This is a genomic window from Erwinia pyrifoliae DSM 12163 (genome assembly GCF_000026985.1).
Classification (GTDB): Bacteria; Pseudomonadota; Gammaproteobacteria; order Enterobacterales; family Enterobacteriaceae; genus Erwinia; species Erwinia pyrifoliae.
Genome location: NC_017390.1, coordinates 229589 through 287259, shown reverse-complemented (window position 1 = coordinate 287259; position 57671 = coordinate 229589). Strand labels below are relative to the sequence as shown.

The following is a 57671-nucleotide window of genomic DNA, read 5'->3' as shown; positions in this document are numbered from 1 at the left end:
CGCGATATTTTACCTACTTTGTCTTTGTTCGGCTTGCCAGAACCAGACTTGATACCAGCCGCTTTCTTCAGCAGTACTGCTGCAGGAGGGGTCTTGGTAACGAAGGTGAAAGAACGGTCAGAGTAAACGGTGATGACGACAGGAGTCGGCAGACCTTTCTCAAGGGATTCTGTTTTGGCGTTGAACGCTTTACAGAATTCCATGATGTTAACGCCTTGCTGACCCAGAGCCGGACCTACCGGAGGACTTGGGTTTGCCATACCAGCTGCAACCTGCAACTTAACGTAGGCTTGTACTTTCTTAGCCATGATAATTCCTCTATTGGGTGATAACGCTCCTGGAGGAGCTCCCCGTGATTAATATTCACACGCTGTCACAGCGCATAAAAACAAAAGGCGCGAAATTGTAGTGCAATTTCGCGCCTCTCGCAACCACCTGATGACGGGCAGTTGGTTATTTTTATGCCACTGACCGTTTAGCCGTCAGAGCCATTAGCCCTTTTCCACCTGACCGAAGTCCAACTCAACCGGTGTTGCACGGCCAAAGATGGAAACAGACACTTTCAGGCGGCTTTTCTCGTAGTCGACTTCTTCCACCACGCCGTTAAAGTCAGCAAACGGACCGTCGTTAACGCGCACCATTTCTCCTGGCTCAAACAGAGTTTTAGGGCGCGGCTTATCACCAACCTGCTGCAGGCGGTTCATGATAGCGTCAACTTCTTTGTCGCTAATCGGTGCCGGCCGATCGGAAGTACCACCGATAAAGCCCATCACGCGTGGCACGCTGCGCACCAGGTGCCAGCTGGCATCGTTCATCACCATCTGAACCAGCACGTATCCGGGGAAGAACTTACGCTCGCTTTTGCGGCGCTGGCCACCACGGATCTCAACCACCTCTTCGGTGGGAACCATGACGTCGCCAAACAGCTCTTCCATGTTATGTAACTTGATATGCTCGCGCAGCGATTGTGCTACGCGGCCTTCAAAACCGGAAAACGCCTGAACGACGTACCAGCGCTTTTTTGGAGCTTCAGACATCTCAGAACCTCAGGCCAGTGATAAACGATACGAGGCGAACCAGAATACCATCCAGTCCCCACAAAATCAGTGACATCACGGCAGTCACCGCAGCAACGATTAACGTGGTGTGCAACGTTTCCTGACGAGTAGGCCAGACGACTTTACGCACTTCAGTGCGTGCTTCGCGGGCGAAAGCCAACGTTGCTTTACCCTTGACGGTCAACAGGGCAAGGCCAGCTGCTGCTGCCATCAGGACGACGACAGCCAGTGCACGCAGCGGTAATGTGACATCGCGATACCAGGAGTTGCCGGCGACAGCGGCCACCAGAAGCACCACAACACCTAACCACTTCAACACTTCCAGGCCGCGCCCGTTTCCTTGAGCTTGTGTATTAGCACTCATAAACCAACCTGCCACAATAAATCAGAAACACTTTTGCCTCGTAAAACGAGGCAACCGAACCGAATGATGCTGTTAGGCTTAACTCGGCATATCCTTTAATTTCAAGCCGTAGCTTGAAAACTATTGGCTTTACGCCGTGCTACAGAGCCTGCCTCAGCAATGATTATGGTCGCAAAAATCACTGATGAGTCAGGTTCTATGTTACAGCGTGCAAAAAGGGCATCAAATGATGCCCTTTTGGTGTGCATTGCGTCAAATATTATCAGCGATTAAGCGATAACTTTAGCAACAACACCNGCACCAACGGTACGACCACCTTCACGGATGGCAAAACGCAGACCGTCGTCCATCGCGATTGGGTGGATCAAAGTAACAACCATCTGGATGTTGTCNCCTGGCATCACCATCTCAACGCCTTCTGGCAGTTCGATAGTACCGGTCACGTCAGTGGTACGGAAGTAGAACTGTGGACGGTAGCCTTTGAAGAACGGAGTATGACGGCCGCCTTCNTCTTTAGACAGAATATAAACTTCTGACTCGAACTTGGTGTGGGGCTTGATGGTGCCTGGCTTAGCCAGAACCTGACCACGCTGGATATCTTCGCGCTTGATACCGCGCAGCAGGATACCACAGTTCTCACCCGCACGGCCTTCGTCCAGCAGCTTACGGAACATTTCAACNCCGGTACAGGTTGATTTNACGGTATCTTTGATACCAACGATCTCAACTTCTTCACCGACTTTAACGATNCCGCGCTCTACACGACCGGTAACAACGGTACCACGGCCAGAGATGGAGAATACGTCTTCGATTGGCAGCAGGAANGGCTTGTCAATTGCGCGCTCGGGTTCCGGGATGTAGTTGTCCAGGTGACCAGCCAGTTCGATGATCTTAGCTTCCCACTCTGCTTCACCCTGCAGCGCTTTCAGTGCAGAACCGCGCACGATTGGCGTGTCGTCGCCAGGGAAGTCGTACTGCGTCAGCAGGTCACGTACTTCCATCTCAACCAGCTCCAGCAGCTCTTCATCATCNACCATGTCACACTTGTTCAGGAACACGATGATGAATGGAACGCCAACCTGGCGACCCAGCAGGATGTGCTCNCGGGTCTGAGGCATTGGGCCGTCAGTCGCAGCAACAACCAGAATCGCGCCGTCCATCTGCGCNGCACCGGTGATCATGTTTTTCACATAGTCGGCGTGGCCCGGGCAGTCNACGTGCGCGTAGTGGCGAGACTGGGTGTCATATTCAACGTGAGAGGTGTTGATGGTGATACCACGCGCTTTTTCTTCTGGTGCGTTATCNATCTGGTCGAATGCACGAGCAGCGCCGCCGTAGGTTTTAGCCAGAACGGTGGTGATAGCAGCAGTCAGGGTAGTTTTACCGTGGTCAACGTGGCCGATAGTACCAACGTTGACGTGCGGTTTGGAACGTTCAAATTTTTCTTTAGACATCGCTTGTCCCTCTAAGACACGGATTAATCGGTGATATCACCACATCAACCAGGCATCGCCTGAATAGTTGAATTGTTTTAACAGAGAAGAAGCAGGGGGGAGATTTTGAAGTGGTGCTGATACCCAGAGTCGAACTGGGGACCTCACCCTTACCAAGGGTGCGCTCTACCAACTGAGCCATATCAGCACGGCTTGGAGCGGGCAGCGGGAATCGAACCCGCATCATCAGCTTGGAAGGCTGAGGTAATAGCCATTATACGATGCCCGCATCCTGGAACTCGGCTACCTGTTCTGTCTGTAGCTTGTGAACAACAAGGAATATGTTTCCCTGCTGCTCAAGCCACCATGCTTTTTGCCTGATGACCTTGACTGTGCTTGAGCTCAGTCTAAATCTTGATAAGCATACCTTCAGGAGGTTGCCATCTTTTCCAGTTGATTGATTACTCGCTCTTCTGGTTTCAACTCCAAAATGCTGAGTCGAAAATGGTGGTGGGAGAAGGATTCGAACCTTCGAAGTCGATGACGGCAGATTTACAGTCTGCTCCCTTTGGCCGCTCGGGAATCCCACCTGGGGTACTTGATGGTGCCGGCTACCGGAATCGAACTGGTGACCTACTGATTACAAGTCAGTTGCTCTACCAACTGAGCTAAGCCGGCATCAAGTGGTGCGCATTCTAGAAAGACCTGAGCCGGGATGCAACAAAAAATTTGCGATATTTGTTCTTACGTACACTATTTATGCAAACATGGTGAAAACAGCCCCTTTTCACTGTGAATTCGTTCAAATATTCATCACCCCAATCTGATTATTAACGCGTAACCAAAGTTCGTTTGACGAAGCACTTTGCTCAGAGACGTTTTATTTGGATAAATAATATTCAGCAGGTTTCCGCGCCTTGGCGCAGTTAAAGCTCAATCAGTTTGACCTTCTGATTGCCAGCGGTAATTATCATTAATGCGGGCGCGGTTACGTTTGCAGCTGCCGCGCATCTTTTTCCTTCTTTTTTCTGCCCGTCTGGTGGTAACCTCCGCCCATTGTTTTATGAACTTTCCCTTCGTAGCTTTGCTTGGCGGCAAGCAAATCTTGCTGTTACATCGTGCGCTAACTTTTTCGAAGGGTAAAATCGCTGACAGAAGCAGGCATATGAGCAAAAAAGACTCTCTGTTAACCACACCCTATTTACAGTTCAACCGAACCCAATGGGCTGCGCTACGCGACTCGGTGCCCATGACCCTTTCAGAGGAGGAAATTGCCCGACTGAAGGGCATTAACGAAGACCTTTCGATAGAAGAAGTGGCAGAGATCTATCTCCCTCTCTCTCGCCTGCTGAATTTTTATATCAGCTCTAATTTGCGGCGCCAGGCAGTACTTGAGCAGTTCCTCGGTACTGACGGACAAAAAATCCCCTATATCATCAGTATTGCCGGTAGCGTTGCCGTCGGTAAAAGCACCACTGCACGCGTGCTGCAAGCCTTGCTGAGCCGCTGGCCGGAGCATCGCCGCGTTGAATTGATCACTACAGACGGCTTCCTGCATCCAAATTCGGTACTGAAAGAACGTGGGTTGATGAAGAAGAAGGGCTTTCCCCTCTCCTATGATATGCATCGCCTGGTTAACTTCGTCTCAGACCTGAAATCGGGTGCCGCTCAGGTTACCGCCCCGGTCTATTCTCATCTGATCTATGATGTCATTCCGGCAGGCGACAAAATTGTTCAGCAACCTGATATTTTGATCCTTGAAGGGCTGAACGTCTTGCAAAGCGGTATGGATTATCCCCATGATCCTCATCACGTTTTTGTCTCTGACTTCGTGGATTTTTCGATTTACGTCGACGCGCCGGAAGATTTACTGGAACACTGGTACATTAACCGCTTCCTTAAATTTCGCCAGGGCGCATTCACCGATCCAGATTCTTATTTCCACCATTATGCGCAACTGCCTGAAGAAGAGGCGGTGGCTATTGCCAGCCAGCTGTGGAATGAAATTAATTACCGGAATCTGAAAGAGAATATTCTGCCCACGCGCGAACGCGCCAGCCTGATTATGACGAAAAGCTCCGATCACGCTGTCGATCTGGTCAGATTAAGAAAATAACCAGAGAGGAGCATTGCTCCTCTCTGTCAGCTCTGCGGTCGAAGCGAAATTTCCCCGCCGACCCAGGATTTGGTGACACCATCCTGTTCCAATATTAAGCCACCCTGCTGATCTATGCCTCTGGCAATTCCGTTGATTTCGCGATCGCCGATCAACAGTTTTACCGGGCGATTAATGAAATTATCTAACGCAGCCCAGCGTTGAATAAATGGGGTAAGGCCATCCTGTTCAAACTGTGCCAGCGCCGTGCGCATCTTATTAACAATCAGCGCAGAAAGGGCATTTCGATCGACATTACACCCCGTTTCATGCAAGTTTATCCAGCCCTGATTAATCACGTCTTGTGCCGGAGCGCGCATCGCCAGGTTAATTCCGGCTCCAATCACAATTTGTGCCGCATCTCCCGTTTTACCGGTAAGTTCGACGAGAATACCAGCCAACTTGCGCTCGTGCAGGTAGATGTCATTGGGCCATTTTACTCTGATATCAGGAGCACCCTGTTGCTGTAGCGCTTCGGCGATAACAATGCCGATAACCAGACTCAATCCCATTGCCGCTGCCGGTCCTTGCTCCAGACGCCAGTACATCGATAAATACAGGTTAGAGCCAAAAGGAGAAAACCACTGTCGTCCACGCCTGCCGCGTCCCGCCTGCTGGTATTCTGCCACGCAGGCGTCCCCGGATTGCAGACTGGCCATTCTGTCCAGCAAATACTGATTAGTAGAGTCAATCACCGGGATCACTGCAAGCCGGCCATCTTCAAGCTCTGCATTAATCGCTTTTTCATCCAGCATCTGCATGGTAAATGGCAGGCTGTAGCCTTTGCCGGTGACGGTAAAAACGTCAATCCCCCACTCTTTCAATGTATGAACATGCTTGTTAATTGCTGCCCGGCTCATGCCCATTTGCTCACCAAGCTGCTCACCTGAATGGAATTGGCCATCTGCCAGAATGTGGATCAGCTTTAACGGTACGGTATTATCTTTCATGACATAGCCTTTACAGCGTCTGTTTCGCCCTGAGAAGCAATAAATCGCACTTCGGGTTCAAGCCATACATTAAACTTCTCCGCCACGCGCTGACGTACGGTACGTGCCAGATCGACAATATCCTGTCCGGTGGCGGTACCCGTGTTGATTAGCACTAGCGCCTGCTTTTCATGCACTGCTGCGCCACCAACTCGAAATCCTTTCAGCGAGCAGCGATCGATCAGCCAGCCAGCGGCCAGTTTCACCTCACCACTTTTTTGTGGATATTGAGGAATATCAGGGTACCGGGTATGCAGTTCGGCAGCGATTGCTGCACTTACCAGCGGGTTTTTGAAGAAACTCCCCGCATTGCCAGTGATGTCAGGATCGGGCAGTTTGCTACGACGCATTTGGCAAACGGCATCAAATATTTGTTTAGGCGTAACAGCCAGAGGGTCAAGATTGCGTAAATCCCCATAGCTAAGTACGGGCCGCCAGCTCTTGTTAAGCTTGAATCCTACGGCAACAATGGCGTAGCCTTCACGGTAATGATGCTTGAATACGCTATCGCGATAGCCAAACTGGCATTCAGCTGCACTCAACCGCTGGCACACGCCATCATCAAGAGAGACGATATCCACGTACTCACATACCTGTTCCAGCTCGACGCCATAGGCCCCGATATTCTGAATGGGGGCAGAACCTACACATCCCGGGATAAGTGCCAGATTCTCAAGCCCGGCAAGCCCTTTATCCAACGTGGTTTCCACCAGTTGATGCCAGTTTTCCCCTGCTCCTGCATGCAGTAACCACGCATCAGTTGTCTCTGTAATGCTGATGCCTTTGATCCGGTTGATCAAAATCTGCCCATGAAAATCATTCAGAAACAATACATTACTCCCTTCACCCAACAGCAGTACCGGCTCCTTCTGATGCACGCTTTGCTGCCAGCACTGGCAAAGTGCTTCTATGCTGTCTGCCACACTAATTTTGTTAGCGTAAGCATCAATACCGAAGGTGTTCCAGGGTTTTAATGAATTTTGCTGGCGGGACATAATGCGACCTTTGCAGATTAAACCGTCGGATAGTGTACCCGATTCATCAACAACGAGTTGAGGATTTTCCGCGCGGAATAGCGGTCACGGCATGCAAATATGCCTGATTAACTATGCATTGAAACAGTCGAAAAGAGTAAAAATCTGTTTTGACCAACGGCCAGAAAAACTAAAAAGCCCCGCGCTTTCGCATGGGGTTCTTCGGTCTTCAGAACGCAAAAAGGCCATCCCGNAGGATGGCCTTTTGCCTGATTTGATGCCTGGCAGTTCCCTACTCTCGCATGGGGAGACCCCACACTACCATCGGCGCTACGGCGTTTCACTTCTGAGTTCGGCATGGGGTCAGGTGGGACCACCGCGCTANAGCCGCCAGGCAAATTCTTTGTGCTCTGTCCTTCGTCTTTTACGCCGCTGCCGCGTTGGCTTCCTTCGCTCGCAACGGTCACATACTCGTGTATGCTCCCGCCGACTCGGCTCAGTTGCCGCCTTGCCGCAACGTAAAATACTCGGACACAGAAACGAATCTCGTTCCCGCTAATTCTTTATCCGGTTCAAGCTGAAAATATCTCTTCGTCCCTCAACACAACCCAGAACGCTTCTGGCGTTGTAAGGTTAAGCCTCACGGGTCATTAGTACCGGTTAGCTCAACGCATCGCTGCGCTTACACACCCGGCCTATCAACGTCGTCGTCTTCAACGTCCCTTCAGGGGTCTCAAGGACCCAGGGAAGATTCATCTCGAGGCAAGTTTCGCGCTTAGATGCTTTCAGCGCTTATCTTTTCCGCACTTAGCTACCGGGCAATGCCATTGGCATGACAACCCGAACACCAGCGGTGCGTTCACTCCGGTCCTCTCGTACTAGGAGCAACCCCCTCTCAATCTTCCAGCGCCCACGGCAGATAGGGACCGAACTGTCTCACGACGTTCTAAACCCAGCTCGCGTACCACTTTAAACGGCGAACAGCCGTACCCTTGGGACCTACTTCAGCCCCAGGATGTGATGAGCCGACATCGAGGTGCCAAACACCGCCGTCGATATGAACTCTTGGGCGGTATCAGCCTGTTATCCCCGGAGTACCTTTTATCCGTTGAGCGATGGCCCTTCCATTCAGAACCACCGGATCACTATGACCTGCTTTCGCACCTGCCCGAGCCGTCACTCTCGCAGTCAAGCCAGCTTATGCCATTGCACTAACCTCACGATGTCCGACCGTGATTAGCTGACCTTCGTGCTCCTCCGTTACTCTTTGGGAGGAGACCGCCCCAGTCAAACTACCCACCAGACACTGTCCCCACGCCGGATTACGGCGCCAGGTTAGAACATCAAACGTTAAAGGGTGGTATTTCAAGGTTGGCTCCACGCAGACTGGCGTCCACGCTTCNAAGCCTCCCACCTATCCTACACATCAAGGCTCAATGTTCAGTGTCAAGCTGTAGTAAAGGTTCACGGGGTCTTTCCGTCTTGCCGCGGGTACACTGCATCTTCACAGCGAGTTCAATTTCACTGAGTCTCGGGTGGAGACAGCCTGGCCATCATTACGCCATTCGTGCAGGTCGGAACTTACCCGACAAGGAATTTCGCTACCTTAGGACCGTTATAGTTACGGCCGCCGTTTACCGGGGCTTCGATCAAGAGCTTCTCGCAGCGCGATAACCCCATCAATTAACCTTCCGGCACCGGGCAGGCGTCACACCGTATACGTCCACTTTCGTGTTTGCACAGTGCTGTGTTTTTAATAAACAGTTGCAGCCAGCTGGTATCTTCGACTGGCTTCAGCTCCGCGAGCAAGTCGCTTCACCTACGCGCCAGCGTGCCTTCTCCCGAAGTTACGGCACCATTTTGCCTAGTTCCTTCACCCGAGTTCTCTCAAGCGCCTTGGTATTCTCTACCTGACCACCTGTGTCGGTTTGGGGTACGATTCGATGTTACCTGATGCTTAGAGGCTTTTCCTGGAAGCAGGGCATTTGTCACTTCAGCACCGTGGTGCCTCGTCATCACGCCTCAGCCTTAAAGAGTTCCGGATTTGCCTGGAACTCAAGCCTGCACGCTTAAACCGGGACAACCGTCGCCCGGCCAACATAGCCTTCTCCGTCCCCCCTTCGCAGTAACACCCAGTACGGGAATATTAACCCGTTTCCCATCGACTACGCCTTTCGGCCTCGCCTTAGGGGTCGACTCACCCTGCCCCGATTAACGTTGGACAGGAACCCTTGGTCTTCCGGCGAGCGGGCTTTTCACCCGCTTTATCGTTACTTATGTCAGCATTCGCACTTCTGATACCTCCAGCAGACCTCACNGTCCACCTTCGACGGCTTACAGAACGCTCCCCTACCCAACGGACGTATCCCGAGGCCCACTCGACTTTNATGGGCGCATTGACGTCGCTGCGCTCCGTCAATCGTTATCCACTATAGTGAATGTGCCCGGGTGATACGNCCGCTGCCGCAGCTTCGGTGCATGGTTTAGCCCCGTTACATCTTCCGCGCAGGCCGACTCGACCAGTGAGCTATTACGCTTTCTTTAAATGATGGCTGCTTCTAAGCCAACATCCTGGCTGTCTGGGCCTTCCCACATCGTTTCCCACTTAACCATGACTTTGGGACCTTAGCTGGCGGTCTGGGTTGTTTCCCTCTTCACGACGGACGTTAGCACCCGCCGTGTGTCTCCCGTGATAACATTCTCCGGTATTCGCAGTTTGCATCGGATCGGTAAGCCGGGATGGCCCCCTGGCCGAAACAGTGCTCTACCCCCGGAGATGAGTTCACGAGGCGCTACCTAAATAGCTTTCGGGGAGAACCAGCTATCTCCCGGTTTGATTGGCCTTTCACCCCCCAGCCACAAGTCATCCGCTAATTTTTCAACATTAGTCGGTTCGGTCCTCCAGTTAGTGTTACCCAACCTTCAACCTGCCCATGGCTAGATCACCGGGTTTCGGGTCTATACCCTGCAACTTAACGCCCGGTTAAGACTCGGTTTCCCTGCGGCTCCCCTATACGGTTAACCTTGCTACAGAATATAAGTCGCTGACCCATTATACAAAAGGTACGCAGTCACACCACGAAGGTGCTCCCACTGCTTGTACGTACACGGTTTCAGGTTCTGTTTCACTCCCCTCGCCGGGGTTCTTTTCGCCTTTCCCTCACGGTACTGGTTCACTATCGGTCAGTCAGGAGTATTTAGCCTTGGAGGATGGTCCCCCCCATATTCAGACAGGATGTCACGTGTCCCGCCCTACTCATCGAACTCACAATAAGTGCCTTTTTGTGTACGGGGCTGTCACCCTTTACTGCGCGACTTTCCAGACGCTTCCACTAAAGCACAAACTGATTCAGGTTCTGGGCTGTTCCCCGTTCGCTCGCCGCTACTGGGGGAATCTCGGTTGATTTCTTTTCCTCGGGGTACTTAGATGTTTCAGTTCCCCCGGTTCGCCTCATGCCACTATGTATTCATGACATGATAGTGCAACGGATTGCACTGGGTTTCCCCATTCGGGTATCGTCGGTTGTTGCGGTTCATATCACCTTACCGACGCTTATCGCAGATTAGCACGCCCTTCATCGCCTCTGACTGCCTGGGCATCCACCGTGTACGCTTAGTCGCTTAACCTCACAACCCACAAGCGTCCCGAAAGACGTCTGTCAGTTGCAGGCATTGAGAGACTCGAACATGTCGTTAACTTCATTCTTATTACGGAGAATGAACACGACACGTCGTTTCAATTTTCAGCTTGTTCCGGATTGTTAAAGAGCATAATACTTCGCAGCATACTGTTAACCAGTACACTCTGAAATATTGAATTCAGAAAAACCATATGGTGGAGCTAAGCGGGATCGAACCGCTGACCTCCTGCGTGCAAGGCAGGCGCTCTCCCAGCTGAGCTATAGCCCCATACGGTCTGACAGAAACCTTTTTCTACCACTCATGAGGAGTCGCATTTTCTTTATAAAGAGAAAATGCAATTTCTTTTCAGGCAAGGCATGCGGGAGGGAAGTTTACTACAGTAAACGACCGAGTGCATAACGCAGCATGAGAAGAAATTTGGTAGGCCTGAGTGGACTTGAACCACCGACCTCACCCTTATCAGGGGTGCGCTCTAACCACCTGAGCTACAAGCCTGTAGAGGTTTTTCTGCTCGTTACTTTTTNATCAGACAATCTGTGTGGACACTGCGCCGGAAGGTATCTTCAGGTAAGGAGGTGATCCAACCGCAGGTTCCCCTACGGTTACCTTGTTACGACTTCACCCCAGTCATGAATCACAAAGTGGTAAGCGCCCTCCCGAAGGTTAAGCTACCTACTTCTTTTGCAACCCACTCCCATGGTGTGACGGGCGGTGTGTACAAGGCCCGGGAACGTATTCACCGTAGCATTCTGATCTACGATTACTAGCGATTCCGACTTCACGGAGTCGAGTTGCAGACTCCGATCCGGACTACGACGCACTTTATGAGGTCCGCTTGCTCTCGCGAGGTCGCTTCTCTTTGTATGCGCCATTGTAGCACGTGTGTAGCCCTGGCCGTAAGGGCCATGATGACTTGACGTCATCCCCACCTTCCTCCGGTTTATCACCGGCAGTCTCCTTTGAGTTCCCGACCGAATCGCTGGCAACAAAGGATAAGGGTTGCGCTCGTTGCGGGACTTAACCCAACATTTCACAACACGAGCTGACGACAGCCATGCAGCACCTGTCTCACGGTTCCCGAAGGCACTTCCGCATCTCTGCAAAATTCCGTGGATGTCAAGGCCAGGTAAGGTTCTTCGCGTTGCATCGAATTAAACCACATGCTCCACCGCTTGTGCGGGCCCCCGTCAATTCATTTGAGTTTTAACCTTGCGGCCGTACTCCCCAGGCGGTCGACTTAACGCGTTAGCTCCGGAAGCCACTCCTCAGGGGAACAGCCTCCAAGTCGACATCGTTTACGGCGTGGACTACCAGGGTATCTAATCCTGTTTGCTCCCCACGCTTTCGCACCTGAGCGTCAGTCTTCGTCCAGGGGGCCGCCTTCGCCACCGGTATTCCTCCAGATCTCTACGCATTTCACCGCTACACCTGGAATTCTACCCCCCTCTACGAGACTCTAGCCTGCCAGTTTCGAATGCAGTTCCCAGGTTAAGCCCGGGGATTTCACATCCGACTTGACAGACCGCCTGCGTGCGCTTTACGCCCAGTAATTCCGATTAACGCTTGCACCCTCCGTATTACCGCGGCTGCTGGCACGGAGTTAGCCGGTGCTTCTTCTGCGGGTAACGTCAATGAAAAAGGTTATTAACCTTTCCCCCTTCCTCCCCGCTGAAAGTACTTTACAACCCGAAGGCCTTCTTCATACACGCGGCATGGCTGCATCAGGCTTGCGCCCATTGTGCAATATTCCCCACTGCTGCCTCCCGTAGGAGTCTGGACCGTGTCTCAGTTCCAGTGTGGCTGGTCATCCTCTCAGACCAGCTAGGGATCGTCGCCTAGGTGAGCCGTTACCCCACCTACCAGCTAATCCCATCTGGGCACATCCGATGGTGTGAGGCCCGAAGGTCCCCCACTTTGGTCCGTAGACGTTATGCGGTATTAGCTACCGTTTCCAGTAGTTATCCCCCTCCATCGGGCAGTTTCCCAGACATTACTCACCCGTCCGCCACTCGTCACCCGAGAGCAAGCTCTCTGTGCTACCGTTCGACTTGCATGTGTTAGGCCTGCCGCCAGCGTTCAATCTGAGCCATGATCAAACTCTTCAATTAAAAGTTCGATTTGCTGAAACCTGCTTTTACAAACAGGACAGCGATGCTCAATCGTAAAACGTCATAATGAATGTCATTATGTGTTCACTCATGAGGCTTGATATTTTTTGCGCCTTGCGGCGCTGATATCAATCCTGCGAGTGCCCACACAGATTGTCTGATAAATTGTTAAAGAGCGGTGCAACAAGTCGCTGAAGCGTACTGTCGCGAGGTGGCGTATANTACGCTTTNCTCCTTCGGAGTCAACCTCTTTTTGAGGGNTTTTTCCGGCGGTTCAGAACTTCCTGAACCTCTCAACACGCCGGCCNGTAAGCCGTTGTTCCGTGTCAGTGGAGGCGCATTATAGGGAGTTTCTGACGGCTGACAAGCGTTTATTGCAGAAAAATGCCTGAGCACCTTATTTTTCATCGAAACGCGTTTTTTTACTGCAATTTGCTGGATAATTCGGCAAATTCATGGGCAAAGCGGCTCACCTGTTGCCAGTCAGTGTACTCAACTTCCTTACTGGTATCCGTTTCGCCCTTGGTCATGCGCATAATCAGCTGGATCATAGTGCGATCGAAGAAGCCATATAGGGGATAACGTAATGCACCGGCAAAAACCGCGCAACAGTCGGGTTCCCACGGGGACTGAAGCAAGAACTTACGCGTGTAAGCGTTGGTTTGCGGCGTACGCTTCTCCGGCTTGCGCGCCGTCAGGTTCACAGAGAAGAAACCACTCGCGCGCTGCTGCAATGCGTTGAGATTGCTTTTCACAAATTTTGCAACGACCGGCTGGAAATGACCATAACGGATCGATGCGCCAATCAGCACCCGGTCATATTGCGCCCAGTCGATATCGTCAACGTGTTGGATATTGAAAACATCGCATTCACGCTGCTCCTTAAGGAGATTAGCAATATAAAAGGCAATCTGGCGGGTTTGACCGTCACGGCTGGAAAACAGGATTAGCGCTTTCATTATTCAACTCTCGCTTACTCACGCCAGAATGTTGGCGTAAACAGAACTAATAAGGTAAAGACTTCAAGACGCCCGAACAGCATCGTCAAAATCAGGATCCACTTAGCCGTGTCATTCATCGAAGTGAAGTTATCCGCCACGACCCCTAAGCCTGGGCCAAGGTTATTCAACGTAGCGGCAACAGCTGCAAATGCCGAAAAGTCATCAACGCCGGTAGCAATAATCGCCAGCATGCTGAGGATAAATACCAGTGCATAAGCAGAGAAGAACCCCCACACCGCTTCAAGGATACGTTCAGGCAAGGCACGATTACCCAGCTTAATGGTGTAAACCGCATTGGGGTGCACCAGCCTTTTCAACTCACGCGTTCCTTGTTTAAACAACAGCAGAATACGGATAACCTTCAGCCCCCCGCCGGTAGAACCGGCACAACCGCCGATAAACGCGGAACACAACAGCAATACCGGCAGGAATAATGGCCAACGCGCGATACTGTCCGTGGTGAAGCCAGCGGTGGTCGCCATCGAAACAACCTGGAAAAAAGCCTGGTTGAGCGTCTGCATCCCACTTTGATAAACATCATGGAACCATAACACCAGGGTACAAATCACTACCAGCGTAATCTGCACGCCGATAAACATGCGGAATTCCGGGTCACGCCAGTAAACGCGCAGGTTACGTCCACTGAGCAATGAAAAGTGCAGACCATAGTTACAGCCGGATATCAGCAGGAAAACGGCAATAATGGTATTTATGGTCGGACTGTTAAAGTAGCCGATGCTGGCATCATGGGTGGAAAAGCCACCAATGGCGATAGTGGAGAAGCTATGGCCAATTGCGTCGAACAGCGACATGCCGGCCAGCCACAGAGCCAGCGCGCAGGCAACGGTTAGCAAAACGTAGATCAGCCACAACGTTTTCGCCGTTTCAGCAATGCGCGGGCGCATCTTATTGTCTTTCAGTGGACCGGGCATTTCGGCACGGTAAAGCTGCATGCCCCCCACGCCGAGGATAGGCAGGATCGCCACGGCCAGCACGATAATCCCCATCCCACCCAGCCATTGCAGCATCTGACGATAAAACAGAATGGCCTTTGGCAATGTATCCAGCCCTGTCAGAGTCGTCGCGCCAGTGGTTGTCAGCGCGGAAAATGACTCAAAAAAAGCATCGGTCAACTTGAGGTGTGGCTGTTCAGTAAAGATAAACGGCATCGCCCCCACGCTGCCCAACACCGTCCAGAACAGGACCACGATAAGGAATCCTTCACGCGGCTTCAGTTCACTTTTCTTTTTACGGTTCGGCCACCAGAGTAACGTGCCGATCATCAACGCCATAAAAAACGTCTGGGTGAATGCACGCCCTGCACCGTCGCGGTAGATCAATGCCACCAGTCCGGGCACGATCATGGTGCCTGAGAACAAAATGACCAGTAAACCCACTATGCGGGTAATGGCGCGAAAATGCATTCTGCCGTTCCTTTCCTGACGTGAAATGTTATTTAAGCGAGACTAATTGCAAAGTGCCCCGGCTGAAGTCTGACAAATTTTGCCTGAAGCCTGCCACCCGCGCATGGGGCAAAGCCAGGGTGAGCGTAATTTTTTCCAGAAACTCACTGTTGAGCACCTGTCCATCGAAGCGAGCCACCAGGCGCTCAATTTCACTTAACTGCGCATAGTTGCAGATAAGGCTGAACGTAAGCATGGGAACTTTCACCCGGCGAGGCAGCAGGCGTAGCGCCTGCTGGACACCGCCACCGTAAGCTTTAACCAGCCCGCCGGTTCCCAGCATAATACCGCCGTAATAGCGCACCACCACCGCCGTGATTTCGCCTATATGGCTTCCCATCAGCTGAGCCAGTATCGGTTTACCGGCGGTACCGGACGGCTCACCATCATCGGAAAAGCCCAGCTGCTGCGAATCATCAGGCGCCCCGGCGACGAATGCCCAGCAGTGGTGCCGCGCTGCCGGATGCTGCTGTTTGATCTGCTGGACAAAGGCTCGCGCCTCGTCTACACCATCAGTATGAGCCAGCAGCGTAATAAAACGGCTTTTTTTTATCTCTTCGCTAAAGCTCCACGGCTCTGCCGGGATATCGTAAGCGTCCATCAGGCCAGATGAAGGTCGCGCGTCATGTTTTCCACGCTATTTTTATGGATAACCACATTATCTTCGATGCGAATACCGCCATAAGCTCTCAGCGCATCGATTTTCGCCCAGTCAAAATACTTGCTGAACTTACCGGCACGCCAGGGAGCCAGTAGAGAAGCGATAAAGTAGATCCCCGGCTCAATGGTCAGCACCATTCCCGGCTCCAGCACGCGGGTACAGCGCAGATAAGGATACTGCTGCGGCGCAGCGAGATGCGTACCGCGATCGTCCTGCATAAAGCCTGCCACGTCATGAACCTGTAAGCCCAGCAAGTGACCAATGCCATGCGGCATAAACGGCCCGGTGAGGTCCTCTTTCACCATCGCTTCCGCACTAAGCCCGTTCACCAGCTGATGTTTAAGCAGCAGGCTGGCAATGCGGTAGTGCATTTGCTGATGATATTCGGTGTAGCGTACGCCCGCTTTCATGGTGGCGATCAGCTCCAGCTCTTCCTTATTCATGTCTTTAATCAGCTGCGCATATTCGCTGCCTTCACTTGCGGCATAGCTGCGGGTGATGTCGGCCGCATAGCCATTGTATTCTGCCCCGGCGTCAATCAGGAAACTGCGGCGCTTTTCGGGCAGCTGCTGGTCGAGTTTTGTGTAATGCAATATCGCTGCATGCTCGTTCAACGCGATGATATTGCCGTACGGGACGTCCGTGTCCCGGTGGCCGGTGGCACTGAGATAAGCCACGTTAATGTCGAATTCACTCAACCGCGCTTTGAATGCTTCTTTCGCCGCCCGGTGGCCGGTTACCGCAATCATTTGCGCCTGGCGCAAACAATACAGCTCATAGCCGGTTTTGTAGGCGCGATAGTAATGCAGGAAGTCGATGACGCCCTGGGGATTAATCGCGTCGGTATTGAAGCCTAATTGGGTAGCACGCGCGGCCACCGGGCCAATACAGGCCACGTTCTGCCGCTGTGCAGGTAACAGTCGGGCAATATCATCGGCGTTTTTCAGTGGAACAATATCAATTTCGCCCGTCCAGAAACTGTTCGGCAGCGGCTCCACGTCATGCCAGTAATCAACCGGGGAATAGAACCACAGCTTAGGCTTGCTGACGCCATCTATCCACAGCCAGCAGTTTGGCACCTGGGTAACGGGAACCCAGGCTTTGAACTGTGGATTCACTTTGAAGGGATAGGTATGATCGTCAAGGAATACCGTGAGTAACTCCCCGGAATGAATCAACATTGCATCAAGATTATGGCGTGCCAGCACCTGCTGTGCGCGCTGTTGCAGGGTTTTAATATGCTCCTGATAGAGCGTCACTAACGACTCCATGCCCCGTCTCCGTGATTACGAAATTGTCGTCATCTTACCACAGCCAGCGGGGGGATGCCGTGTTGCCGCAGCTGTGATCCTGCCAGCAAATACACAACGTTATATTTGCAAATCATTAATATCAATCTCACACTTCAGGTCATCTGGTATGACCAGATCCCCTTATCGCGGTTCAGGAGACAGATATGCTCTACCAAGGCGAGACCCTTTCCCTAAACTGGCTGGAAGATGGCATAGCCGAACTGGTTTTTGATGCCCCAGGCTCGGTGAATAAGCTTGATACGCAAACCGTTGCCAGCCTGGGCGAAGCTATCTCGGTGCTGGAACAGCAGCCAAGGTTGCGCGGAGTGCTGCTCAGCTCGCGCAAATCGGCGTTTATCGTTGGTGCCGATATTATGGAATTCCTGTCACTTTTCGCCGCGCCTGCGGAACAGCTGGCTCAGTGGCTGGCGTTTGCCAACGGCGTCTTTAACCAAATGGAGGATCTGCCGGTGCCTACCGTTTCGGCCATTAACGGTTACGCGCTGGGCGGTGGTTGTGAGTGTGTGCTCGCTACCGATTACCGTATTGCCAGTACAGATGCACGCATTGGGCTGCCGGAAACCAGGTTAGGCATCATGCCAGGTTTTGGCGGGTCGGTGCGTATGCCACGCTTGCTGGGTGCTGACAGCGCGCTGGAAATGATCGCTGCCGGAAAAGATATTGATGCGATGCAGGCTTTAAAGGTGGGTCTGGTAGATGCCGTCGTCAGCGTGGATAAACTCCACGCGGCGGCTGTTTCTGTATTGAAGGAAGCCATTGCGGGTCAATTAGCCTGGCGTGAACGCCGGCAGATCAAGTTAGAGCCGTTGAAACTGAGCAAAATTGAAGCCGCAATGAGTTTCAGCACCGCCAAAGCGGTGGTGCTGCAAACTGCCGGGAAACACTATCCGGCCCCGCTAACCGTGGTGAAAACCATTGAGGCAGCGGCAAAATTGAGGCGCGATGAAGCTCTGAAACTGGAGACGGCGGCCTTTGTACCGCTGGCGCGCTCTGATGGAGCTCGCGCTCTGGTTGGCATCTTCCTTAACGACCAGGCAGTGAAAGCCAAAGCCAAAAAACTGGCAAAAGGGGTCGACGCTCCTGAGCGTGCTGCCGTGCTGGGTGCAGGCATTATGGGGGGCGGCATTGCTTATCAATCTGCCTGTAAAGGCATCCCCATCATTATGAAAGACATTAGCGAAAAAGCGCTGAAGCTCGGGGTGAGCGAAGCGGCAAAGCTGCTCAATAAGCAGTTGATACGCGGCAAAATTGATGGCCTCAAGCTGGCCGGCATCATGAGTACTATTCAGCCAGTGCTTCACTATGCAGGTTTTGAGCAGGTTGATGTAGTGGTGGAAGCCGTGGTGGAAAACCCGCAGGTGAAGGCGACCGTGCTGGCAGAAACAGAACGCCACATCCGCCCGGATGCCATTCTGGCCTCAAACACCTCGACCATCCCAATCAGTCAGCTCGCTGAAGCATTAACCCGCCCGGAAAATTTCTGCGGCATGCATTTTTTCAACCCCGTACCGCGTATGCCGCTGGTTGAGGTGATTCGCGGCAGCAAAACGGCAGATGCCACCATCGCCAAAGTGGTGGCCTGGGCCAGCAAAATGGGCAAAACGCCGATTGTGGTCAACGACTGTCCCGGCTTCTTTGTTAACCGCGTGCTGTTCCCTTACTTTGCCGGCTTTAGCCTGTTACTACGCGATGGGGCCGATTTCCGCCAAATCGATAAAGTCATGGAAAAACAGTTTGGCTGGCCGATGGGCCCTTCGTGGTTGCTGGACGTGGTAGGCATTGATACCGCGCATCATGCACAAGGCGTGATGGCCGCCGGGTTCCCGGCGCGAATGGAGAAAGATTATCGCGATGCCATTGACGTCCTGTTTGCGGCAAACCGTTACGGGCAGAAAAACCAGCAGGGCTTCTGGCGCTGGGAAACCGACAGCAAGGGCAAGCTTAAGAAAGTCTCCGATGATGAAGCCGATCGTCTGCTGCAAAGCGTCTGCCAGCCAAAACGCGTGTTCAGCGATGAGGATATTGTGGATCGCATGATGATACCGATGATCAATGAGGTGGTGCGATGCCTGGACGAAGGCGTGATCGCCAGCCCGGCAGAGGCCGATATGGCGCTGGTTTATGGTCTTGGCTTCCCGCCATTCCACGGCGGGGCTTTCCGCTATCTCGACACCATAAGCAATGATAGCTATATCGCGCGCGCCGCGCCTTTCAGCGCGCTCGGCGCGCTCTATCAGGTGCCGGAACGTATACATGAAAAGGCGGCCAAAGGCGTGAGCTGGTATTCCCCGGCAACTCCGCTGGATAACACAACATTAAGAACGGCGTGAGGAAAGCAAAATGGAAAAAGTTGTCATTGTTGATGCCATCCGCACTCCGATGGGTCGGTCAAAAGGCGGCGCATTTCGCCATGTGCGGGCAGAAGATCTCTCCGCGAGTCTGATGAAGAGCCTGCTGAGCCGCAATCCGTCCGTCGATCCCGCCACGCTGGATGATATTTACTGGGGCTGCGTACAGCAGACGCTGGAACAGGGGTTTAACATTGCCCGTAACGCCGCACTGCTGGCGGAAATTCCGCATTCTGTTCCTGCCACTACCGTCAACCGTTTGTGCGGCTCTTCCATGCAGGCACTGCATGATGCCGCACGCGCCATTATGGTCGGTGATGCACATACCTGCCTGATTGGCGGCGTAGAGCATATGGGTCACGTACCGATGAGTCACGGCGTTGATTTCCATCCGGGTCTCAGCCGCAGCGTCGCTAAAGCCGCCGCAATGATGGGTCTGACCGCGGAAATGCTGGCGCGGATGCACGGTATCAGCCGTGAAATGCAGGATCGGTTTGCCGCCCGCTCCCACCAGCGCGCTGCGGCAGCCACCCAGGCCGGGCATTTTGCCGCCGAGATTGTCGCCGTTTGCGGCCATGATGCTGATGGCGTGCTTAAACGCTATGACGCCGATGAAGTCATTCGCCCCGAAACCACGGTAGAAAGCCTGGCGGCATTGCGCCCGGCTTTTGATCCGATCAACGGCACCGTGACCGCAGGCAGCAGCTCGGCGTTGTCCGATGGGGCGGCCGCCATGCTGATAATGAGTGAATCACAGGCGCGGCAACGGGGTCTGAAAGCACGCGCCCGCATCCGCTCAATGGCGGTGGTTGGCTGCGATCCGTCGATGATGGGCTACGGACCGGTTCCTGCCTCCCGGCTGGCCTTGAAGCGCGCCGGGCTGAGCACCGCAGATATTGGCGTGTTTGAACTCAATGAAGCTTTTGCCGCACAGACGCTGCCGTGCATTAAGGATCTGGGTTTGATGGACAGACTTGACGAGAAGGTCAACCTGAACGGCGGTGCGATTGCACTCGGCCACCCGCTGGGCTGCTCAGGAGCACGTATCAGCACCACGCTGCTGCACCTGATTGAACGGCGCGATGAGCAATTCGGCCTTGCCACCATGTGTATCGGGCTGGGCCAGGGGATCGCCACCGTATTCGAACGTCTCTGACAGATTAATACCGTCCAACGGTACTTCAGTTAACCGCCTTTCAGTAAAGGCGGTTTTTCATCCCTGTGAATGAAAGCAGGGGACAGCAAAGCTCCCCCTTCCCGTCAGATAAAGGCAAAGGCATCGCCAAACATGTGCGCTTCCTGCGCACCACGCTCGGCACAGAAACGTTCGCGGGCAATTTTCGCCATTTCGAAACGGCCAGCGATATAGATATCATGCCCGGACAGGCTGCCATAATCCTGCATAACTGCGGTCAGAACGGTGCCATTGCGGCCGGTAAACCCTTCTTCCGGCTGTTCAACTACCGGAACCACCTTCAGGTTCGGATGCCTGACAGCCAGTGCATTCAGTTCATCCAGGTCATACAGGTGCTTCAGCTCGCGCCCGCCCCAGTAAATCGCAATATGGCGGTCCGGCTGCTGCGCCAGTGCCGTCAGGAGGATGGAACGCGCATAAGAGAAACCGGTACCGCCCGCAATCAGTAGCAGCGGACGATCGCCCTCCTCACGTAACCACGCATCGCCATGAGGAATATCTACGGTAATCTGGCGCTGCTGATGAATACGCTCCATCACCGCCATGGCATAGAGGTTAAGCTCGGAAGCACCGATATGCAGTTCAATGATGTCTTTTTCCATCGGCGTGGAGGCGAGAGAGAACGGGCGCTTATCGTTCTCGTCCATTACCACCATCAAATACTGACCCGCACGAAAACTGAAGTCAGCCTCCGGGATCAGACGGACACGGTACACGGTATCGGTAATAGCCTCTACTGAGGTCACTTTACAGCTTAAGGTTGTCATGCGTTCCCCTGTCGGGTCGTCATTATCATTTGACCATCAACGCTTCAGCGCGCTGGTGTATCACTCAAGATGCCTAACTCATCCCAGATCGCATCAATACGGGCGACAACAGCGGGATCCTTACGGATGGGAGTCCCCCACTCGCGCTGTGTTTCGCCAGGCCATTTATTCGTCGCATCCATCCCCATTTTTGACCCCAGACCGGAAACCGGCGAGGCAAAATCAAGATAATCAATCGGCGTGTTCTCTACCAGAACCGTATCGCGTGCCGGGTCCATACGCGTGGTAATCGCCCAGATAACATCATTCCAGTCACGCGCATTGACGTCGTCATCGCAAACGATAACAAATTTGGTATACATAAATTGCCGCAGAAAGGACCAGACGCCCATCATGACGCGTTTGGCGTGACCGGCATACTGCTTCTTAATTGTCACTACCGCCAGGCGATAGGAACACCCTTCGGGCGGCAGATAGAAGTCGACAATCTCCGGAAACTGTTTTTGTAAAATCGGGACAAAAACCTCATTCAGCGCCACACCGAGCACCGCAGGTTCATCCGGCGGACGTCCGGTGTAAGTAGAATGATAGATCGCATCACGGCGCTGCGTAATATGAGTAAGGGTAAATACCGGGAAATCATCCACTTCATTATAGTAGCCGGTATGGTCGCCGTAGGGACCTTCCGGTGCCATTTCACCCGGATCGATATAACCTTCCAGCACAATCTCCGCGCTGGCAGGTACTTCGAGATCGTTTGATACGCACTTAACAACTTCAGTTTTCGTGCCGCGCAACAGTCCGGCAAAGGCATATTCGGACAGCGTATCCGGCACCGGCGTCACCGCACCGAGGATGGTCGCCGGATCGGCACCGAGCGCCACGGAAACCGGGAAGCGTTCCCCCGGATGCTGCTGGCACCACTCCTGGTAGTCCAGCGCGCCGCCACGGTGGGAAAGCCAGCGCATGATCAGTTTGTTTTTGCCGATCACCTGCTGGCGATAGATGCCCAGATTCTGCCGCTCTTTTTGCGGGCCACGCGTCACGGTCAGCCCCCAGGTCACCAGCGGGGCGGCATCGCCCGGCCAGCACTTCATCACCGGGATGCGCGACAGATCGACATCATCGCCCTGCCAGATCTGCTGCTGACAGGGTGCATTGCGCAGCCGTTTGGTCGGCATATTTAATACCTGTTTCCACTGCGGTATTTTGTCAAAAAAGTCGCGGAAGCCACGCGGCGGTTCAGGCTCTTTCAGAAAGGCCAGCAGCCTTCCCACATCACGCAGTGCTTTCACATCTTCCTGGCCCATCCCCATCGCCACGCGATCCGGGGTGCCAAACAGATTACAAAGCACCGGCATACTGTAGCCTTTCGGGTTTTCGAACAGCAGCGCCGGACCACCGGCACGCAGCGTACGGTCGGCAATTTCGGTCATTTCAAGATCGGGGTCGATCTGTTGTTTGATACGTTTTAATTCCCCACGCTGTTCAAGCAGAGAAATGAAGTCGCGTAAGTCGTGGTATTTCATGACTTTCCATCAGTACGGCCAGTGAGTGAGCCATTATAGTGCCGATCCAGCGCTGAGGGCTAATTTTGTTGGTAAGTTTAGACGCGCTGTTGCCTTGCAAATATGATAATCAATGCGGATTTAAATTCATCGCGCGATGCATTAACTGTCATTAAGGCATTTGGCAACCCGCCGCTGTCTCCGATCTCGCTATAACTATGACAACGATTTTGCTATTCTTGCAGGCAAGATAATTGGAAAGTGATGTTATGGAATCCTGGTATTTACTTTACTGCAAACGAGGCCAACTACTGCGTGCACAAGAACACCTTGAGCGCCAGGCAGTTCATTGCCTTAGCCCGATGGTTGCTTTAGAGAAAATAGTGCGTGGTAAACCCACCCAAGTCAGTGAACCGCTGTTCCCTAATTATCTGTTCGTCGAATTCGACCCGGAATCAATCCATACCACTACCATCAGTGCAACGCGTGGAGTCAGTCATTTCGTTCGATTTGGCAATCAGCCTGCCACCGTGCCGCAAGGTGTGATAAACGCTTTGCAGGTCGGTCCTGCGTTACCTCTTGACGACGGGGAATTGCCACAACCAGGCGATACCGTGATGATCACCGAGGGGGCGTTCGAAGGGCTGAAAGCGATATTTACTGAACCGGATGGTGAAGCGCGATCGATGCTGCTGTTAAACCTGTTAAATAAGCAGGTCGTGCGCAGTATCGCCAATCAACAGTTCAGATGCTGTAAACCTGCCCCTTAGCAGGGGCACATGTCATGCCCCGGCCACACTAAAGACTGAACAGTGTACGTGCGTTTAACGCCGTTTGCGCCGCCAGTTCGTCAACGTCATCCCCACGTAATAATGCTACCTGCTGCACGATATGCGGTAAAAAGCAGGGTTCATTACGTCTTGATGGCGGACGCGGACGCATATCTCGGGGCAGTAGCCAGGGGGCATCCGTTTCCAGCAGCAGGCGGTCTACGGGGATCAGTGGCACCAGTTCACGCAGTTCCTGTCCACGCCGTTCGTCGCATATCCAGCCGGTAATGCCAATAGATAAGCCCTCTGCCAGGCAGGACTCAAGTTCTGCACGCGTGCCGGTAAAGCAGTGCAGTACCGCCGCCTTTAGCCTGGGCAGCCAGGGTTTAAGAATTGAAATGAAACGCTCGTGGGCTTCACGGCAGTGCAGGAATACGGGCATAGACAGCTCTGCGGCCAACGCCAGCTGGGCATTAAACGCCCAGGCCTGCTGTTCTGGCTCCGAGAAATTGCGGTTAAAATCGAGGCCACATTCGCCGATAGCCACAACATGAGGGCTTTCCGACAGCCGGCGCAGCGTTGCAGCGGTTTCAGCCGACCATTCGCTGGCATGATGAGGGTGCACGCCGGCCGTTGACCAGCAGTAATCCGCGTGCTGGCGCGCCAGGCTGAGTGCCTGCTGACTTTCTAGCGCATTGGTGCCGGTGATAAGCATGCCGCTAACGCCCGCTTCACGCGCACGTTTTACCACCTTATCACGATCTTTCGCAAACTGGGTGCTGGTCAGATTTACACCAATATCAAACATAATCCCTTCCAAACAGTAACCGCCCTGTCGGGCGGTTAATTAATTCAACATTTGTTACCCGCAGCGGCCGCTCGCTCAGCCTTGCTCCGATTCGTCGTCCTGTTCCTCGTCACGGCGGTGCTTACCTACGTAAAAACGCGAGACAAACACACCGACCTCAAAAAGACAGTACATCGGGATGGCCAACAGCGTCTGGGAGAAAATATCCGGTGGCGTTAGCAGCATGCCGACGACAAACGCGCCAACCAACACATAAGGGCGTTTGGCCTTGAGATCTTCTGGCGTGGTAACACCGGTCCAGCACAGCAGTACGATAGCAATCGGGACTTCAAACGACACGCCAAACGCCATAAATAACGTCATCACAAAATCGAGATAGTTATTAATGTCGGTGGCAATCTGTACGCCCTGTGGCGCAGTTTTGGCGAAAAAGCCAAACGCCAACGGGAAGACGATAAAGTAGGCGAAAGCCATCCCCAGATAGAATAGGAATGAACTGGAAAACAACAGCGGCATGACCAGCTTGCGCTCGTGGCGATAAAGCGCCGGGGCGACAAAGGCCCAGACCTGATAAAGAATAACCGGCACCGCAAGAAACAGCGAAACGATGATGGTCAGCTTAATCGGGGTAAAGAACGGTGACGCCACGTCGGTGGCAATCATACTGGCCCCGGCAGGCATTTGTTTGATCAACGGAGCGGATACCAGCTGGTAAATATCGTTCGAGAAATAAGCCAGGCACAGGAAAATGGCCAGAACGGCAATAATGCAGTGCAACAGGCGCTTACGCAGCTCAATCAGATGGCTGATAAGCGGTTGGGTATCTTCAACAGCCATGTTTAACGTTCGTCACTCGGTGGAGTAGAGGTCACGGATGCACGCGGAGCAACGGGTGCTGGCGGCTCCTGTTTGATATCAGGCTGCGGCTCCGATGAAGCCTTCTGAGTCACCGTAACAGGTGCCTGTGCCGGAGCATCAGCCTGAAGATCCGCCTGCGCGGGGGTTACGCCGTCATGGGCTTCCTGCGCATCTTTCTGCAACGGATTGCGAATGGTATGGGCTTCGTCATCCGCTTTTTCATTTTCGCTGAGGTATGAACGCTTCATCGAATTCGCAGTTTGCTTCAGCTCCTCTACCGAGGCTTTAAGCTCAGGCGAGAGGTTGTCTTTACTGACCTGTTCAATTTTTTTCAGGCCATCCTGCAGTTCCTGAAACTTCAGCTCCTGAGCCAGTTCGTTTTGAACACTGGTTGCCAGTGAACGCAGCGCGCGGATCCAGCCCATCACCGTCCTGACCGCCACCGGTAACCGTTGAGGGCCAAGCACCACCAGACCAATAATGAAAACCAGAACCAGTTCACTAAAACCTATGTCGAACACGGTTTATACCTTGTCGTTCTTAACGTCTTCTTTCTTCACTTCAGTATGCTGTTTATCCGCCAGTTTGGCGTTGAAATCAGCATCTTCAGCATTGGCTTTCTCTTTTTCTTTTTCTTTGTCGTCTTCATCGCTCATGGCTTTTTTGAAGCCTTTGATAGAAGAACCGAGGTCAGAACCCAGTGAACGCAGTTTTTTAGTACCAAACAACAGTACCACCAATACGGCGATGATCAATAAATGCGGAAGTGTAATGCCACCCATTATTACCTCTGATATCAATAATTGATGCGAGTCTTAAGTATATAACAGCTTATGTCTTACTGACGATGCGCAAAGCCTTTTACGCGCGCTATAAGCGGCCTATTTACCTTTCATGACAGTCAGCTTGTCCTGCGCCAGCCAACCAGCCAGGACACAAAGCCTGCGGCCATCAGCGCGGCAGAAAGCATGTCCCATGCCGGGCGCGACAGCAGAACCGCAGTGCCGCTCAGTAGCAAAGTGGCACCAATGCCAAATAAATATTGCGACTGATGCTGCCTGACGCGCTCCCCCTTCAGATCCGTCGTCAGTCGGTCAACGCTATGCTGCAAATGCTTGTGTTGGCGAAGGCTGTCATAGAATAGCTCCGGCAGCTCCGGCAGTTTCTCGGCCCAGAACGGCGCTTTCTCTTTTAACGCACGCACGATGGCCGGAATACCAATCTGATCTTTGATCCAGTTTTCAAGGAAAGGCTTAGCAGTCTTCCACAGGTCCAGCTGCGGATAAAGCTGGCGGCCAACCCCTTCCACATACAGCAATGTTTTCTGCAACAGAACCAGCTGCGGCTGGACCTCCATATTAAAGCGGCGCGCGGTATTAAACAGATTGAGCAGAACATGGCCGAAGGAAATTTCCGCCAGCGGTTTCTCGAAAATAGGTTCGCACACGGTACGGATGGCAAACTCGAAATCTTCCACATTGGTATCTGCCGGAACCCAACCCGAGTCCACATGCAGTTCCGCAACCTTGCGATAATCGCGGTTGAAGAAAGCAATGAAGTTTTCTGCCAGATAGCGTTTATCTTCTTTGTTAAGCGAACCGACAATACCGCAGTCAATACCGATATACTGCGGATCCTCCGGGTGCTCGTAGCTGACAAAGATATTGCCCGGATGCATATCCGCATGGAAGAAGCTGTCGCGGAAAACCTGAGTAAAGAACACCTGCACACCGCGCTCTGCCAGCAGCTTCAAGTTTACGCCGTGCTGTTCCAGCGTGGCCACATCAGAGATGGGGATACCGTAAATTCGCTCCATCACCAACATATTTTCGCTGCAGTAGTCCGAGAAAATTTCCGGCACATACAGCATCCTGCTTTGATCAAAATTACGCCGTAGCTGAATAGCATTGGCGGCCTCGCGCAGCAGATTTAGCTCATCAAGCAGCGTTTTTTCATAGTCAGCAACCACTTCCTGCGGCCGCAAACGACGGCCATCAGGCAGCAAACGCGGAACCCAGCGCGCCAGGCGGTAGATAAGCTTCATATCGGCTTTGATCACGGGCAGAATATCGGGCCGGATCACTTTTATCACCACTTCGCGGCCGTTCTCTTTCAAGGTTGCCGTATGCACCTGCGCGATGGATGCCGACGCCAGCGGAACGATATTAAAGTTGTCAAACTGGCTTTCAACAGGCGCACCTAACGATTGCTCAATAAGCTTCAGCGCCTGCGCCCCATCGAAAGGAGGAACCCTGTCCTGCAGCATGGCCAGCTGATCGGCTATATGGGGCGGGAACAGATCGCGGCGGGTAGACATCATCTGGCCAAACTTAATCCACACCGGCCCCAACTGTTCCAGCGCCAGGCGCAGACGTGCACCCAGGGGTTGATCTTTATGAATGTTTGGCATCCAGAACAGGCATTTGCGCCAAAGCAGCAGAGGCAAGGCCAGGCGCGTTTTAGGAATGAGTTCGTCAAGGCCGTAACTGAGAAAAACGCGGATAATCAGATACAAACGGCGCAGTTCACCGAAGGTCATTTTTTCTCCAGACGATTAATACGGGCATCAAGGGCATTTAGCGAACGTGACAACGCATCAACTTCTTCTGCAAACCATGCAAGCTCCAGCGGCCCCGGCGCCAGGCGCCACTCTTCGGTCAGTGTCTGCGCCAGATAACCCTGCTTACGTTGCACATCTCGCCGCACGGCATGAAAGCCACGAAGGAAGAACCGGGTCATTCCCTGTGCGGCAATGTCGCCAACCCAAGGAGACAGGTACTCTGCCGGGTCCAGTTCAGCTAAATCCAGCAAAGCAGAAAATTGCTGCACCAGTTGCAGGTCGCCTTCTACCTCCAGCTCACCGCTGCGGATAAGCGTAGTCAGCTGCTGGCGATCGCGTAATTTCGGCAGCGTGGCAAGACGGGTTTTCACCGTACAGTCCGGGATATCACTCCAGTGACCAATCACATCCACCTGCTGTTCACTGAAAATAAAAGTGACTGGCTGCTTTAGCTCGGCCAGGACAATCGCCAGGCTGCGGCCATTGAGGCGCTGACGAGCCAACTTCAGGCCACGGTCGCGATATAAAACCCGGTTAAGCGCGGTCTCCAGACTGGCAGTTAACAGCGGCATTAATGTCATGCTTATCCCTGTTTAAAACTTAAATCCACGGTGCAAAGCAACAATGCCGCCCGTCAGATTATGATACGTGGTGTTTTCAAAGCCCACATCCATCATCATCTGCTTCAGGGTTTCCTGACAGGGATGCATACGAATGGATTCTGCCAGATAGCGATAGCTGCCGGCGTCTTTTGCCACTATTTCACCGATTCGCGGCAGGATGTGGAAAGAGTAGGCGTCGTAGGCCTTGTTCAGCGGCTCGAACTGCGGTTTAGAGAACTCCAGCACCAGCAAACGGCCACCCGGTTTAAGCACCCGGAACATCGACGCCAGCGCTTTATCTTTATCGGTCACGTTACGTAGGCCAAAAGCGATAGTGATACAGTCAAAATAGTTATCCGGGAAAGGCAAGGCTTCTGCATTCGCCTGCACGTAATTAACGTTGCCAATAATCCCTTTGTTACGCAGCTTTTCGCGGCCCACTTTTAGCATCGAGCTGTTAATATCCGCCAGCACCACTTCACCGGTTTCCCCGACCAGGCGCGAGAATTTCGCCGTGAGGTCGCCCGTACCGCCGGCAAGGTCGAGAACGCGCTGCCCGCGACGCACGCCGCTGCAGTCGATGGTAAAACGCTTCCAGATGCGGTGAATACCCAATGACATCAGATCGTTCATCAGATCATACTTGGCCGCAACCGAATGGAAAACATCAGCAACCATACCGGCTTTTTCATCTTTCGCGACGGTGCTATAGCCGAAGTGGGTAGTATCCTTTGATTCATCTGCCATTTGTTTTGCCTGCTCTACAATCAAATATTAGCCAAGTGTACCAGAATCGGGCCATGCAAACACTGACCCTGCGCTTATTCATTGATGCCGTGAGACATACTGCGAGAAGCGTAGTCGATATTTTCAGGCCCCTGCTCACGCGCATTATCCTGCGCTTCTTCTGCCTCTTCCGGCAGCGCCTGTTCCACCAGCCGGGGATTAATCGGCCGTTTTATCTCAACGCCCAACTGGCGAAAACCTTCGCTTTGGGCAATCAGGTTGCCGCGCCCTTCCGACAGTTTTTTCATGGCCTGGCGGTAGCTGTCCTGAGCTTTATCAAGGCTTTGACCGATGGCGCTCATATCATCGACAAACAGACGCATTTTGTCATACAGGCGGGCAGCACGGTCGGCAATACGCTGTGCATGACGGCTCTGATGCTCATAACGCCACAGGTTGTTGATGGTACGCAGCGCTACCAGCAGCGTAGTCGGGCTGACCAGCATGATATTTTGGTTCAGCGCTTCATTGATCAGTTCAGGCTGCCTGTCGATAGCCAGCAGGAAGGCTGGCTCAACTGGAATAAACATCAACACATAATCCAGCGAGCGTAAACCCGGTAATTGTTGATAATCTTTTCGGCTCAGTTGGCGTAAGTGTCCGCGAATAGCGGCGATATGCTCGCTGACCGCCGCCTCACGCTGCGCTTCGTCTTCGCCGTTAAAGTAGCGTTCATAGGCGACCAGCGTCATCTTCGCATCAATAACCACATCCTTGCCCTGCGGCAAACGGACGATGACATCGGGCTGCATGCGTCCATTCTGTTCCAGCTGAATATTGACCTGAGTTTCATATTCATGCCCTTCGCGCAGGCCGGAAGCTTCCAGCACCCGGCTGAGCACCACTTCCCCCCAGTTACCTTGGGTTTTGTTATCCCCTTTCAGCGCTTTCGTCAGGTTAATGGCTTCCTGAGCCATCCGGGCATTGAGCTGTTGCAGGTTGCGAATTTCGTGGGCAAGCGTATGGCGTTCACGCGCTTCCTGACCGAATCCGTCCTGTACCTGACGGCGGAACCCCTCCAGCTGTTCGCGTAGTGGGGTGATCAAGCCATGCAGGCTTTGGCGGTTTTGTTCATCAACGCGGCGTCCGCTATTTTCGAAGATGCGATTCGCCAGATTTTCAAACTGGGCATTCAGGCGTTGTTCGCTGTTCACCAGCAGCCGCTGTTTCTCCTCGGCAGCCATGCGCGTTTCCTCAAGCCGGATGGTGACTTCGCGTAGCTCCGCCTCCTGGGCGCTGTTAATCTCCAGCTGCGTGCGCAGCTCACGCGTCAGCTGCTCGGTTTCACTGCGCCAGTGTTCAAGGTGGTGGAGTTTTTCCTCGGCCGCCGCCAGTGAGCCATGCAGCTGGCGCTGCTCATGCTCATTCTGTTTTTGCATCAGCAGATGGCCGTCAAGCTGCTGCTGCAAACGCTGGCGTTCATGCTGCGCCTGTTCCGCCGACTGCATCAGCAGCTGCCGTTCTGTTTCGCCTTTCGCCAGCTGCTGCTGACAGCGTAGCGAGGCAAGCAGCCAGCCTGCCAGTATCCCGGCCAGAGCAAAGCCTGCGCCGTACATGATTGTGACATCCACCCTGATTCTCCTGCTGAACCCCTGACAGGGGAAAAATAGAGGCGCACTGTATAAATGTCCAGACAAAATACAACGAAGAGCGCCCCATCCCAGTAAAAAAGCGGGGCAGCTCGAAGATATATTGCAAGGAAACGAGATTTGCAGGCCACAAACAGACGTGGCCCGCATCAGGGATCATTCCAGCAAACGGCGTGCAGCTTCAACCACGATTTTCACCGCGTCACTCTCGGTTCTTTTCATGGTTTCCGCATCCGGGATCTCTTGCTGGGTTCGGTTAACAATCACCCCGGCGACCATGCCGGCGCGCAGTCCCTGGCTGGCACACATGGTCAGCAGCGTTGCCGACTCCATTTCATAGTTCAGCACGCCCATCTGTTGCCACTCCTGCATTGAATTCTGGAAGCGGCTGACCACCCGACCAGAGAAAGTATCGTACCGCTCCTGGCCGGGATAGAAGGTGTCGGAGGAAGCCGTGATACCGATATGCGTTCTCGCACCTTGCGCTTTTGCCGCATCCACCAGCGCGGTAGTACAGGTAAAGTCCGCCACCGCCGGAAATTCCAGCGGCGCAAAGTGCAGGCTGGCACCGTCCAGCCTGACTGAACCGGTGGTGACCAGCACATCGCCCACGTTGATGTGCGGCTGGATAGCGCCGGTAGTGCCGACGCGCAGAAAGGTACGCACGCCCAACTGAGCCAGTTCTTCCACGGCGATGGAGGTGGAAGGCCCCCCGATCCCGGTTGAGCACACTATGACGGCTTTACCCGCGATCTCAGCACGCCAGCTGGTAAATTCACGGTGCGAGGCCAGATGAACCGGATTATCCATCAGCGCAGCAATTTTCTTCACCCGCTCCGGGTCGCCGGGCGCAATGGCCAGGGTAGCGCCCTGAAGATCGGCTTTAGTGAGGCCGAGATGGAAAACGTCAGACTGTGGCATTTCATACTCCTGATGCGGAACCTGCGGATGATGAGAAAATGTTAATGTAAGAAAATTCCTCCTGACTCTATGTGACGAACATCCTTAATCAAAATGAAAATTGCATCATCCGAACTTTAAAAGGTGATCCAAATCCCATTTAACCATCAGTTATGGCCATTTTCGCTCATCTGGTGCTGTAGACAAGCTGTATCTGGTGATAAAGAGTTACTCTGATTCGATCGCTAATCTCAACGCATTCCTGACTATAGTTAGCTGACAACATGTAGCGCCTGCACGGAGATGACCATGAAAACCGAAGATAACATGACGCAAAAATTGAGCAACAAAGGCTTCGCGCCGGCGGTCGTTCCTGCCGCTGCCAGCACGATTATTACCGACAGCGCCGACATTCTCAGTGGTGAGACCTCCATCCCAACTCAGGGCGAAAATATGCCCGCGTTCCACGCCAAACCACGCCATGCACACGGCCCTTTGCCGGTGGTATTGGTGGTACAGGAAATTTTTGGCGTTCACGAACATATTCGCGATATCTGTCGTCGACTGGCGCTGGAAGGTTACCTGGCGGTCGCACCCGAACTCTATTTTCGTCAGGGCGATCCCGCTGATTACACCGATATCCCCACGTTGTTCAAAGAGCTGGTGAGTAAGATCCCTGACAGCCAGGTGCTGGCCGACCTCGATCATGTGGCTAACTGGGCTTCACGCCACGGCGGTGATATACGCCGTTTGGCGGTGACCGGTTTTTGCTGGGGTGGGCGCATTACCTGGCTTTATGCCGCGCATAATCCGCAGCTGAAAGCCGCCGTTGCTTGGTATGGCAAGCTGGTGGGGGATAAGACGATGAAGCAGCCAAAACAGCCGGTGGATGTTGCGGTGGATCTGGATGCGCCCGTGTTGGGGCTTTACGGCGGTAAAGACGATGGCATCCCTCCAGACAGCGTCGAAACCATGCGCCATGCGCTGCGTGCCGCCAATGCCAACGCCGAGATTATTGTCTATCCCGATGCCGGACACGCTTTTAACGCTGACTACCGCCCAAGCTATGAGGCCGGGTCCGCTAAGGATGGCTGGCAGCGAATGCTGGCATGGTTCAGGCAGTATGGCGTGACGTCGGAAGCATAAAAAAAGGGGCGCTAAGCGCCCCAAATAGTCGTTACATCAAAACACAACAACACAGATATTTAAGCTTCTTGTGCATTTCTCAGGTTTTGCGCCGCTTTCACCATGTTTGCCAGCGCCTGGCGAGTTTCCGTCCAGCCACGCGTTTTCAGGCCACAGTCCGGGTTAACCCACAGACGCTCAGTAGGGATGCGCTGTGCCGCTTTAAGCAGCAGTTCTTCCATCCACTCAACGCTTGGCACGTTTGGCGAGTGAATATCGTAAACGCCCGGACCGATCTCGTTCGGATACTCGAACTCTTCAAACGACTCCAGCAGTTCCATATCAGAACGTGAGGTTTCGATGGTGATAACATCCGCATCCAGCGCGGCAATCGAATCCATGATGTCGTTGAACTCGCAGTAACACATGTGGGTGTGGATCTGGGTGTCGTCCTGCGCAACGGCGGCATTGAGACGGAAGGCATCTACCGCCCACTCCAGATAAGCCGCCCAGTCGGACTGATGCAGCGGCAGCCCTTCACGCAGAGCAGGTTCATCAATCTGAATGATGCCAATGCCCGCTTTTTCCAGGTCTTCCACTTCATCACGCAGCGCCAGCGCAATCTGTTTGGCGATGGTTTCACGCGACACATCTTCACGCGGGAATGACCAACACAGGATGGTTACCGGACCGGTGAGCATGCCTTTTACCGGCTTGTCGGTCAGTGACTGAGCATATTTCGCCCATTCAACGGTGATGGCTTCCGGGCGGCTGACATCACCGATGATGACGGGTGGTTTCACACAGCGTGAACCGTAGCTCTGTACCCAGCCATTCTGCGTAAAGATGAAGCCGTCAAGGTGTTCGCCGAAGTATTCCACCATGTCGTTACGCTCCGCTTCGCCGTGCACCAGCACGTCCAGCCCTAAGCGCTCCTGCTCGACGATAGCCTGCTTGATGTGCTCCGCGATGCCGGTACGGTAGCGGGTGCCGTCCAGACGGCCCTGTTTGAAGTCGAGGCGCAGCCCACGAATTTCAGTGGTTTGTGGGAAAGAGCCGATGGTGGTGGTTGGCCACGCCGGTAGCTGGAAGCGCTGACGCTGAGCTTCAGCACGTACCTGATAGCTGTTCTTACGCAGACTGTCCTGCGGTGAAATCGCCGCCAGGCGCTGGCCTACGGCGGCATTATGCACGCGGGTAGAGTGCTGACGGGCGCGAACTGGCGCACTCCATGCTTCCAGTGAAGCCGGGTCATTATTGTTCAGCGCGTTGCTCAACAGGGCCAGCTCAGAACACTTCTGCAGGGCGAAGGCAAACCAGCTCTTCACTTCTTCATCCAGGCGGGTTTCCACGCTCAGGTCAATCGGGCTGTGTAGCAGTGAGCAGGAAGAACCAATCCACAGCTGTTTACGCTGTGCAACCAGCGGCTGCAGGCGTTCAAACCAGCTGCTGAGATCCGCACGCCAGACGTTACGGCCGTTAATCACACCAACGGACAGCAGCCAGTCTGCCGGCACTTTGCCGTTCAGCAGGCTGATATCATCTTTACCGTGCACCAGGTCAACATGCAGCCCCTGCACCGGCAGCGCGCTGATGGTATCAAGGTTCTGGCCAATGCTGTCAAAGTAGGTGGTCAACAACAGTTTAGTCTCCCCCTGAAGCGCGTCATAAGCAGGTTTAAAGGCAGCCAGCCATTCGGCAGGCAGTTCCAGCGCCAGCGCCGGCTCGTCAATCTGCACCCATTCGATATCGCGCTTAGCCAGTTCCGCCAGCACCTGCTGGTAGACCGGCAGAATATCTTGCAGCAGGCTAAGGCGGTCAAACTGGTCGCCCTTCACTTTACCCAGCCACAGATAGGTCACCGGGCCAAGCAGCACGGGTTTCACTTTATGGCCCAGCGCCAGCGCTTCGTCGACTTCATCCAGCAGCTGAGTCCAGGTCAGTTTAAACTGCTGGCCCTGCACAAACTCCGGCACCATGTAGTGATAGTTGGTGTTAAACCATTTGGTCATTTCTGCCGCAGCGGCGGGTTCACCGCTCGGTGCGCGGCCACGGCCTAAGCGGAAAAGGGTATCAAGGTCAACTGAACCATCTTTGTTCTGGTGACGTGCCGGAACGTTACCCAGCAGCAGGCTGGTGGTCAGTACGTGGTCGTACCAGGCAAAGTCACCTACCGGCAGCAGATTCACGCCAGCGCCTTGCTGCTGCTGCCAGTGACGGGCGCGCAGCTCACGTCCTACTGCCAGCAGTTCTTCCTGAGTGCTGTTACCCGCCCAGTAGCTTTCCTGCGCTTTTTTCAGTTCGCGCTGCAGGCCGACACGGGGGAAGCCGAGAGTATGGTTCAGAATAGTCATCAGTTGTGCCTCTTTAAATTAATCGTTAGCTGAACACGTCCTGATTCGCTCGATATTCATTTGGACGTCCAGATGTTTACACCGCTATAATCCGCAGGTACTGTATTAACCACAAGCGCAAAATATTCACTGTCGATGTGAAGGACTCTCATGATCGAACTCAAACACCTGCGAACGCTTCAGGCTCTGCAAAATACCGGCTCGCTGGCCGCCGCTGCCGCCCAGCTTCACCAAACGCAGTCGGCGTTGTCACATCAGTTCAGCGACCTGGAACAACGTCTGGGTTTCCGACTGTTTGTGCGTAAAAGCCAGCCGCTGCGTTTAACGCCACAAGGGGAAGTCCTGCTACAGCTGGCTGAGCAGGTATTGCCACAGATACAGCAGGCGTTACAGGCCTGCCACGAACCGCATCAAACCACGCTGCGTCTCGCCATTGAATGCCACAGCTGTATTCAGTGGCTGACTCCGGCGCTCAACGAATTCCGTCAAAGCTGGCCACAGGTGGTGATGGACTTTAAATCCGGCGTCACCTTTGACCCGCAGCCAGCCTTGCAACAGGGCGAGCTGGACGTCGTTCTGACATCCGATATTCTGCCGCGCAGTGGGCTGTTCTATTCGCCGATGTTCGATTTTGAAGTGCGTCTGGTCTTGGCTCCCGACCATCCTCTGGCGCAAAAGGCGACGATCTCTCCGGAAGATCTCGCCAGCGAAGTGCTGATGATCTACCCGGTGCAGCGTCAGCGCCTGGATATCTGGCGTCATTTCCTACAGCCTGCAGGCGTCAGTCCGGCGCTGAAAAGCGTGGATAATACCCTGCTGTTAATTCAGATGGTTTCAGCCGGAATGGGTATCGCTGCCCTGCCTCACTGGGTGGTGGAAAGTTTTGAACACCAGGGCCTGGTGGTCACTAAAGCGCTGGGCGATGGCCTGTGGAGCCGGCTGTATGCCGCAGTTCGCGACGGTGAACAACGTCAACCTGTCATTGAGGCGTTTACCCGATCCGCGCGTCAGCACGCATGCGATAATTTACCACGGGTACGCAATGCGTCACGTCCCGGAACGCCCCTCCCTTCTGATCACCGTGTCTGAGTCAACCGTCGGCATTTAGCTGGCGGCTGTTTACCGGGATGCAGCTTCGGGAATGAAGGGGTATACTGCGCGCACTGCAACAGTTTCACTGAAGAGAGTTTTTATGACCAATAATGACGTCCTGCGCAGCGTGCGATACATGCTGAATTTAAGCGATGCGAAAGTTGTAAGCATTCTGGCGCTGGCAGAGAGCGAAGTCACCGAAGCCGAAGTGCACAGCTTCCTGAAAAAAGAGGATGAGCCAGACTATCGCCCCTGCCCCGATGTCATCATGGGTTACTTTCTTAATGGCCTGATTTTTGAGCGCCGTGGCAGAAGCGAGGACGCACCCGCCCCTTCCATCGAGCGCAAAATGACCAATAACATCATGATGAAAAAACTGCGCGTGGCGTTCAATCTGAAAACCACTGATATCATCGAGCTGTTAAAAAGCGCTGATTTTGCGGTAGGTCAGTCAGAAATTGGGGCGATCTTCCGCAAGCCAGGACACAAAAACTACCGTGAATGCGGCGATCAGATCCTGCGTAATTTCCTTAAAGGCCTGACGATGAAAATCCGCCCGGCTAAAAAATAAGCGCAATATTCTGTCACTGATTAACGTCATCGTATGGCGTTAATCATTTTCGCTTGTCCACACAAACTCCCTGCCTGCAAAGCATTCCTTTTAGAACAAAACCACTCATCAAACGAAACCATAAAGTTTGCCCGCGCAATTATCGTGACAAAAATCACAAAACAGCATTCAATCAAGACGATATGCGGCCTTTTAATGACACAGATAGTGTCATAAAAATGTAACATTTGCGCCCTTCTTCACAGTCAAATTCCCTGGTACTCCCTGGTCTGTGCGCGGAATGAAACATGATGGCCCCTCACGGCAGCATGTTGTTCCTCTGCGCCACATTTCACCAGGAATGTCAGTCTCTGAGCCTCGGGAGGCTTAAATGTTAAGCATATTCAAACCCGCCGCGCATCAACCCCGCGTTGATGGCTCCCGCGTCGACCCGCTCTACCGCAAGCTGCGCTGGCAGATCTTTCTGGGCATCTTCTTCGGTTATGCCGCCTACTATCTGGTGCGTAAAAATTTCGCGCTGGCGATGCCTTACCTGATTGAACAGGGTTTTTCACGCGGTGACCTCGGCTTTGCGCTCTCGGGTATTTCTGTCGCCTACGGATTCTCTAAATTTATTATGGGCTCGGTTTCTGACCGTTCCAACCCACGCGTATTTTTACCTGCCGGACTGATCCTTGCCGCCGTGGTAATGCTGTTTATGGGCTTCGTGCCTTGGGCAACATCGAGCATTATGGTGATGTTCGTGATGCTGTTTCTGTGCGGCTGGTTTCAGGGCATGGGCTGGCCCCCCTGTGGGCGCACCATGGTGCACTGGTGGTCACAGAAAGAGCGCGGCCGCATCGTATCAGTATGGAACTGTGCGCATAACGTTGGCGGCGGTATTCCTCCGTTACTGTTCCTGCTGGGCATGGCCTGGTTCAACGACTGGAAAGCCGCGCTGTATATGCCTGCCTTTGGCGCTATCGTGGTGGCCATTTTCGCCTTTGCGCTGATGCGTGATACCCCGCAATCATGCGGCCTGCCGCCGATTGAGGAGTACAAAAATGACTATCCGCCTGATTACGACGAAAAGCATGAAGAAGAGCTTACCGCTAAGCAGATTTTTAAGCAGTACATCCTGCCCAACAAGCTGCTGTGGTATATCGCGCTGGCCAACGTGTTTATCTATCTGTTGCGTTACGGCATCCTCGACTGGTCGCCGACCTACCTGAAAGAGGTGAAACACTTCACCCTTGATAAATCTTCATGGGCTTACTTTTTCTATGAATACGCCGGTATTCCCGGCACCCTGCTATGCGGCTGGATGTCGGACAAGGTATTTAAAAGCAATCGTGGCGCGACCGGGGTGTTCTTTATGGTGCTGGTGACCATCGCCACCGTGGTGTACTGGATGAATCCGGCCGGAAACCCGGGCGTGGACATGGCCTGCATGATGATTATCGGCTTTCTGATTTATGGGCCGGTGATGCTGATCGGCCTGCATGCATTGGAGCTGGCGCCAAAGAAGGCGGCGGGCACTGCGGCGGGGTTCACCGGGCTGTTTGGCTATCTGGGCGGTTCAGTCGCCGCCAGCGCCATCGTCGGTTACACCGTCGACGGCTTCGGCTGGAATGGCGGTTTTATCATTATGGTCGGTGGCTGTGTGCTGGCGGTTATTTTGCTCATTCTCACCATGCTCAGTGAGAAGAAACACAAGGAGCATCTCCGCGCAATTTAACGCGACAACAGGCATAGAATAAACTCTCTGCCTGTTAAATCCGGTTGTCAGGCCGGCGGCAGACGTCACTCGTCGGTACAGAGCACTTACCGATTTTCTTAAACGTCAAACAGTCGGCGCAGAGTGTGCGGCACCGCCTGTTCGCCATTTGAACCAATCACCTCCAGTTCTGGCAGTACATCCTTCAGCCGCTGATGAGCGTTACTCATGATGTAACCTTTGCCCGCCATACTCAGCATCTCTTTGTCGTTCATACCGTCACCAAAAGCGATGCACTCGCGCAGCGAATAACCCAGGGATTTTGCTACCGCATCCAGCGCGTGGCCTTTTGATACGCCACCTGCCATCACTTCCAGACAGGTTGGCAGCGAGAAGCTGACGTTTACCCGATCGCCCCAGCGCGCTAACAGCGCCTGCTCCAGCGGCATGAGCAGTTCAGGAATGGCGCAGGTGAAAAAGACTTTGCTGATGCCATCGGCGGCCAGCTGCCCCGGCTGATAAATCTGGTAGGCGAAGTCAGACTCCTGGAAGAAATCCATTTCATCGGGGCGATGGCGGTTGAGGAACCACTCTTCATCCCGGTAAACATTGGTGTAAATATCTGCATGATGATGCTGCATGGTAAACAGCTCGTGCGCGATATCTTCGTCAAGATTATGGCTGAACACCCGCTCACCGGCGGTGTTGTGCACGCGCGCGCCGTTAGAGGTGATCATCCAGGCGTCAATGCCGAGGCTGTCGCGCATCTGCGCCACGTCAATATAGTGACGTCCGGTGGCGAAGATAAAATGAAAACCTTTAGCGGTCAGCAGCTGCAGCGTTTCGCGGGCGTAGGGGGAAAGCGTGTGGTTTGGCAGCAGCAGCGTGCCGTCCAGGTCTGAAGCAACAATACGGTACATAACACCTCTGGTTAATGTTGGCTGGCGGGAAGCGCCCACCAATCACTTAATTCTGGCCATTCAGGCATGGCGGGCAAAAAAGGCGAGGACGGCTTCAAGCGCCACTGCGCGCATCCGATCCTTCTCAAACAGGATCTCATGATGCGCACCCTCAATAATCATCGGCTTGCCACCCTCACAGGGCCGACCCGCCGCCAGCATCGTCTGGCAGAACAGATCCTGAGCGCGGTTGTCGACGACCTTATCGTCGGCGGCCTGTAGCAGCAGCAGCGGGGTGGCGATCTGTTCAGCCTGGCGCAAAACGCTTTGCCCGGCGCGCACGCCTTCGCGCACCCAGTGATAGGTCGGGCCACCAACGCGGATGCCGGGATCGTCGGCATAAAAGCGCACATTGCGGCGATAGCGTTCGCGGCTGTGCGTCAGATCGTTTACCGCAAACGGGCGCGCACGCCACTTGCCGGTTCCCAGCGCATAATCATCGCGCACCGTTGGGCGCTTTTCCGCCCAGTTGAGAATGCGGCGCGCCATCCATAAAGGCATCGGTAGAAAAAGACCAAACATCGGCGAAGCCAGCGCCACCGCAGCAAAGGCCGCTGGCTGTCGTACCAGCATCAGGGCGAGGATCGCCCCGCCCATCGAATGCGCCAGCGCGTAGCGATGGCGATAGTCACGCGTGACGATCTGTTGTAAAAACAGCGTTTCCAGATCGTCAACGTAGTCTTCGAACGCCACGACGTGCCCACGATGTGAATCCTTCAGCAGCCTGCCCGATCGCCCCTGCCCGCGATGATCGATAATGAAAATGTCATATCCACTATGGAACAGGTCGTAGGCCAGCTCCGGGTATTTGACATAGCTTTCAATGCGCCCCGGACACAATAATATAACCTTGTCATGCTGCGGTGAGATGAAGCGGACGTAGCGGATCGGTACGTCTGCCACCCCGGCAAACTCGCCCTCTTCGCGCTGCTTCCAGAAATCCAGCAACGGGCCGGTAGCAAAAGCCGCAAAGGCTTTTTCACGCGTTAACCAGCTTTTCTGGTGCAGTTCCATCAGGCGTTTTCCACAAAGGGTACTTCTCTCAGCAGGGACAGAGTTACCCGTAGCAAGGCGTTAGACAATAACGTATTGTGTCACAATCGAGCGTTTTCCGGGAGTTTTACCATGACGACTGAATGGTGGCTGGCCTATCTGTTAACAACCCTCATCTTAAGCCTGTCGCCGGGTTCTGGTGCTATTAATACCATGAGCACCGGCATCAGCCACGGTTATCGCGGCGCTGTCGCCTCTATTGCTGGCCTGCAGGTGGGATTGTCGCTGCACATCGTGCTGGTCGGTATCGGGTTAGGCGCGCTGTTCTCCCAATCGCTGCTGGCCTTTGAGATCCTGAAATGGGCCGGGGCGGCTTATCTGGTGTGGCTGGGCATTCAGCAGTGGCGATCTGCCGGAGCCATTGATTTGAACGCGCTGGCCGCAGCGATGCCGCGCCGTCAGCTGTTTAAACGTGCGGTGATGGTGAACCTGACCAACCCGAAAAGTATCGTCTTCCTGGCGGCACTTTTCCCGCAGTTTATCCTGCCACATCAGCCGCAGGCCATGCAGTACCTGGTGCTGGGGGTAACCACGGTGGTAGTCGATATCATTGTTATGATGGGTTACGCCACGCTGGCAAGACGTATTTCAGCGTGGATTAAAGGCCCGCATCAGATGAGGTTACTGAATCGCATCTTCGGCGGCCTGTTTATGGCGGTAGGCGCCTTGCTGGCCTCAGCAAGACGAATTGCCTGAATAAAAAAAGCAGGCTGCGCGCCAGCAGCCTGCTTTTTCGTGACCTGCGCCGCAGAGATTACTCTTCGTCACCGCCGTCGATATGTTCTTTAATCATCAACAGGAACGGCTTGCCAAAGCGCTCCAGCTTTTTGTGCCCGACGCCGTTAACACTCAGCATTTCTGACGCGGTGATCGGCATCTGCTCTGCCATTTCAATCAGCGTTGCGTCGTTGAATACCACGTACGGCGGAAGATTATCCTCATCAGCAATCGCCTTGCGCAGTTTGCGCAATTTGGCAAACAGCTTGCGATCGTAATTGCCGCCGAAGGATTTCTGGCTGCTGCTGCGTGTTTTCACGCTCACCAGGCGCGGCACGGCCAGCAACAGGGAGACGTCACCACGCAGCACCGGACGAGCCGCTTCGGTTAACTGCAGTGCCGAGTACATAGCAATATTCTGCGTCACCAAACCGAGGTGGATCAGCTGGCGCAGCACGCTGGTCCAGTGTTCATGGCTGAGATCGCGACCTATTCCGTACACCGGCAGCTTATCGTGCTGCATATCTCGAATACGCTGATTATTGGCACCGCGCAGGATCTCAACGATATACCCCATGCCAAAGCGCTGACCCACGCGATAGATGCAGGAAAGCGCTTTTTGCGCTTCGAGCAGGCCGTCGTAGCGGCGCGGTGGATCGAGGCAAATATCGCAGTTATCGCAAGCCTGCTGACGTCCTTCGCCGAAATAGTTCAGCAGCACCAGGCGGCGGCAGGTCTGCGCCTCGGCAAAGGCGCCCATCGCATTCAGCTTATGGCGTTCAATATCCTGCAGCGGCCCCTGTGTTTTTTCTTCCAGGCAGCGGCGCAGCCAGGCCATATCGGCCGGATCGTACAGCAGCAGGGCTTCAGCAGGCAGGCCATCGCGCCCGGCGCGCCCGGTTTCCTGATAGTAGGACTCGATATTACGCGGAATGTCGAAATGAACCACAAAACGCACGTTGGGCTTGTTGATGCCCATCCCGAATGCCACCGTTGCCACCACAATTTGCAGGTCGTCGCGCTGAAATGCTTCCTGCACATGAGCGCGGTGAGCGTTATCCATTCCGGCGTGATAAGCCCCCACGCTCAAACCACGGCTTTGCAGGCGGGCGGCGGTATCTTCGACTTTCGCCCGGCTGTTGCAGTAAATAATGCCGCACTTGCCGCGCTGATCCTGGACGTAGCGCAGCAGCTGTTCGGTCGGCTTAAATTTTTCTACCAGCGTGTAGCGAATATTCGGCCGGTCGAAGCTGCTGATCTGAATCAGTGGGTCATTAAGTTGTAACAGGCGGGCAATATCGTTACGGGTGGTCTCATCCGCTGTCGCCGTTAACGCCATTACCGGGACGTCAGGCAGCCGTTGACGCAGCTGGCCCAAAGCGCCATATTCCGGGCGGAAATCGTGGCCCCACTGCGAGATACAATGGGCTTCATCCACGGCCAGCATCGCCGGGTTGCAGTGCGTCAGCTGCTCAAGGAAGTTGTCCATCATCAGACGTTCAGGGGCAATGTAGAGCAAACGCACTGTTCCGCTGCGACAGCCAGCCATGACATTTTGCTGTTCTTCTCGATTTTGCGTCGAATTAAGGCAGGCCGCTGCCACCCCGTTGGCCAGCAGCTGATCGACCTGGTCCTTCATCAGCGAGATCAGCGGTGACACCACCAGCGTCAACCCCTGACGCACCAGCGCCGGAATTTGATAGCAGAGCGATTTGCCCCCACCGGTTGGCATCACCACCAGACAGTCACGCCCGTTCAGCGATTCCTGAATGATGGTTTGTTGTCCCGGTCGAAACTGCTGATAGCCGAAGGTATCACGCAATACCTGGCCTGCCAGCGCTTCGTTATTGATGACTGCTGCCGTAGACACATTGTCCCCATATATGCAATGACATAAATTCAACCGGGAAACACCACCCGGTTGCTGTGACCTCAGAACAGGTCGTTAAGCGTTACGCCGACACCCACGCGCGTTTGGCGGAGGTTGTAGTCGATCAGGGATTCCCCGTACCCGCTGAACACCTGGGTATAGAAGCGCACATGCTCAGTCAGTGGATAGCTCCAGCCCAGCTCGGCACCGCCGTAGCCGCTGTTCCAGTTGTAGTTGCCCTTCAGGCTGAAGATGCTGTCACCCCACTGGTAACCCACCGTCAGGCGATAATACCCCATGTACTTGGTGATATCCGGGTTATCGTCATTATTTTCACTTTCTGGAAGACGGTACCAGGGTTTAACTTCCACCAGCCAGTTGCCGTTTTCCGCCATCAGGCGCGCATAGACCCGGTTCCAGCTGCGGGAGGTTGGCTCAGAACGGCCGTTAGACTGATGATTAAAACCGGTTTCGACATCGCGCAATGTCCATCCGGCAAAACGGTAGTCCGTGGCCCAGCCGAGGAAAATTTGCGGTTCATAATCGCTTTCGCGGAACGGTGAGGATGCGCCGCGATTTGAAAGCTGCCACCAGGATTTCTGGGTGTAGGAGGCGGCCAGCACCGAGCTGTCGCCAGCAATACCGCGCCACAGCGGGAAAGCCAGGCTCAGCTGGAATTTCACCTCATCATGCTTAGCTTTATCGCTCCAGCTGTAAGACCGGATAGCTTCCTTATTCAGGTTGCTGGTATCGGTATACAGCAGATAATTACTTTCGTAAGGGTACATCACGAAGGGGTTATCATGTTTTTCCAACAGGTTGGCAATAATACTGCCAGGCACTGCGGTATTGTCATGCACCTCTTTGATCGAGGCTTCCTGTGCCATGACCAACGTCGGCAACAGCAATGCTGTTGCCGACAATCCTTTCGGCAAAGCCATAATATTCTCCCAGCAAAAGCAGATAGGGTGGATCAAAACACGTCATTCTACACAGAAAATTCTTATAACATGAGTGCAGATTTCCGAAACCAACAAGTACTGAGAATCCAGCGTAAAATAAGGCTAACTTTTACTTTTTTACGCTGAACGCGTTCAAAGGAACCCCGCTATCATGTCCGCGCTGACACTGGAACCGGCGGCCGTGCGCCGTTTGATTAGCAAGATTTTTGTTTATGATATGCCGTTTAATCGCGCTCTTGGTCTGGAACTGGAGCGCCTTGAATCCGACTTTGCCCAGCTGAGTCTGGTTAATCGGCCCCGACTGGTCGGCAATGCGGCACAGGCCATTTTGCACGGTGGCGTCATCGCCTCCGTGCTGGACGTGGCCGCCGGGCTGGTGTGCGTCAGTGGTGCGTTGACCCGCGTACAGGCCATTGATGAAGACGAGCTGCGCCAGCGCATGTCGCGCATGGGAACCATCGATCTGCGGGTGGATTATCTGCGGCCAGGGCGCGGGGAACGCTTTATTGCCAGCAGCAGCCTGCTGCGCGGTGGTAACAAGATCTCCGTTGCCAGAGTGGAACTGCATAATGACGCTGGCGTGCATATTGCCAGCGCCAGCGCCACTTATCTGGTCGGTTGACGAAGCCAGTGCGGGTGATTTACAGCCAGTTTTTCCGTTTAAAGTAGGCATAAGGTGCCAGCCCGGCGAGGATCATCAGGACAATCGCCCCCGGATAACCCAGGCTCCATTTCAGCTCCGGCATAAACTCGAAGTTCATGCCGTAGCTTGATGCCACCAGCGTAGGCGGCAGGAACACCACCGACACCACTGAGAAGATCTTGATGATGCGGCTTTGCTCGATATTAATAAAGCCCATCGCCGCCTGCATCAGGAAGTTGACCTTCTGGAACAGCGACTCATTGTGCGGCAGCAGAGACTCGATATCGCGCAGAACCTCACGCGCCTGCTCCAGCTGATTGCCCGGCAAACGCGCCTTGCGTACCAGGAAGTTCAGCGCACGCTGGGTGTCCATCAGGCACAGACGCACCTTCCAGCCGACATCCTCCTGCCCGGCCAGCGTCGACAGGGCGTCATCAAATTCATCACCCTGCTTCCCTTCCATAATCACCCGACTGAGTTTTTCCAGGTCGCTGTAGACGGTTTCGATCTCATCCGCCAGCTGTTCTATTTTGGTTTCAAACAGATCCAGCAATAGCTCATAGGCATTGCCGTCAATCAGGGTTTGACTGCGCGCCCGCATGCGGTAAAGGCGAAACGCCGGCAGCTCACGCTCGCGCAGGGTGTACAGACGCCCTTCACGGATGGTGAAGGCCACCGTCGAGTTACCGGCATGATCTTCAGCATCTTCATAAAAGAAAAAGGAGTGAATATGCAGCCCGTCTTCATCTTCAAAGAAACGCGCAGAGGCTTCGATATCCTCCAGCTCCGGGCTGGTGGCCAGAACCTGCCCCAGTTCGTCCTGAACGCGTGCGCGCTCGGCTTCTTCCGGTTCAATCAGATCGACCCAAACGGACTCGCTCAGATCGTCTCTGGCATCGGTATCATCCAGTTCGAGGCGGGTCAGACGGTTTTTTTCCAGTTTAAATGCGCTCAGCATAGCTGTATTCCCAATTCGCGGTGATTATGGGGACAAAGCGCTTGAACACGGGAAACATGCGTTTCAGTCAGTGATAGGAAAGGACTCACGGCGACGGGGGGAAATAACATCGCCAACAACCACGAAGGCTATCGGCAAAGGAGGATAGCCTTAGGAGTTGTACCTGTTGTCCAGGTCAGTGAGCCAGTATCTACTGGGTGTGTCCAAGGCGAATGTCCTCTCAGGGTAATGGTGGGCGCATGTTACGCCGAGACGAAAAAGGCGTCAAGCCAACATCAAGCCTGAACGCCGCGCCTGGCATCACATCGCTTCCAGTTTGGCATACGCGGCGACCAGCCACTTAATGCCCTGGCCCTGAAACGCCACCTGCAAACGGCTGTGTTCACCGCTACCTTCAAGGTTAACAATGGTCCCTTCGCCAAATTTCGCATGATGTACCCGCTGGCCGAGGGTAAAACCGCTGTCATTTTTCGCCACCGGCGCGCCCATGCGCTGATGACTGACCGGCCGACTGATGCTGGCGCGCAGCCGCACCTCTTCCACGCACTCCACCGGCAGTTCGCCTATAAAGCGCGACGGCCGGTGATAGACCTCCTTGCCGTACAGCCGCCGTGTTTCGGCGTAGGTCAACGTCAGTTTTTGCATCGCCCGCGTCACGCCAACATAGGCAAGACGGCGCTCTTCTTCCAGCCGTCCGCCCTCTTCAAGCGACATCTGGCTGGGAAACATGCCTTCTTCCATGCCGACGATAAATACCTGCATAAATTCAAGGCCTTTCGCGGCGTGCATGGTCATCAGCTGCACGGCATCCTGCCACTTATCGGCCTGGCCTTCCCCCGCTTCCAGCGCGGCATGAGACAAGAATGCCTGCAGCGGCATCAGGTCTTCATCCTCATCCTGATAGCTGTACTGGCGGGTGGCATTGACCAGTTCTTCAAGGTTTTCAATTCGCGCCTGGCCCTTCTCGCCTTTCTCCTGCTCGTACATCAGCCACAGGCCGGAGTCTTTGATCACCCGATCCGTCTGAACGTGCAGCGGCATGTCGCTGGTTTCGTGCGCCAGCGAGTCCACCAGTTCGGTGAAGCGTTGCAGAGCGGAAGCCGCACGCCCGGCCAGCGCTTTTTCCTGCAACAGCGCGCGGGCGGTTTGCCATAAGGTCAGCTGGCGCTCACGCGCCGTCTGGCGAACCACATCAAGCGTGCGGTCGCCGATGCCACGCGTCGGGGTATTCACCACGCGCTCAAAGGCCGCATCGTCATTGCGGTTAGAGATCAGGCGCAGATAGGCGAGGGAATCCTTGATTTCCTGGCGTTCGAAGAAGCGCATACCGCCATAAATACGGTACGGCATGCTGGTTTGTAACAGCGCTTCTTCCAGCACGCGCGACTGGGCGTTGCTGCGGTACAGGATAGCGCAGTCATTCAGCGCGCCGCCTTTCTCCATCCATACCTTGATGCGATTAACCACAAAACGCGCTTCATCCAGCTCGTTAAAGGCGCAGTAAATCGCGATTGGCTCGCCGTCGCTGTCTTCAGTCCACAGCTCCTTACCCAGGCGACCGTTGTTGTTGGCAATCAGGGTATTCGCCGCTTTCAGGATATTGTTGGTCGAACGATAGTTCTGCTCAAGGCGAATGGTTTCTGCCGCCGGGAAGTCCTGCAGGAAGCGCTGAATATTCTCCACCTGCGCCCCACGCCAGCCGTAGATCGACTGATCGTCGTCACCGACGATAATCACTTTCCCCGTATCACCGGCCAGCATACGGATCCAGGCGTACTGGATATTGTTGGTATCCTGGAATTCGTCCACCAGGATGTTGGTAAACCTTTCACGATAGTGGTTAAGGATATGCGGTTTATTCAGCCACAGCTCGTGCGCACGCAGCAGCAGCTCGGCGAAGTCCACCAGTCCGGCGCGATCGCACGCTTCCTGATAGGCCTGGTAAATACGCAGCCAGGTTTGCTCAATCGGGTTGCCGTAGCTTTCGATATGCTTCAGGCGCAGCCCTTCGTCTTTCTTGCCGTTGATGTACCACATCCCCTGACGGGCCGGCCACTGCTTCTCATCCAGATTCATTGCCTTAATCAGGCGTTTCAGCAGGCGCAGCTGGTCTTCACTGTCGAGGATCTGGAAGTCCTGCGGCAGGTTGGCATCCAGATGGTGCGCACGCAGTAGACGGTGCGCAAGGCCGTGGAAGGTGCCGATCCACATTCCGCCCTGGCTGGTGCCGATCAGCTGTTCGATACGATGGCGCATTTCCGCCGCCGCCTTATTGGTGAAGGTCACCGCCATGATCGAGTGAGGAGAACAGTTTTCTACTCCCATCAGCCAGGCGATACGATGCACCAGTACGCGCGTTTTGCCACTGCCCGCTCCGGCCAGTACCAGCAGATTACTGCGCGGTGCGGCCACGGCCTCACGTTGTTTGTCATTCAAGCTATCGAGCAGGTCAGAAACGTCCATAGGCACCATCAGGGATCGGGAGCGGCAGGCCGCTCCACTGGTTAAATAACCAGGTTATTATATCAGCGCAGTCAGCGATGCCAACCGCGAAATTTCCAGCGTGGGAAGCAGGCGGGAATCATCGATGTGCATCAGATTCCCTTCATGCAGGTTAATCCAGCACGCCTGCATCCCGGAGCGCACTGCGCCAGCCACATCGGTGGTCAGATCGTCGCCGATATGCAGGATTTGCTCAGGCCGCAGCTTCAGGCGTTCAGCGGCGCGGTGATACATATCCTGATAAGGCTTGGCGCGGCCATCCGGCCCGGCACGTAAAATAAACTGAAAGTATTTATCCAGGCCGCACAGATGGGGTTCTGCGTTACCGTTAGTGATCGCCACCAGCGGAATACGCGCCGCCAGCGCCGCCAGCGTGCTGTGCGTCTCTGCGGGCACGTCAATCTGGCTTCGCCAGTAGGCGAAAACGTCCATGACGTCACGCGCACCGCTGACGGCCTGCGCTGCCGGGATACCAACGTCCAGCATAGATTGTTCAACGGCGCGACGTCGCCATTCGCTCACGTCGTGATAAATCTCCGGCTCGGCGGCCAGCAGCCGTTCTCGCACCTGCTGATACTGCTGCACGCTAAAGCCCTGTAGCGCCGGATGATGCGCCTGCAACGCGGCGTGAGAAGCCTGCGTGGTGCGGCGGATCACCGGATGATTGTCATACAGGGTATCGTCGAGGTCGAAGGTCATGGCCGCAATAGGACGCAGCGATCGGTAAAAGTGCATCAGGATTTTCCTCGTTTCGCACGGGGATGGGCAGCATCATAAACCGATGCCAGGTGTTGAAAGTCAAGATGAGTATAGATCTGCGTGGTGGTCAGATTAGCGTGGCCAAGCAGCTCCTGTACCGCGCGTAGATCGCCACTGGATTCCAGCAGATGCGTGGCAAACGAATGGCGCAGTTTATGCGGATGAATATGGCTCGACATGCCCTGTTTCACCCCCCATTCGGCAAAGCGTTTTTGCACATTACGCGTCGAGATGCGCTTCCCCTTATTCGACAGGAACAGGGCGTTGTCTTGCGGCTCGAACAGTTCGCGCATTTCCAGCCAGTTTTCAATCCAGTGTACGGCGGTACGCCCCATCGGCAGCCGGCGCTCTTTGCTGCCTTTACCGACCACCCATACCTCGCCGGACGCCAGATCGAGATGCCCGAGATCAATGCCAACCAGTTCAGATAAGCGCAGCCCGGCACCGTACATCACTTCCAGCATGGCGCGATCGCGCACCGCCAGCGGATCGTTAAGATCAATGTCCAGCAGGCGGTTAACTTCATCGACATCGATATTTTTCGGCAGGTGGCGTGCCGCACGCGGCGTTGCCACGCCTTTCGCCGGGTTGGCTTTGATCGCGCCCTGGCTCACCAGCCAGTCAAGAAAGCTGCGTAAGGCCGAAAGGCGCAGGGCAAGGCTGGCAGGTTTCAATCCGCTGCGGGTACTGCGGGCAGCCAAAGCGCGCACCAGCGCCGCATCCAGCCGCGCCCACTCAACCACTTTTAGCTCGTCGAGCAGGACGATGATGGCGCTAAGCTGGCGGCGATAGCCGATCTGGGTGAGCGGACTAAGCTGGCGCTCCACTTTTAAAAAGCGCAGAAAACCCTCTACGCCAGCAAGCAGAGGGGATTCGCTGTTCACACGCGTTCAATCCAGCGCGACAGCAGCTGCGGCAGCATCAGCGACAGATGCTGTAACAGCACCGTTCCCATGCCAGCCTGATAATGCTGACTGTCTCGACTGCTGAAAATCAGCACGCCGAGGTCGCCCTCTTCGCCCAGCAGCGACACCGCCACCGAACCGATCGCTTTGGCCTGCGGCAACAGCAGCAATAATTCGGGGCCGTTCAGACTGCCGAGATAATGATTCTGCTTACCCAGCCGCTGAATGCGCAACGGCTCAAACTCCTGGCGCGACAATGCCAGCTGGGTGAAGTCTGAAGGGGCGCCGATGCGCCATTTCTCACTGAATAAGCGGATGTTGGCCCCCGCCAGGCCAAATTCACGCGCCCAGCGATGCAGTCTGTTGAGCATGTCATGCAGGCTGGAAGCCGAGGCCAGCCGCCCCTGCAGGGCAAGCAAACGTTCGAACAGCTGTTGATTGGCGCTGGCCTGCTCCATCAACAGCGTGATCTCTTCTTCCAGCTGCTGGATATGGTGACGCTGACGTTTCAGCTGCCATTCGACCAGCGATACCGTGCCGCGCACCGGGTGCGGTATCAGCATCTGCTCGACCTGGCGGGCATTACGCATAAAGAAGTCTGGGTTTTGGCGCAAAAAATCACTGACGATGCTATCGTTTAGCAACGCGGTTTCAGCGTCCTGCGCTTTTTCTCCGACCTGTTTCATAAATGAATAAATCCGTCATAAACGTGGGTGGCGGGACCGGTCATAAACAGCGGGTGCCCTGGCCCTTTCCAGGCAATATTTAGCGAACCGCCGGGCAAGTCAACCCGCACTTTTTCTGCCAGCAATGCCTGCTGGATGCCAACCGCCACCGCCGCGCAGGCTCCGCTACCACAGGCCTGGGTTTCTCCGGCACCACGTTCATAGACACGCAGACGGATATGCTCACGGTGAACCACTTCCATAAAACCGACGTTAACCCGCTCCGGGAAACGCTCATGGCTTTCCAGTACCGGGCCAAGTGTTTCAACGGCGGCGGTTTTGACGTTATCAACCTGTAATACGCAGTGCGGATTACCCATTGATACCACCCCACACATGACGGTTTGCTCAACGGCCCGCATCAGATAGATGTTTTCCGCTTTATTGGCCCGGAACGGTATCTGCTGCGGCTCGAAATTAGGCTCGCCCATATTCACGCACACCCGCTCATCCTGAGTCACGCTCAGTATCATGCGGCCAGACTGGGTACTGACGCGGATCTCGCTTTTATTCGTCAGGCCCTTTAGCCGGACAAAACGGGCAAAGCAGCGCGCGCCGTTACCGCACTGCGCCACTTCGCTGCCGTCAGCATTAAAAATACGGTAGTGAAAGTCGAGATCGGGGTCGTAAGGCGGTTCGACGATCAGTAACTGATCAAAGCCGATCCCCAGATGGCGATCGGCCAGACGACGGATCAGCTCTGGAGAGAAATAGACATTTTGCGTGACGGCATCAACCACCATAAAGTCGTTGCCAAGACCGTGCATTTTCGAGAACTGCATTTTCTGCTCCGCCAGGTGCGTCATAATTTACTGAATCGGTTGCGCACTCTGCTCTTTCGCCGTGGCAGACTGTTGTGCATTGCTACCGGATTGCGTCGATGGAGCTGCCTGGGTGGTTTTCGGTCCGGCCTGCTCATGATTTGGAAAATAGAGCGGGCCTTTCAGACCACATCCCGCCAGGCTGGCGGCAGTCATTATCAAAGCCAGCTGGCAAATTCTGTTCTTCATTCTTATTCTGCTCATCTTCAATCTGTACATGCCGCCTATCATCGCAGTTGAAGTCCGAAAAGCAACAGGAAAAGCGAATCTGGCCTGGCGGGACGTGCTGAATGCTAATGCATCTGATAGCGCTGGGCGCTGTCTTCCACGGCAGCACTCTCCGGCAAAGTGGCGCACAGTTGCGTCATGGCCTGGCTGCGAAAAGGGATCACCTCGCAGCGCTCTTCGACCTGCACAATCTGATAGAACTGCGGCAGGTTGAAATTGATAAAGCTCGAACCGTAGGTGAAACGATCGTGGGAAGAAGAGTAGAAGCGGCTGACGTCACGCACCAGCTCCTCTTTGCTGCCCTCGCAGTGGTGATAAACCTCAACGCGATTGGTTTCATCAAGGATATAGATATTGAAGCCGTGATCGTTACGGGTATCTTCAAAGAAGAACTGAATAATCCCTTCACTGGCGTAGCCATTAACCACCGCCGGCAGGCGGGCCTGATCGCTTTCGACCTTCAACGACAGGCCGTGCAGCTTGTTATTGGAGATAGCGCCGTAGAACTCCACCGCGTTTTCGAGTTTCTGCACCGAAACGCTAAGGCGCTCGAAGAACAGCCCCCAGGTCTGGCCGGCCACGCGTAACGCTTTAAAACGGCCCGGCTCCTGGCGCGTGCTGGACAGACGCAGCTCCACACATTCTGATACCAGCTGCTGCACGCGGGTACGAATCAGCCCACGCAGATGTTGGCTGTAGCAAAATACGTCGACCGAATCCGGCGGTGAGGCATCCTGATGCATTTTGCCAAGGATCGTTTTCAACGCTTCAATCATCGACTGTTCGCCGTTGAAATGCAGAGTACGCACTTCATTCCACGAATTGCGATATAGCAGGTCAACGCTGCCCACCAGGCATTGCTGCTGCTGACCGAAGCTGAAGACGTCCAGCTTGCGGAAATCGAAATGCACCACCTGGTTGCGGAAAGCCGCCGTCGGGTCAACTTCCAGGTTAATGATAATGGCCAGATGGCGAATTTCACACGGGCTGTAGAGCGCCTTCGCCGTTGGCGCTGCAAGGCGCACGGGGAAATGATGCGTCACATCCGCCACCAGTTCCTGCAGGCGGGCAAGATCGCAGCTTTCATTACCTTTGATATGCAGGCGCGTTTTGCTGGTCAGCAAACCGTTAAACCACGCCCATGCCACCAGCTTATTCAGATAGCGGTTATATTCGAGTGGCTGATGGCTGATAATCGAATCCATGTCCGGAGACTGGTTATACAGATACCAGCCAGCCCGGTTTGCCCGACCGTTTGGCACATGGATAAACGTGAGGTCTGATTCAGAGAGATCGGGCGATATCTGCGGGTTAAGCAGCGTCACTTTGCCCGGCAGCGCTTCGAACGCGGCGTAGAGTTTGCGCGTCAGCACGCCAATATCCTGCGGGCTGGCGCTGACGCTAAGATTATTACGCCGGGCAAAGCGGATCAGATTGCGATAGCTCTGCATCATCGCATCCAGCAACTCGTTGTGCGCTTCGCGTACCTGGCCGATTTTCCAGCCGGCACGGCTGTCGAGCATCGCCAGGCGCTGCTTATCCCAGCCCCACTCCTGCACCAGCTGACTGAGAATTTCACGCCGCCAGCCGCTGTTTTCTGCGGCCAGCGACAGCTTCTCGCACACTTTCAGATAGAAACAGCGCCGTACCAGGTCGAGGCGGGCAGGGTCATCAATACCGATGAGATAACGGGTCACCCGTTCAAGCATCATGCAGTAAGGATCAAGGCCATAAGAAACGATTTCGCCGTCATGCAGGCGCTGTTTAATGTCCATCGCCAGCAGGCGCGTGTCGGGGTACTCCCAGGAATACGCTTCAAGCAGCAGGGTTTTCAACACTGCTTTATACGGCGAGTCGATACTTTTATACAGCTGCCACAGGCTGGCACCAAAATACTCTTCTGCCGATAGCGTACCCAGACCGCCCAGATCCAGCCACTCGTTAGGCGTTAATACCCCACGCTGATACAACGACATCACATAGTCGTCGTACTGTTCTTCTTCCTCGCGCGGCACCATATTCCACAAAATACGTTTGCCCGCCATGCGGACAGCCGTGCGGTAAAACTCATCAAGCAACAAAATATGCTGCGTTGAACCACAATCTTCACCGCCCAGGCTGCCGCTTTCGTTGTGACGGAAGCGATTTTCATCGATCAGAAAGAAACTGACCTCAACGCCCATTTCCACGCACCAGTTTTGCAGCAGAATACATTTTTTTTGCAGGCTGAGGCGTTCGTCATTGTCCAGCCACGACTGGTGGCAGACCCAGATATCAAGATCGGAAGTGCCGTTCTGCCCCACGGAAGAGGTGCTGCCCATTGAATACACGCCGGTAACAGGCATTTCGCCGTGCGGAGGGACGGCAGCGTCGGAGCCGGATTGCCCTTCCAGACCGTGAAGATAGGAGAGTTGGCTTTCATCAGGCGTGTAAAAGCTGATGCCGTGTGGAACGTTACCTTCCAGGTAACCAGGCATCAGTGGATGATGATAATGTAATAAGGTTGGCAGCAGACTGTATACCTGCTGGAATGCAGATCCCATCGCAGCCAAAGCGCGGTCAACGCGCAGCTGATTGATGGCATCCAGTCTCTGTTTCAGTGTCTCTATGTAGAGGTACAAGACGTCTCGCCTGATTATCCCAGTGCCTATACCCGGTTGGTGACCGACGCGGGTATAAAAAAGTTCGGTTTCCGAAATCTGCCGTTTGCTGTAAAAATAGTGGTACAAATTTTGGCTGGAAACGTGATCGATCTGACACCCGCCAGATTGACCATATAGAAAGTTACGCTACCTGCCAGTCTAGCACATTTTACGTTCAAACCAGCGTAATACCACCCTACCCCGCCGTTAAACTGACAGCATTCCCGGTTCAATGATAGGATTATCAGTGAACGATCAAAACGGTATCGAGCATGTCAGACAAAATTTTAAGAATTGCCACCAGGAAAAGTCCGCTAGCGCTATGGCAGGCTAAGTATGTGCAACAGCGTTTAATCGACTGTCATCCGGGGTTGCGCGTTGAGCTGGTGCCGATGGTGACGCGTGGAGATGTGATCCTTGACACCCCGCTGGCAAAAGTAGGTGGTAAAGGATTATTCGTGAAGGAACTGGAACAGGCCATGCTGTCAGGCAGCGCGGATATTGCCGTACACTCGATGAAAGATGTGCCGGTTGCCTTTCCGCAAGGGCTGGGGCTGGTCGCTATCTGCGAGCGTGACGATCCGCATGATGCATTCGTTTCCAACCGCCATGCGTCGGTAGACTCACTGCCACAGGGCGCAATTGTGGGCACATCAAGCCTGCGGCGTCAGTGCCAGCTCAGCGCCCGCCGCCCGGATCTGGTCATCCACTCCCTGCGCGGCAATGTGGGTACTCGTCTCGGTAAACTGGATGCGGGAGAATATGATGCCATCATTCTGGCCGTCGCCGGGTTGAAACGACTGGGCCTGAGCGATCGTATCCGCCAGGTGATGCCCGCTGAAGAGTCGCTTCCCGCCGTTGGCCAGGGCGCGGTCGGTATTGAATGCCGCCTTGAAGACATGCACACTATCGGTTTACTCGCGGCGTTAAATCATGATGAGACCGCTTGCCGGGTGAGCGCAGAACGCGCCATGAATACCCGTCTTGAAGGAGGTTGCCAAGTCCCGATTGGCAGTTATGCGCTGCTGGAAGGCGACCAGCTGTGGCTGCGTGGGCTGGTTGGCTCACCGGACGGTAGCCAGATGGTGCGCGGCGAACGCCGGGGTTCGCGAGCGGATGCTGAAAAAATGGGCATCTCACTGGCCGAAGAGCTGCTGGATAATGGCGCGCGCGACATTCTCGCCGCCGTTTATCAGGGAAATCCGCCAGCATGAGCATTCTGGTCACCCGCCCGTCGCCGGCAGCAGATGAGCTGGTTAGCCGTCTGCGTCAGCGGGGGGATGTTGCCTGGGCGTTCCCGCTGATAGAGTTTGCGCCGGGCAAGCAGCTGGATATTCTGCCCGATCGTCTGAAGGCGCTGAAGGCAGGAGACCTGGTTTTTATTCTGTCGCAGCACGTCATTCATTATGCCCGGCCCACGTTTACCCGCGAAGATCCCCCCTGGCCTGCCAGCCTGGACTATTATGCTATAGGGCGCAGTACGGGGCTGGCGTTTCATGCCGCCAGCGGGCATCACGTTTCCTGGCCGCACGAGCAGGAAACCAGTGAAGTCCTGATCCAGCTTCCGGCTTTGCAGGCCGTGGCGGGCAAGCGCGCATTAATTCTGCGCGGCAATGGTGGCCGTGAATTACTGGCAGAAACTTTGCTTAGCCGGGGCGCTCAGGTAGAGTTTATTGAATGCTATCAACGGCGGGCAAAGCATTATCACGGTGCAGAAGAGGCCCGGCGCTGGCGCAACCAGGGTATTGATACGCTCGTGGTGACCAGCGGTGAAATGTTGCAACAGCTTTACTCACTGTTCCCCGATGTTGATCGGGATGAATGGCTACTGCACTGTCGGCTGGTGGTCGTCAGTGGGCGTCTGGCCACTCTGGCGCGAAAACTTGGGTGGGTGAACGTGGATGTCGCCGGCGGTGCCGATAACGATGCGCTATTGCGCTCGCTATCATTATGCCCTTAACCATTTCGTGCAGCAGGTAAGCGGGAACTGAGCGAATCGCTGACAATGACCTCATTCGATGAGGGAAATCAAGCAGCCAATACGCCTGCAACACGAAAGAATAAGGCTTTTTTACTTAAAATATGGGATGAGCCATTATGACGGAACACAAAGCTTCCTCCGCCATGGTTGAAGAGACCACCCCAGCGGTTGAAACCTCAACTAATGAACCACAGCCGCCGCCTGAAGCCAGGCGTAGTGGCATGGTGCCTGGCGTCGTCGCCATCGCCATCGCTCTGGCGGTGGGCGCGGGTCTCTATATGTATGGAAAACATCAGGCGCAACGTCTGACTGCGGCCAATCAGACGCTGGCAGCACAGATCGCTGAGCTACAGCAGCAGTCCATCAGCGATAAGCAATCCCTTGTGGAGAAGCTGACGGTGCAAACCAGCGCCCTTGATACGGCACGGCAGCAGCAGTCCGCCATGAACCAGCAGCTGGATGAACTGAAGCGGAAAGTGGCCTCCATTTCAGGCAGTGATGCCCAGACATGGATGCTGGCCCAGGCCGACTATCTGGTGAAAATGGCCGGACGCAAGCTGTGGAGTGACCGGGATGTCACCAGTGCTGCCGCCCTGCTGAAAAGCGCCGATGCCAGCCTGGCGGATATGAACGACCCCAGCCTGATCGGCGCACGCCGTGCGCTGGCCCAGGACATCAGCACGCTTTCCGCTCTCAGTCAGGTCGACTATGACGGCGTCATTCTTAAGCTGAATCAGTTGTCTAACGGCATCGATAATCTGCGCCTTGCTGATAACAACAGCGATGATGAGCCGATGGATGCCGACAGCGGTGCGCTTTCATCCTCATTGCGTGAATGGCGTCAGAATCTGGTGAAAAGCTGGCATAACTTTATGGATGATTTCATCACCATCCGCCGCCGTGATGCTACCGCCGAACCTCTGCTGGCACCGAATCAGGATGTTTACCTGCGTGAGAACATCCGTTCACGTCTGCTGATCGCCGCTCAGGCTGTTCCGCGTCATCAGGATGAAATCTATAAACAGTCGATCGATACCGTCTCTGCGTGGATACGCGCCTGGTACGATACCAACGACGCGAACACTAAAGCTTATTTGAATCAGTTAGACGATCTGAGCGAGCAGAGCATCTCGATGGATGTACCTGAAACATTACTTAGTCAGCCCATTCTCGACAAACTGATGCAGACACGCGTGCGCAATCTCCTTGCACAGCCCTCCGCTGCAGTTAACACGCAGCCAGGACAGGGAGACTAA

General features: G+C 54.4%; 48 protein-coding genes, 6 tRNA genes and 3 rRNA genes (1 of these 57 cut by a window edge). 13 read left to right on the top strand and 44 right to left on the bottom strand.

The genetic code is table 11. The features are described 5' to 3' along the window. From rplK to EPYR_RS01305, 8 genes are all read right to left on the bottom strand, one after another. On the bottom strand, window positions 1-308 hold the 5' portion of the coding sequence (gene rplK / locus EPYR_RS01340; RefSeq protein WP_012666624.1) for a 50S ribosomal protein L11. 121 nt of this gene lie to the left of the window's left edge; the window shows 308 of its 429 coding nt (coding positions 1-308); the start codon lies at window positions 306-308; its stop codon lies off the left edge, out of view. A gap of 183 nt (window positions 309-491) precedes the next feature. Next, window positions 492-1037: a transcription termination/antitermination protein NusG gene (nusG, locus tag EPYR_RS01335; RefSeq protein ID WP_012439920.1), complete on the bottom strand. Its 546-nt coding sequence runs from the start codon at window positions 1035-1037 to the stop codon at window positions 492-494. A gap of 1 nt (window position 1038) precedes the next feature. Further along, window positions 1039-1422, bottom strand: a complete 384-nt coding sequence (gene secE, locus EPYR_RS01330; RefSeq protein ID WP_014538449.1) for a preprotein translocase subunit SecE — start codon at window positions 1420-1422, stop codon at window positions 1039-1041. A gap of 269 nt (window positions 1423-1691) precedes the next feature. Further along, a complete protein-coding gene (gene tuf, locus EPYR_RS01325; protein ID WP_014538448.1) occupies window positions 1692-2876 on the bottom strand; it encodes an elongation factor Tu in 1185 nt (394 codons plus the stop codon). A 111-nt stretch (window positions 2877-2987) separates the two neighbouring features. Next, window positions 2988-3063: transfer RNA gene (locus EPYR_RS01320), tRNA-Thr, on the bottom strand. Window positions 3064-3069: 6 nt separating this feature from the next. After that, window positions 3070-3144, bottom strand: a tRNA-Gly gene (locus EPYR_RS01315). 216 nt (window positions 3145-3360) lie between these two features. After that, window positions 3361-3445 (bottom strand) — tRNA-Tyr (locus tag EPYR_RS01310). Window positions 3446-3457: 12 nt separating this feature from the next. Beyond that, a tRNA-Thr gene (locus EPYR_RS01305) sits at window positions 3458-3533 on the bottom strand. 487 nt (window positions 3534-4020) lie between these two features. On the opposite strand from EPYR_RS01305, the gene coaA reads away from it, so the two are divergent. Further along, entirely contained in the window at window positions 4021-4971 is a 951-nt protein-coding gene (coaA, locus tag EPYR_RS01300) for a type I pantothenate kinase (protein ID WP_012666621.1), read from the top strand. A gap of 26 nt (window positions 4972-4997) precedes the next feature. Here the strand turns inward: coaA and birA are convergent, their stop codons facing one another. The 11 genes from birA to pepQ form a co-directional block, all read right to left on the bottom strand. Continuing rightward, window positions 4998-5960 carry a bifunctional biotin--[acetyl-CoA-carboxylase] ligase/biotin operon repressor BirA gene (birA, locus tag EPYR_RS01295; RefSeq protein ID WP_012666620.1) on the bottom strand — a complete coding sequence of 321 codons (963 nt, stop codon included), beginning with the start codon at window positions 5958-5960 and terminating at the stop codon, window positions 4998-5000. Then, window positions 5957-6994 (bottom strand): UDP-N-acetylmuramate dehydrogenase, encoded by a 1038-nt coding sequence (murB, locus tag EPYR_RS01290; RefSeq protein ID WP_012666619.1) that lies wholly within the window; start codon window positions 6992-6994, stop codon window positions 5957-5959. Before murB ends, birA begins: the two co-directional genes overlap by 4 nt. A 258-nt stretch (window positions 6995-7252) precedes the next feature. Further along, window positions 7253-7368 (bottom strand): 5S ribosomal RNA (rrf, locus tag EPYR_RS01285). A gap of 234 nt (window positions 7369-7602) precedes the next feature. After that, window positions 7603-10600 (bottom strand): 23S ribosomal RNA (locus tag EPYR_RS01280). A 206-nt stretch (window positions 10601-10806) separates the two neighbouring features. Further along, a tRNA-Ala gene (locus tag EPYR_RS01275) sits at window positions 10807-10882 on the bottom strand. A 151-nt stretch (window positions 10883-11033) separates the two neighbouring features. Further along, a tRNA-Ile gene (locus EPYR_RS01270) sits at window positions 11034-11110 on the bottom strand. Between the two features lie 73 nt (window positions 11111-11183). Continuing rightward, window positions 11184-12723 (bottom strand): 16S ribosomal RNA (locus EPYR_RS01265). Together the 16S, 23S and 5S rRNA genes with 2 tRNA genes alongside form the textbook arrangement of a ribosomal RNA operon. 422 nt (window positions 12724-13145) lie before the next feature. Beyond that, complete coding sequence (hemG, locus tag EPYR_RS01260; RefSeq protein WP_012666618.1) at window positions 13146-13682, bottom strand: menaquinone-dependent protoporphyrinogen IX dehydrogenase; 537 nt, start codon at window positions 13680-13682, stop codon at window positions 13146-13148. Between the two features lie 14 nt (window positions 13683-13696). Continuing rightward, entirely contained in the window at window positions 13697-15148 is a 1452-nt protein-coding gene (gene trkH, locus EPYR_RS01255) for a Trk system potassium transporter TrkH (RefSeq protein WP_012666617.1), read from the bottom strand. A gap of 28 nt (window positions 15149-15176) precedes the next feature. Next, entirely contained in the window at window positions 15177-15788 is a 612-nt protein-coding gene (locus EPYR_RS01250) for an IMPACT family protein (protein WP_012666616.1), read from the bottom strand. After that, window positions 15788-17119, bottom strand: coding sequence for a Xaa-Pro dipeptidase (pepQ, locus tag EPYR_RS01245; protein WP_012666615.1), 1332 nt, complete (start codon window positions 17117-17119; stop codon window positions 15788-15790). Before pepQ ends, EPYR_RS01250 begins: the two co-directional genes overlap by 1 nt. A gap of 185 nt (window positions 17120-17304) precedes the next feature. Here pepQ and fadB point away from each other — a divergent pair, with 185 nt between their 5' ends. Both fadB and fadA read left to right on the top strand, forming a co-directional pair. Beyond that, a complete protein-coding gene (gene fadB, locus EPYR_RS01240) occupies window positions 17305-19491 on the top strand; it encodes a fatty acid oxidation complex subunit alpha FadB (RefSeq protein ID WP_012666614.1) in 2187 nt (728 codons plus the stop codon). Between the two features lie 10 nt (window positions 19492-19501). Continuing rightward, the gene (gene fadA / locus EPYR_RS01235) at window positions 19502-20665 is read left to right on the top strand and encodes an acetyl-CoA C-acyltransferase FadA (RefSeq protein WP_012666613.1); all 1164 of its coding nucleotides are present in this window, start codon (window positions 19502-19504) and stop codon (window positions 20663-20665) included. A gap of 104 nt (window positions 20666-20769) precedes the next feature. Here the strand turns inward: fadA and fre are convergent, their stop codons facing one another. Continuing rightward, a complete protein-coding gene (fre, locus tag EPYR_RS01230; protein WP_012666612.1) occupies window positions 20770-21471 on the bottom strand; it encodes an NAD(P)H-flavin reductase in 702 nt (233 codons plus the stop codon). A gap of 44 nt (window positions 21472-21515) precedes the next feature. After that, the gene (ubiD, locus tag EPYR_RS01225) at window positions 21516-23000 is read right to left on the bottom strand and encodes a 4-hydroxy-3-polyprenylbenzoate decarboxylase (protein WP_012666611.1); all 1485 of its coding nucleotides are present in this window, start codon (window positions 22998-23000) and stop codon (window positions 21516-21518) included. Window positions 23001-23248: 248 nt separating this feature from the next. On the opposite strand from ubiD, the gene rfaH reads away from it, so the two are divergent. Continuing rightward, the gene (gene rfaH, locus EPYR_RS01220) at window positions 23249-23749 is read left to right on the top strand and encodes a transcription/translation regulatory transformer protein RfaH (RefSeq protein WP_012666610.1); all 501 of its coding nucleotides are present in this window, start codon (window positions 23249-23251) and stop codon (window positions 23747-23749) included. A gap of 28 nt (window positions 23750-23777) precedes the next feature. On the opposite strand, the gene tatD is transcribed toward rfaH, so the two are convergent. The 9 genes from tatD to udp all read right to left on the bottom strand — a co-directional run bounded on the left by tatD (window position 23778) and on the right by udp (window position 31873). After that, window positions 23778-24557, bottom strand: a complete 780-nt coding sequence (tatD, locus tag EPYR_RS01215; protein ID WP_041473963.1) for a 3'-5' ssDNA/RNA exonuclease TatD — start codon at window positions 24555-24557, stop codon at window positions 23778-23780. A gap of 75 nt (window positions 24558-24632) precedes the next feature. Further along, entirely contained in the window at window positions 24633-25394 is a 762-nt protein-coding gene (tatC, locus tag EPYR_RS01210; RefSeq protein WP_012666608.1) for a Sec-independent protein translocase subunit TatC, read from the bottom strand. Window positions 25395-25396: 2 nt separating this feature from the next. After that, window positions 25397-25936 carry a Sec-independent protein translocase protein TatB gene (gene tatB, locus EPYR_RS01205; protein WP_012666607.1) on the bottom strand — a complete coding sequence of 180 codons (540 nt, stop codon included), beginning with the start codon at window positions 25934-25936 and terminating at the stop codon, window positions 25397-25399. Window positions 25937-25939: 3 nt separating this feature from the next. Further along, window positions 25940-26197: a twin-arginine translocase TatA/TatE family subunit gene (gene tatA / locus EPYR_RS01200; protein WP_012666606.1), complete on the bottom strand. Its 258-nt coding sequence runs from the start codon at window positions 26195-26197 to the stop codon at window positions 25940-25942. A gap of 119 nt (window positions 26198-26316) precedes the next feature. After that, window positions 26317-27954, bottom strand: a complete 1638-nt coding sequence (ubiB, locus tag EPYR_RS01195) for a ubiquinone biosynthesis regulatory protein kinase UbiB (RefSeq protein ID WP_012666605.1) — start codon at window positions 27952-27954, stop codon at window positions 26317-26319. Beyond that, complete coding sequence (ubiJ, locus tag EPYR_RS01190) at window positions 27951-28556, bottom strand: ubiquinone biosynthesis protein UbiJ (protein WP_012666604.1); 606 nt, start codon at window positions 28554-28556, stop codon at window positions 27951-27953. The genes ubiB and ubiJ overlap by 4 nt, the downstream gene beginning before the upstream one ends. A 12-nt stretch (window positions 28557-28568) precedes the next feature. Further along, a complete protein-coding gene (gene ubiE, locus EPYR_RS01185; protein WP_012666603.1) occupies window positions 28569-29324 on the bottom strand; it encodes a bifunctional demethylmenaquinone methyltransferase/2-methoxy-6-polyprenyl-1,4-benzoquinol methylase UbiE in 756 nt (251 codons plus the stop codon). 74 nt (window positions 29325-29398) lie between these two features. Beyond that, on the bottom strand, window positions 29399-30934 hold the full coding sequence (rmuC, locus tag EPYR_RS01180) for a DNA recombination protein RmuC (protein WP_012666602.1): 1536 nt from the start codon (window positions 30932-30934) through the stop codon (window positions 29399-29401). Between the two features lie 174 nt (window positions 30935-31108). Then, a complete protein-coding gene (udp, locus tag EPYR_RS01175) occupies window positions 31109-31873 on the bottom strand; it encodes a uridine phosphorylase (RefSeq protein WP_012666601.1) in 765 nt (254 codons plus the stop codon). A gap of 288 nt (window positions 31874-32161) precedes the next feature. Here udp and EPYR_RS01170 point away from each other — a divergent pair, with 288 nt between their 5' ends. After that, the gene (locus EPYR_RS01170; RefSeq protein ID WP_014538446.1) at window positions 32162-32998 is read left to right on the top strand and encodes a dienelactone hydrolase family protein; all 837 of its coding nucleotides are present in this window, start codon (window positions 32162-32164) and stop codon (window positions 32996-32998) included. 59 nt (window positions 32999-33057) lie between these two features. Here the strand turns inward: EPYR_RS01170 and metE are convergent, their stop codons facing one another. After that, window positions 33058-35331, bottom strand: coding sequence for a 5-methyltetrahydropteroyltriglutamate--homocysteine S-methyltransferase (metE, locus tag EPYR_RS01165; RefSeq protein WP_012666599.1), 2274 nt, complete (start codon window positions 35329-35331; stop codon window positions 33058-33060). Window positions 35332-35481: 150 nt separating this feature from the next. Between metE and metR the strand changes: the two genes are divergently transcribed. The 3 genes from metR (at window position 35482) to glpT (ending at window position 38711) form a co-directional block, all read left to right on the top strand. Beyond that, entirely contained in the window at window positions 35482-36420 is a 939-nt protein-coding gene (gene metR, locus EPYR_RS01160) for an HTH-type transcriptional regulator MetR (protein ID WP_012666598.1), read from the top strand. A gap of 103 nt (window positions 36421-36523) precedes the next feature. After that, the gene (locus tag EPYR_RS01155) at window positions 36524-36994 is read left to right on the top strand and encodes a YehS family protein (RefSeq protein ID WP_012666597.1); all 471 of its coding nucleotides are present in this window, start codon (window positions 36524-36526) and stop codon (window positions 36992-36994) included. Between the two features lie 370 nt (window positions 36995-37364). After that, entirely contained in the window at window positions 37365-38711 is a 1347-nt protein-coding gene (glpT, locus tag EPYR_RS01150) for a glycerol-3-phosphate transporter (protein WP_012666596.1), read from the top strand. A 98-nt stretch (window positions 38712-38809) separates the two neighbouring features. Here the strand turns inward: glpT and yigL are convergent, their stop codons facing one another. Continuing rightward, a complete protein-coding gene (gene yigL / locus EPYR_RS01145; protein ID WP_012666595.1) occupies window positions 38810-39610 on the bottom strand; it encodes a sugar/pyridoxal phosphate phosphatase YigL in 801 nt (266 codons plus the stop codon). Between the two features lie 60 nt (window positions 39611-39670). Further along, the gene (pldB, locus tag EPYR_RS01140) at window positions 39671-40663 is read right to left on the bottom strand and encodes a lysophospholipase L2 (RefSeq protein WP_012666594.1); all 993 of its coding nucleotides are present in this window, start codon (window positions 40661-40663) and stop codon (window positions 39671-39673) included. Window positions 40664-40774: 111 nt separating this feature from the next. On the opposite strand from pldB, the gene rhtB reads away from it, so the two are divergent. Beyond that, window positions 40775-41398: a homoserine/homoserine lactone efflux protein gene (gene rhtB / locus EPYR_RS01135; RefSeq protein WP_012666593.1), complete on the top strand. Its 624-nt coding sequence runs from the start codon at window positions 40775-40777 to the stop codon at window positions 41396-41398. A 58-nt stretch (window positions 41399-41456) separates the two neighbouring features. Here the strand turns inward: rhtB and recQ are convergent, their stop codons facing one another. Beyond that, window positions 41457-43289, bottom strand: a complete 1833-nt coding sequence (recQ, locus tag EPYR_RS01130) for an ATP-dependent DNA helicase RecQ (protein WP_012666592.1) — start codon at window positions 43287-43289, stop codon at window positions 41457-41459. A gap of 62 nt (window positions 43290-43351) precedes the next feature. Then, a complete protein-coding gene (pldA, locus tag EPYR_RS01125) occupies window positions 43352-44230 on the bottom strand; it encodes a phospholipase A (RefSeq protein ID WP_012666591.1) in 879 nt (292 codons plus the stop codon). A gap of 172 nt (window positions 44231-44402) precedes the next feature. Between pldA and EPYR_RS01120 the strand changes: the two genes are divergently transcribed. Then, a complete protein-coding gene (locus tag EPYR_RS01120) occupies window positions 44403-44873 on the top strand; it encodes a thioesterase family protein (RefSeq protein WP_012666590.1) in 471 nt (156 codons plus the stop codon). A 19-nt stretch (window positions 44874-44892) separates the two neighbouring features. Here EPYR_RS01120 and corA read toward each other — a convergent pair whose 3' ends face one another. From corA to EPYR_RS01080, 9 genes are all read right to left on the bottom strand, one after another. Beyond that, window positions 44893-45852 carry a magnesium/cobalt transporter CorA gene (corA, locus tag EPYR_RS01115; RefSeq protein WP_012666589.1) on the bottom strand — a complete coding sequence of 320 codons (960 nt, stop codon included), beginning with the start codon at window positions 45850-45852 and terminating at the stop codon, window positions 44893-44895. A gap of 150 nt (window positions 45853-46002) precedes the next feature. Then, on the bottom strand, window positions 46003-46059 hold the full coding sequence (gene ysgD, locus EPYR_RS21470; RefSeq protein WP_349842145.1) for a YsgD/CorL family protein: 57 nt from the start codon (window positions 46057-46059) through the stop codon (window positions 46003-46005). A gap of 93 nt (window positions 46060-46152) precedes the next feature. Further along, entirely contained in the window at window positions 46153-48315 is a 2163-nt protein-coding gene (gene uvrD / locus EPYR_RS01110) for a DNA helicase II (RefSeq protein ID WP_012666588.1), read from the bottom strand. Window positions 48316-48372: 57 nt separating this feature from the next. Further along, on the bottom strand, window positions 48373-49089 hold the full coding sequence (gene yigB, locus EPYR_RS01105) for a 5-amino-6-(5-phospho-D-ribitylamino)uracil phosphatase YigB (protein WP_012666587.1): 717 nt from the start codon (window positions 49087-49089) through the stop codon (window positions 48373-48375). After that, window positions 49089-49997, bottom strand: coding sequence for a tyrosine recombinase XerC (gene xerC, locus EPYR_RS01100; protein WP_012666586.1), 909 nt, complete (start codon window positions 49995-49997; stop codon window positions 49089-49091). The genes yigB and xerC overlap by 1 nt, the downstream gene beginning before the upstream one ends. After that, window positions 49994-50704, bottom strand: a complete 711-nt coding sequence (locus tag EPYR_RS01095) for a DUF484 domain-containing protein (RefSeq protein WP_012666585.1) — start codon at window positions 50702-50704, stop codon at window positions 49994-49996. Before EPYR_RS01095 ends, xerC begins: the two co-directional genes overlap by 4 nt. Beyond that, window positions 50701-51525: a diaminopimelate epimerase gene (dapF, locus tag EPYR_RS01090; RefSeq protein ID WP_012666584.1), complete on the bottom strand. Its 825-nt coding sequence runs from the start codon at window positions 51523-51525 to the stop codon at window positions 50701-50703. Before dapF ends, EPYR_RS01095 begins: the two co-directional genes overlap by 4 nt. Window positions 51526-51552: 27 nt before the next feature. After that, window positions 51553-51753, bottom strand: coding sequence for an LPS translocon maturation chaperone LptM (gene lptM / locus EPYR_RS01085; protein ID WP_012666583.1), 201 nt, complete (start codon window positions 51751-51753; stop codon window positions 51553-51555). Between the two features lie 104 nt (window positions 51754-51857). Next, window positions 51858-54413 carry a class I adenylate cyclase gene (locus EPYR_RS01080; RefSeq protein WP_012666582.1) on the bottom strand — a complete coding sequence of 852 codons (2556 nt, stop codon included), beginning with the start codon at window positions 54411-54413 and terminating at the stop codon, window positions 51858-51860. Window positions 54414-54706: 293 nt separating this feature from the next. Here EPYR_RS01080 and hemC point away from each other — a divergent pair, with 293 nt between their 5' ends. The 3 genes from hemC to hemX all read left to right on the top strand — a co-directional run bounded on the left by hemC (window position 54707) and on the right by hemX (window position 57671). Then, a complete protein-coding gene (gene hemC / locus EPYR_RS01075; RefSeq protein WP_012666581.1) occupies window positions 54707-55648 on the top strand; it encodes a hydroxymethylbilane synthase in 942 nt (313 codons plus the stop codon). Continuing rightward, window positions 55645-56394, top strand: a complete 750-nt coding sequence (gene hemD, locus EPYR_RS01070; protein WP_012666580.1) for a uroporphyrinogen-III synthase — start codon at window positions 55645-55647, stop codon at window positions 56392-56394. Before hemC ends, hemD begins: the two co-directional genes overlap by 4 nt. A gap of 137 nt (window positions 56395-56531) precedes the next feature. Beyond that, window positions 56532-57671 (top strand): uroporphyrinogen-III C-methyltransferase, encoded by a 1140-nt coding sequence (gene hemX, locus EPYR_RS01065; RefSeq protein WP_012666579.1) that lies wholly within the window; start codon window positions 56532-56534, stop codon window positions 57669-57671.

Bases quoted from the DNA above. Each gene is read 5' to 3' on its own strand.
- pldB (WP_012666594.1), bottom strand. From the start codon at position 40,663: ATGGAACTGCACCAGAAAAGCTGGTTAACGCGTGAAAAAGCCTTTGCG.
- ubiD (WP_012666611.1), bottom strand. From the start codon at position 23,000: ATGAAATACCACGACTTACGCGACTTCATTTCTCTGCTTGAACAGCGT.
- rfaH (WP_012666610.1), top strand. From the start codon at position 23,249: ATGGAATCCTGGTATTTACTTTACTGCAAACGAGGCCAACTACTGCGT.
- trkH (WP_012666617.1), bottom strand. From the start codon at position 15,148: ATGCATTTTCGCGCCATTACCCGCATAGTGGGTTTACTGGTCATTTTG.
- dapF (WP_012666584.1), bottom strand. From the start codon at position 51,525: ATGCAGTTCTCGAAAATGCACGGTCTTGGCAACGACTTTATGGTGGTT.
- metR (WP_012666598.1), top strand. From the start codon at position 35,482: ATGATCGAACTCAAACACCTGCGAACGCTTCAGGCTCTGCAAAATACC.
- yigB (WP_012666587.1), bottom strand. From the start codon at position 49,089: ATGCACTTTTACCGATCGCTGCGTCCTATTGCGGCCATGACCTTCGAC.
- udp (WP_012666601.1), bottom strand. From the start codon at position 31,873: ATGCCACAGTCTGACGTTTTCCATCTCGGCCTCACTAAAGCCGATCTT.
- birA (WP_012666620.1), bottom strand. From the start codon at position 5,960: ATGAAAGATAATACCGTACCGTTAAAGCTGATCCACATTCTGGCAGAT.
- lptM (WP_012666583.1), bottom strand. From the start codon at position 51,753: ATGAAGAACAGAATTTGCCAGCTGGCTTTGATAATGACTGCCGCCAGC.
- pldA (WP_012666591.1), bottom strand. From the start codon at position 44,230: ATGGCTTTGCCGAAAGGATTGTCGGCAACAGCATTGCTGTTGCCGACG.
- murB (WP_012666619.1), bottom strand. From the start codon at position 6,994: ATGTCCCGCCAGCAAAATTCATTAAAACCCTGGAACACCTTCGGTATT.
- EPYR_RS01095 (WP_012666585.1), bottom strand. From the start codon at position 50,704: ATGAAACAGGTCGGAGAAAAAGCGCAGGACGCTGAAACCGCGTTGCTA.
- fre (WP_012666612.1), bottom strand. From the start codon at position 21,471: ATGACAACCTTAAGCTGTAAAGTGACCTCAGTAGAGGCTATTACCGAT.
- nusG (WP_012439920.1), bottom strand. From the start codon at position 1,037: ATGTCTGAAGCTCCAAAAAAGCGCTGGTACGTCGTTCAGGCGTTTTCC.
- yigL (WP_012666595.1), bottom strand. From the start codon at position 39,610: ATGTACCGTATTGTTGCTTCAGACCTGGACGGCACGCTGCTGCTGCCA.
- ubiB (WP_012666605.1), bottom strand. From the start codon at position 27,954: ATGACCTTCGGTGAACTGCGCCGTTTGTATCTGATTATCCGCGTTTTT.
- EPYR_RS01170 (WP_014538446.1), top strand. From the start codon at position 32,162: ATGAAAACCGAAGATAACATGACGCAAAAATTGAGCAACAAAGGCTTC.
- hemD (WP_012666580.1), top strand. From the start codon at position 55,645: ATGAGCATTCTGGTCACCCGCCCGTCGCCGGCAGCAGATGAGCTGGTT.
- EPYR_RS01155 (WP_012666597.1), top strand. From the start codon at position 36,524: ATGACCAATAATGACGTCCTGCGCAGCGTGCGATACATGCTGAATTTA.
- ubiE (WP_012666603.1), bottom strand. From the start codon at position 29,324: ATGGCAGATGAATCAAAGGATACTACCCACTTCGGCTATAGCACCGTC.
- corA (WP_012666589.1), bottom strand. From the start codon at position 45,852: ATGCTGAGCGCATTTAAACTGGAAAAAAACCGTCTGACCCGCCTCGAA.
- rhtB (WP_012666593.1), top strand. From the start codon at position 40,775: ATGACGACTGAATGGTGGCTGGCCTATCTGTTAACAACCCTCATCTTA.
- secE (WP_014538449.1), bottom strand. From the start codon at position 1,422: ATGAGTGCTAATACACAAGCTCAAGGAAACGGGCGCGGCCTGGAAGTG.
- glpT (WP_012666596.1), top strand. From the start codon at position 37,365: ATGTTAAGCATATTCAAACCCGCCGCGCATCAACCCCGCGTTGATGGC.
- hemC (WP_012666581.1), top strand. From the start codon at position 54,707: ATGTCAGACAAAATTTTAAGAATTGCCACCAGGAAAAGTCCGCTAGCG.
- ubiJ (WP_012666604.1), bottom strand. From the start codon at position 28,556: ATGACATTAATGCCGCTGTTAACTGCCAGTCTGGAGACCGCGCTTAAC.
- pepQ (WP_012666615.1), bottom strand. From the start codon at position 17,119: ATGGAGTCGTTAGTGACGCTCTATCAGGAGCATATTAAAACCCTGCAA.
- EPYR_RS01250 (WP_012666616.1), bottom strand. From the start codon at position 15,788: ATGGACGCTTACGATATCCCGGCAGAGCCGTGGAGCTTTAGCGAAGAG.
- hemX (WP_012666579.1), top strand. From the start codon at position 56,532: ATGACGGAACACAAAGCTTCCTCCGCCATGGTTGAAGAGACCACCCCA.
- fadB (WP_012666614.1), top strand. From the start codon at position 17,305: ATGCTCTACCAAGGCGAGACCCTTTCCCTAAACTGGCTGGAAGATGGC.
- tatC (WP_012666608.1), bottom strand. From the start codon at position 25,394: ATGGCTGTTGAAGATACCCAACCGCTTATCAGCCATCTGATTGAGCTG.
- tatD (WP_041473963.1), bottom strand. From the start codon at position 24,557: ATGTTTGATATTGGTGTAAATCTGACCAGCACCCAGTTTGCGAAAGAT.
- EPYR_RS01120 (WP_012666590.1), top strand. From the start codon at position 44,403: ATGTCCGCGCTGACACTGGAACCGGCGGCCGTGCGCCGTTTGATTAGC.
- metE (WP_012666599.1), bottom strand. From the start codon at position 35,331: ATGACTATTCTGAACCATACTCTCGGCTTCCCCCGTGTCGGCCTGCAG.
- hemG (WP_012666618.1), bottom strand. From the start codon at position 13,682: ATGAAAGCGCTAATCCTGTTTTCCAGCCGTGACGGTCAAACCCGCCAG.
- coaA (WP_012666621.1), top strand. From the start codon at position 4,021: ATGAGCAAAAAAGACTCTCTGTTAACCACACCCTATTTACAGTTCAAC.
- tatA (WP_012666606.1), bottom strand. From the start codon at position 26,197: ATGGGTGGCATTACACTTCCGCATTTATTGATCATCGCCGTATTGGTG.
- fadA (WP_012666613.1), top strand. From the start codon at position 19,502: ATGGAAAAAGTTGTCATTGTTGATGCCATCCGCACTCCGATGGGTCGG.
- uvrD (WP_012666588.1), bottom strand. From the start codon at position 48,315: ATGGACGTTTCTGACCTGCTCGATAGCTTGAATGACAAACAACGTGAG.